Source organism: Pseudarthrobacter quantipunctorum (assembly GCF_045291495.1).
Lineage (GTDB): Bacteria > Actinomycetota > Actinomycetes > Actinomycetales > Micrococcaceae > Arthrobacter > Arthrobacter quantipunctorum.
The window spans coordinates 2,742,425-2,800,095 of record NZ_CP148033.1 but is presented as its reverse complement, the minus strand read 5'-3'; the positions used below and the strand labels follow the sequence as shown (position 1 = coordinate 2,800,095).

Annotated in this window: 50 protein-coding genes (2 of these 50 running past the window's edge); 23 read left to right on the top strand and 27 right to left on the bottom strand. The window is 65.1% G+C overall.

The genetic code is table 11. From position 1 onward, the window contains the following. The 5 genes from WHH00_RS12680 to WHH00_RS12660 form a co-directional block, all read left to right on the top strand. Positions 1 to 77, top strand: the final stretch of a protein-coding gene (locus WHH00_RS12680) for a hypothetical protein (protein ID WP_406633252.1). Its footprint begins 1,162 nt before the window's first position; the window shows 77 of its 1,239 coding nt (coding positions 1,163–1,239); the start codon falls outside the window, past its left edge; its stop codon occupies positions 75 to 77. Continuing rightward, entirely contained in the window at positions 74 to 1,660 is a 1,587-nt protein-coding gene (locus WHH00_RS12675; RefSeq protein WP_406633250.1) for a hypothetical protein, read from the top strand. The genes WHH00_RS12680 and WHH00_RS12675 overlap by 4 nt, the downstream gene beginning before the upstream one ends. Then, positions 1,657 to 3,057, top strand: coding sequence for an O-antigen ligase family protein (locus tag WHH00_RS12670; RefSeq protein ID WP_406633248.1), 1,401 nt, complete (start codon positions 1,657 to 1,659; stop codon positions 3,055 to 3,057). Before WHH00_RS12675 ends, WHH00_RS12670 begins: the two co-directional genes overlap by 4 nt. Positions 3,058 to 3,069: 12 nt before the next feature. Continuing rightward, positions 3,070 to 6,414, top strand: coding sequence for a PKD domain-containing protein (locus WHH00_RS12665; protein ID WP_406633246.1), 3,345 nt, complete (start codon positions 3,070 to 3,072; stop codon positions 6,412 to 6,414). Between the two features lie 217 nt (positions 6,415 to 6,631). Then, complete coding sequence (locus WHH00_RS12660) at positions 6,632 to 8,038, top strand: glycerophosphodiester phosphodiesterase (RefSeq protein WP_406633244.1); 1,407 nt, start codon at positions 6,632 to 6,634, stop codon at positions 8,036 to 8,038. 41 nt (positions 8,039 to 8,079) lie between these two features. On the opposite strand, the gene WHH00_RS12655 is transcribed toward WHH00_RS12660, so the two are convergent. Continuing rightward, positions 8,080 to 9,207 carry a glycosyltransferase family 4 protein gene (locus WHH00_RS12655; RefSeq protein WP_406633242.1) on the bottom strand — a complete coding sequence of 376 codons (1,128 nt, stop codon included), beginning with the start codon at positions 9,205 to 9,207 and terminating at the stop codon, positions 8,080 to 8,082. A 597-nt stretch (positions 9,208 to 9,804) separates the two neighbouring features. Here WHH00_RS12655 and WHH00_RS12650 point away from each other — a divergent pair. Next, entirely contained in the window at positions 9,805 to 10,887 is a 1,083-nt protein-coding gene (locus WHH00_RS12650; protein WP_406633240.1) for a right-handed parallel beta-helix repeat-containing protein, read from the top strand. 43 nt (positions 10,888 to 10,930) lie between these two features. Here the strand turns inward: WHH00_RS12650 and WHH00_RS12645 are convergent, their stop codons facing one another. The 4 genes from WHH00_RS12645 to WHH00_RS12630 form a co-directional block, all read right to left on the bottom strand. Beyond that, positions 10,931 to 11,677 (bottom strand): CDP-alcohol phosphatidyltransferase family protein, encoded by a 747-nt coding sequence (locus WHH00_RS12645; RefSeq protein WP_406633238.1) that lies wholly within the window; start codon positions 11,675 to 11,677, stop codon positions 10,931 to 10,933. 193 nt (positions 11,678 to 11,870) lie between these two features. Continuing rightward, positions 11,871 to 12,095, bottom strand: a complete 225-nt coding sequence (locus tag WHH00_RS12640; RefSeq protein WP_406633236.1) for an SCO4848 family membrane protein — start codon at positions 12,093 to 12,095, stop codon at positions 11,871 to 11,873. Positions 12,096 to 12,098: 3 nt separating this feature from the next. Beyond that, positions 12,099 to 12,596: a DUF2505 domain-containing protein gene (locus tag WHH00_RS12635; protein ID WP_406633234.1), complete on the bottom strand. Its 498-nt coding sequence runs from the start codon at positions 12,594 to 12,596 to the stop codon at positions 12,099 to 12,101. Positions 12,597 to 12,639: 43 nt separating this feature from the next. After that, the gene (locus tag WHH00_RS12630; RefSeq protein WP_406633232.1) at positions 12,640 to 14,148 is read right to left on the bottom strand and encodes an SDR family oxidoreductase; all 1,509 of its coding nucleotides are present in this window, start codon (positions 14,146 to 14,148) and stop codon (positions 12,640 to 12,642) included. 270 nt (positions 14,149 to 14,418) lie between these two features. Between WHH00_RS12630 and mfd the strand changes: the two genes are divergently transcribed. Further along, the gene (gene mfd / locus WHH00_RS12625) at positions 14,419 to 18,090 is read left to right on the top strand and encodes a transcription-repair coupling factor (protein WP_406633230.1); all 3,672 of its coding nucleotides are present in this window, start codon (positions 14,419 to 14,421) and stop codon (positions 18,088 to 18,090) included. Positions 18,091 to 18,096: 6 nt separating this feature from the next. Next, positions 18,097 to 18,909, top strand: a complete 813-nt coding sequence (locus WHH00_RS12620; protein ID WP_406633228.1) for a metal-dependent hydrolase — start codon at positions 18,097 to 18,099, stop codon at positions 18,907 to 18,909. Positions 18,910 to 19,031: 122 nt separating this feature from the next. Here the strand turns inward: WHH00_RS12620 and WHH00_RS12615 are convergent, their stop codons facing one another. From WHH00_RS12615 to nirB, 6 genes are all read right to left on the bottom strand, one after another. Beyond that, positions 19,032 to 19,295, bottom strand: coding sequence for a hypothetical protein (locus WHH00_RS12615; protein WP_406633226.1), 264 nt, complete (start codon positions 19,293 to 19,295; stop codon positions 19,032 to 19,034). A gap of 50 nt (positions 19,296 to 19,345) precedes the next feature. Continuing rightward, positions 19,346 to 20,071 (bottom strand): deoxyribose-phosphate aldolase, encoded by a 726-nt coding sequence (deoC, locus tag WHH00_RS12610; RefSeq protein WP_406633224.1) that lies wholly within the window; start codon positions 20,069 to 20,071, stop codon positions 19,346 to 19,348. Between the two features lie 145 nt (positions 20,072 to 20,216). After that, positions 20,217 to 21,077: an FAD-dependent oxidoreductase gene (locus WHH00_RS12605; protein ID WP_406633222.1), complete on the bottom strand. Its 861-nt coding sequence runs from the start codon at positions 21,075 to 21,077 to the stop codon at positions 20,217 to 20,219. A 214-nt stretch (positions 21,078 to 21,291) separates the two neighbouring features. Then, complete coding sequence (locus WHH00_RS12600; protein ID WP_406633220.1) at positions 21,292 to 22,452, bottom strand: uroporphyrinogen-III synthase; 1,161 nt, start codon at positions 22,450 to 22,452, stop codon at positions 21,292 to 21,294. A 14-nt stretch (positions 22,453 to 22,466) separates the two neighbouring features. After that, on the bottom strand, positions 22,467 to 23,501 hold the full coding sequence (cobA, locus tag WHH00_RS12595) for a uroporphyrinogen-III C-methyltransferase (RefSeq protein WP_406633218.1): 1,035 nt from the start codon (positions 23,499 to 23,501) through the stop codon (positions 22,467 to 22,469). Between the two features lie 2 nt (positions 23,502 to 23,503). Next, positions 23,504 to 26,161, bottom strand: coding sequence for a nitrite reductase large subunit NirB (gene nirB, locus WHH00_RS12590; protein WP_406633216.1), 2,658 nt, complete (start codon positions 26,159 to 26,161; stop codon positions 23,504 to 23,506). A 270-nt stretch (positions 26,162 to 26,431) separates the two neighbouring features. Here nirB and nirD point away from each other — a divergent pair, with 270 nt between their 5' ends. Further along, a complete protein-coding gene (gene nirD, locus WHH00_RS12585; RefSeq protein WP_406633214.1) occupies positions 26,432 to 26,818 on the top strand; it encodes a nitrite reductase small subunit NirD in 387 nt (128 codons plus the stop codon). 6 nt (positions 26,819 to 26,824) lie between these two features. Here the strand turns inward: nirD and WHH00_RS12580 are convergent, their stop codons facing one another. Continuing rightward, positions 26,825 to 28,585, bottom strand: coding sequence for a phospho-sugar mutase (locus WHH00_RS12580; RefSeq protein ID WP_406633212.1), 1,761 nt, complete (start codon positions 28,583 to 28,585; stop codon positions 26,825 to 26,827). A gap of 93 nt (positions 28,586 to 28,678) precedes the next feature. Further along, positions 28,679 to 29,497, bottom strand: coding sequence for a purine-nucleoside phosphorylase (locus tag WHH00_RS12575; protein WP_406633210.1), 819 nt, complete (start codon positions 29,495 to 29,497; stop codon positions 28,679 to 28,681). Between the two features lie 106 nt (positions 29,498 to 29,603). Here WHH00_RS12575 and WHH00_RS12570 point away from each other — a divergent pair, with 106 nt between their 5' ends. The 10 genes from WHH00_RS12570 to WHH00_RS12525 all read left to right on the top strand — a co-directional run bounded on the left by WHH00_RS12570 (position 29,604) and on the right by WHH00_RS12525 (position 36,185). Then, a complete protein-coding gene (locus WHH00_RS12570; protein ID WP_406633208.1) occupies positions 29,604 to 31,019 on the top strand; it encodes an NAD(P)H-quinone dehydrogenase in 1,416 nt (471 codons plus the stop codon). A gap of 49 nt (positions 31,020 to 31,068) precedes the next feature. Next, complete coding sequence (locus WHH00_RS12565; protein ID WP_406633206.1) at positions 31,069 to 31,827, top strand: prolipoprotein diacylglyceryl transferase; 759 nt, start codon at positions 31,069 to 31,071, stop codon at positions 31,825 to 31,827. Next, positions 31,824 to 32,162, top strand: a complete 339-nt coding sequence (locus tag WHH00_RS12560; protein WP_406633204.1) for a hypothetical protein — start codon at positions 31,824 to 31,826, stop codon at positions 32,160 to 32,162. The genes WHH00_RS12565 and WHH00_RS12560 overlap by 4 nt, the downstream gene beginning before the upstream one ends. Positions 32,163 to 32,390: 228 nt before the next feature. After that, entirely contained in the window at positions 32,391 to 32,753 is a 363-nt protein-coding gene (locus tag WHH00_RS12555; RefSeq protein ID WP_406633202.1) for a hypothetical protein, read from the top strand. Between the two features lie 187 nt (positions 32,754 to 32,940). Beyond that, the gene (locus WHH00_RS12550) at positions 32,941 to 33,294 is read left to right on the top strand and encodes a hypothetical protein (protein ID WP_406633200.1); all 354 of its coding nucleotides are present in this window, start codon (positions 32,941 to 32,943) and stop codon (positions 33,292 to 33,294) included. Position 33,295: 1 nt separating this feature from the next. Then, positions 33,296 to 33,628: a hypothetical protein gene (locus WHH00_RS12545; protein ID WP_406633198.1), complete on the top strand. Its 333-nt coding sequence runs from the start codon at positions 33,296 to 33,298 to the stop codon at positions 33,626 to 33,628. A gap of 1 nt (position 33,629) precedes the next feature. Then, a complete protein-coding gene (locus WHH00_RS12540; RefSeq protein ID WP_406633196.1) occupies positions 33,630 to 35,231 on the top strand; it encodes a radical SAM protein in 1,602 nt (533 codons plus the stop codon). A gap of 10 nt (positions 35,232 to 35,241) precedes the next feature. Next, positions 35,242 to 35,616 carry a hypothetical protein gene (locus tag WHH00_RS12535; protein WP_406633194.1) on the top strand — a complete coding sequence of 125 codons (375 nt, stop codon included), beginning with the start codon at positions 35,242 to 35,244 and terminating at the stop codon, positions 35,614 to 35,616. 113 nt (positions 35,617 to 35,729) lie between these two features. Next, entirely contained in the window at positions 35,730 to 35,990 is a 261-nt protein-coding gene (locus WHH00_RS12530; protein ID WP_406633191.1) for a hypothetical protein, read from the top strand. 9 nt (positions 35,991 to 35,999) lie between these two features. Then, positions 36,000 to 36,185 carry a PspC domain-containing protein gene (locus tag WHH00_RS12525; RefSeq protein WP_231454382.1) on the top strand — a complete coding sequence of 62 codons (186 nt, stop codon included), beginning with the start codon at positions 36,000 to 36,002 and terminating at the stop codon, positions 36,183 to 36,185. A gap of 51 nt (positions 36,186 to 36,236) precedes the next feature. Here WHH00_RS12525 and WHH00_RS12520 read toward each other — a convergent pair whose 3' ends face one another. Then, a complete protein-coding gene (locus WHH00_RS12520; RefSeq protein WP_406633189.1) occupies positions 36,237 to 36,530 on the bottom strand; it encodes a hypothetical protein in 294 nt (97 codons plus the stop codon). A gap of 193 nt (positions 36,531 to 36,723) precedes the next feature. On the opposite strand from WHH00_RS12520, the gene WHH00_RS12515 reads away from it, so the two are divergent. Together WHH00_RS12515 and WHH00_RS12510 are read left to right on the top strand one after the other, a co-directional pair. After that, entirely contained in the window at positions 36,724 to 37,320 is a 597-nt protein-coding gene (locus tag WHH00_RS12515) for a flavodoxin domain-containing protein (protein WP_406633187.1), read from the top strand. After that, positions 37,317 to 37,928 carry a hypothetical protein gene (locus tag WHH00_RS12510; protein WP_406633183.1) on the top strand — a complete coding sequence of 204 codons (612 nt, stop codon included), beginning with the start codon at positions 37,317 to 37,319 and terminating at the stop codon, positions 37,926 to 37,928. Before WHH00_RS12515 ends, WHH00_RS12510 begins: the two co-directional genes overlap by 4 nt. Here the strand turns inward: WHH00_RS12510 and WHH00_RS12505 are convergent, their stop codons facing one another. From WHH00_RS12505 to WHH00_RS12495, 3 genes are read right to left on the bottom strand one after another with little or no spacing between them, the layout of a single operon-like run. Then, a complete protein-coding gene (locus WHH00_RS12505) occupies positions 37,929 to 39,485 on the bottom strand; it encodes an FAD-dependent oxidoreductase (protein WP_406633180.1) in 1,557 nt (518 codons plus the stop codon). Continuing rightward, a complete protein-coding gene (locus WHH00_RS12500; RefSeq protein ID WP_406633178.1) occupies positions 39,482 to 41,701 on the bottom strand; it encodes a molybdopterin oxidoreductase family protein in 2,220 nt (739 codons plus the stop codon). Before WHH00_RS12500 ends, WHH00_RS12505 begins: the two co-directional genes overlap by 4 nt. A 1-nt stretch (position 41,702) precedes the next feature. Then, a complete protein-coding gene (locus WHH00_RS12495) occupies positions 41,703 to 43,175 on the bottom strand; it encodes an MFS transporter (protein WP_406633176.1) in 1,473 nt (490 codons plus the stop codon). A gap of 277 nt (positions 43,176 to 43,452) precedes the next feature. Here WHH00_RS12495 and WHH00_RS12490 point away from each other — a divergent pair, with 277 nt between their 5' ends. After that, complete coding sequence (locus WHH00_RS12490) at positions 43,453 to 44,862, top strand: MFS transporter (RefSeq protein ID WP_406633174.1); 1,410 nt, start codon at positions 43,453 to 43,455, stop codon at positions 44,860 to 44,862. 149 nt (positions 44,863 to 45,011) lie between these two features. Here the strand turns inward: WHH00_RS12490 and WHH00_RS12485 are convergent, their stop codons facing one another. The 6 genes from WHH00_RS12485 to WHH00_RS12460 form a co-directional block, all read right to left on the bottom strand. Continuing rightward, on the bottom strand, positions 45,012 to 45,743 hold the full coding sequence (locus tag WHH00_RS12485; protein ID WP_406633171.1) for a glutamine amidotransferase: 732 nt from the start codon (positions 45,741 to 45,743) through the stop codon (positions 45,012 to 45,014). Between the two features lie 35 nt (positions 45,744 to 45,778). Further along, the gene (locus tag WHH00_RS12480) at positions 45,779 to 46,213 is read right to left on the bottom strand and encodes a nuclear transport factor 2 family protein (RefSeq protein WP_350003751.1); all 435 of its coding nucleotides are present in this window, start codon (positions 46,211 to 46,213) and stop codon (positions 45,779 to 45,781) included. A gap of 15 nt (positions 46,214 to 46,228) precedes the next feature. Further along, positions 46,229 to 48,043, bottom strand: a complete 1,815-nt coding sequence (locus WHH00_RS12475) for an acetyl/propionyl/methylcrotonyl-CoA carboxylase subunit alpha (protein WP_406633168.1) — start codon at positions 48,041 to 48,043, stop codon at positions 46,229 to 46,231. Between the two features lie 153 nt (positions 48,044 to 48,196). After that, complete coding sequence (locus tag WHH00_RS12470) at positions 48,197 to 48,841, bottom strand: nucleoside triphosphate pyrophosphatase (RefSeq protein WP_231454393.1); 645 nt, start codon at positions 48,839 to 48,841, stop codon at positions 48,197 to 48,199. Positions 48,842 to 48,850: 9 nt separating this feature from the next. Then, positions 48,851 to 51,391, bottom strand: a complete 2,541-nt coding sequence (locus tag WHH00_RS12465) for an MMPL family transporter (RefSeq protein ID WP_406633166.1) — start codon at positions 51,389 to 51,391, stop codon at positions 48,851 to 48,853. Positions 51,392 to 51,409: 18 nt separating this feature from the next. Beyond that, positions 51,410 to 52,114 (bottom strand): TetR/AcrR family transcriptional regulator, encoded by a 705-nt coding sequence (locus WHH00_RS12460; protein ID WP_406633164.1) that lies wholly within the window; start codon positions 52,112 to 52,114, stop codon positions 51,410 to 51,412. A gap of 163 nt (positions 52,115 to 52,277) precedes the next feature. Here WHH00_RS12460 and WHH00_RS12455 point away from each other — a divergent pair, with 163 nt between their 5' ends. Further along, the gene (locus WHH00_RS12455) at positions 52,278 to 52,841 is read left to right on the top strand and encodes a hypothetical protein (protein ID WP_406633161.1); all 564 of its coding nucleotides are present in this window, start codon (positions 52,278 to 52,280) and stop codon (positions 52,839 to 52,841) included. Between the two features lie 150 nt (positions 52,842 to 52,991). Here WHH00_RS12455 and WHH00_RS12450 read toward each other — a convergent pair whose 3' ends face one another. The 4 genes from WHH00_RS12450 to WHH00_RS12435 all read right to left on the bottom strand — a co-directional run. Beyond that, on the bottom strand, positions 52,992 to 54,449 hold the full coding sequence (locus WHH00_RS12450; protein WP_406633159.1) for a dicarboxylate/amino acid:cation symporter: 1,458 nt from the start codon (positions 54,447 to 54,449) through the stop codon (positions 52,992 to 52,994). Between the two features lie 250 nt (positions 54,450 to 54,699). Continuing rightward, complete coding sequence (locus WHH00_RS12445) at positions 54,700 to 56,385, bottom strand: DUF885 domain-containing protein (RefSeq protein ID WP_406633157.1); 1,686 nt, start codon at positions 56,383 to 56,385, stop codon at positions 54,700 to 54,702. 32 nt (positions 56,386 to 56,417) lie between these two features. Next, positions 56,418 to 56,651: an acyl-CoA carboxylase subunit epsilon gene (locus WHH00_RS12440; RefSeq protein ID WP_406633155.1), complete on the bottom strand. Its 234-nt coding sequence runs from the start codon at positions 56,649 to 56,651 to the stop codon at positions 56,418 to 56,420. Continuing rightward, positions 56,648 to 57,671 carry the 3' portion of an acyl-CoA carboxylase subunit beta gene (locus tag WHH00_RS12435; RefSeq protein ID WP_406633153.1) on the bottom strand. It continues 560 nt past the right edge of the window, so only the last 1,024 of its 1,584 coding nucleotides appear in the window; its start codon lies beyond the right edge, outside the window; the stop codon is at positions 56,648 to 56,650. Before WHH00_RS12435 ends, WHH00_RS12440 begins: the two co-directional genes overlap by 4 nt.

The window sequence follows — 57,671 nt, the reverse complement described above, 5'->3', positions numbered from 1 at the left end:
TCCCTGCCAATGAACAAGGTTCATCCCGCCATCCGGTGGGGCCGGTCTCAACCGAAAGAAACAGAGGTCCCCGATGACTGACTCGTGGTCCGTGTGGCACGAAGCCAAACAGCTACTCAGGATGCACTGGCGGGTGATCGTGTCAGTCATGATATTAGGCGGCTTGGTTGGTGCTGGGTTCGCCCTGCGAAATCCCGTGAACTACACTGCGCGTGCGGAGCTCGTAACTGGCAACTACTCCCTGCCGGAGGAGGTAGCTGTACAACCGGCAATTGACAAAGCGGGCGCACTTGGCCTTGAACTGCCGGCTGAAACCCAAGCTCGCATTGTGGCAAGCCCAAAAATCGTAGACGTTGCTGCGGACGCTCTTCACCTTGACGAGGCGGGCAGGATTGGACTCCTGTCCAATGTAAAAGCAAGCGCCACCACGGATAACTCCCTCTCAATCTCGGTTAAGGGAGCAACGCCCGAGGCCGCAGCAGCTAGCGTGAACGCTGTCGCCACCGCGTACCTTCAATACCGCGCTGATATCGGCCGGGCCGAGATGAACGCTCTGGCACAGCGGGCTCATACAGCCGCCAGGGACAGCCTCGACTCAGCGGCAGCACTCGATGAGCCGCTCAGAACCGCCCAGGCATCCAATGCGGGGTACGCGGCGAGCATTCTTGCAAAGCGTGAAGAACTTGAACGGGCAGCGCGAGCCGCCGAATCTATTGCCGCGGCGTTGGATGTAGCTGTTCAAAGCTTCAATGGTGGGGGTGCGTTAGTGCGGCCCGGTACACCGGAGGATGTTGACGAGTCCCTCTCCCCACCGATGTTCGTTATTCTGGGCCTGGTCGTGGGGCTTCTCGCTGGCCTGGCGTTTACCGTTATCCGCCGTCAAATCAGCGATCGAATTATGGACCGGCGTGACATTTCACGTGCTACGGGCCTGGCTGAGATCTTCGAATTGGACGGCAAGCGGGATATCGCTGCCGTCGGGCAGCTGCTTCTAAGGTCAGTCGCGCAGTCCAGCTCCCAACTTGGTGTTCCGTACGAGCAGGTTGCTGTTAGGCCACTAACGCCGTCACGATTTGGGGCTGCAGGGCTCCTGGCCCTGGCGGCGGGTGGGCAAGGCGATCTCAAATCCGTAGCCGTAGTGGCACTCCCGGAAGATACCGGGGCTGAGATGTCCCGCTTGATGGGCAACCGCACTTCCGCCCCTCTTAATGCCCTCACCGGTCAAGACCTTGCCAGCGTCAATAGCGAGATCGGCTGCACAGCAGCAGCGGTGTTCGGAACCACCCCCGCGCCTGGCGGAACATACGATCTGCTCCTGCTGGCCACGGGTCCCCACTTTGATGCTGCCGGCCGTCATAACACCTTGCCAGCGGGCTTCTCCGGACCTACAGTCCTCGTGGTCCATCGAAAGAGAGACCGCGTGCAAGACCTGGAACAGGCACTCGACGAGTTGAACGCCGCCAACCTTCCAGTTGTTGCCATCCTTTTTGCCGAAGCCGAAAAGGGCAGCACAGGAAAGCGGCATCTAGGCAGTTTGGCCGGTGTGGAACGCAGTTGGAAAACCACAGGCATGGCTCGTATTGACCGCCTGCGGGGTACACCAGCCCGCCGATGGGGTTGGGCAGAGAACCAGCGTGCTACCACGGGAAGCCAGCCGTGACCATTCATAAGACGACGTCCAAGTCCCCTCGGAGCGGCTGTAGGGCCAACATTCCGGCCCTGACGGATGCAGCGGCCGGACGCAGGACAATCGGACGGGGAGCGCACGGCCGGTTCGATGACCGCACGGCCTTTATTGTGCTCTTTGTCGTATGGTGGCTTGTCCTACTGACGGTCCAGCCCTGGACGAGGACCGATCCTGCAGGTGCGGGGGACGGCAGCAGTGCCTTAAAGGGGGCTTTGTTGATGCTGTGCATCGTCTGCCTGCTAATGATGCTGCCGCCAAGGGCAGCACTCCGTGTTCCTGGCCCAACAGCTCTATACCTGCTTTACGGCTCCTATGTGGTGATCTTTTCCGTGCTGCAGCCCAATGCCGTTGAATCGGCATTCCGGGGAACGCGATTGCTTTTGGGCTTGCTGGTTCCGGTGATGCTCTGGCCAGTCGTTCGAGGGCGCCCCCGCTTGATGATCTATGCCTGCACGGCCGCGTACGGGGGGCTGGCGCTAACTGTGCTGGCAGGAGCGGCGCTATCCCCTGAGCAGGCGTGGCAGGAAGGAAAGCCGTTCCAGTCTGCTCGGTTGGTGGGTGCATTCCTGCCGATGATGGCGCCCAGGGTGGGTGAAATAGGCGCGATCCTGGTGGGATTGACCGTAATCCTTTGGACGCAGCGGAAACTGCACCTCGTGCTGCTGCTCGCGGCGGTGTCGGTTGGAACAGGACTTATAGTTTTCAGCCATACTCGGACGGCTGCGTTAGCTCTGGTCCTCGCGTTGTTGGCGGCGTTCCTTACGTGCTTAGGTTCGCCCGGGGGACGGCGGGGTCTGGTCTTAATAATTTCTGCGTCTGCCGCAGCCTTGCCATTCATGCCCACGGTCATCGCGTGGGCTCTCCGCGGACAAGAAACCGAACAGTTGCAGAACCTGACTGGGCGCACGACTGCATGGGACTTCATCCTCAGTCAGCCGTATGACCCCCTGCTGTTTTGGTTTGGCCATGGTCTCGGGGATAAAAGAATCGTCCTTCGTCGAGGCCAAGGGGACATAAACGTCGTGCCCATTGACAACAGCTGGCTCGACGCCTTCTGGGAGACAGGGGCCATCGGGACGATTCTTGTTGTCTTGGCAGTCTTGGCTGCTTTGCTGTACTCACTGACAACGCCCGGGCTCGCGGCTAGGGCGTTTGCTGTCTTCCTAATGTCTTACGTAATGGTTTCGTCCGTCAGTGAGAGCGGTCTTTGTGACTTCTCCTCGTTAACGCTCCTGGTTCTCGTTGCTGTCCTGGTCAGTGCTGTTGACAGGGCAGATGCGCGGGAAAAGAAGCTGCATCGGCAAGCCCCCTTCGGTCCAGCCCGCCTAATGTCTTCGGGCCAGGCTTCATCGCATCCAGGAACAATTTAGGAGAGGTGCTAAATGCACAAAGAATATGTTTGGCGCCCGGCCAGTGTACTGGCGGCGATGCTGCTGCTCGTGGCAGGTATTGTGTCTCCGGCCTTTGCCCGTGAGACAGCACTTTCTGCAACAAGTTCCCCTATTTGGCAGACTAATAACACAGTCAGGGCCGTTGCCTACGCTAATGGGAAGGTGTTTGTCGGCGGGGAGTTTACCACCGTGCGTCCGCCCGGTGCCGCCGCCGGAACCCAGGAGACTTCACGGACATACCTGGCGGCTATGGACGCGGCAACGGGTGAGCTATTATCTTTCGCCCCGCAACCTAACGGAATTGTCTGGACCCTGGCAGCGTCCGAGGACCAAAGCCGAGTGTATGTTGGCGGTGATTTCACCCAGGTGGCCGGGCAGTCGCGGCAGCGTATAGCAGCTTTTGATACAAATACTCTGTCCCTGATTTCCACCTTCAGGCCGAATGTGAGTTATCGAGTGGCAACTATCGCCGCCCAGGGTGCCAACGTGTACTTCGGCGGCTCTTTCGGCGCTGTGACAGGTGCTGTTCGTAATCGATTGGCTGCAGTGGAGGCGAGCAACGGGGCCCTTCTTCCCTGGAACCCGAACGCCAATGCCGATGTCAAGGTCGTTCGGCCAGCCCCGGACGGCAGCAAAGTTTACGTGGGAGGCATGTTCGACACCCTCGGCGGTTCGCCTTCCTGGGCAGTTGGCTTAGTCGACAGCACTCAAGGCGCGTTGCTTCCATTTCCGGCTGCATCGGCGATCCCGGCGAAGTCCAGCGCTTGCGTGTCAACCGTAAGGGACATCGTTGTCGATCAAACTACTGCCTATTTCGCGAACGCTGGCAAGGGAGGGGGATGCTTTGATGGCACTTTCGCTGCCGACCTTAATACCGGTGCCCTCAAATGGCGGAACAACTGCCTCGGCGCCACTGAGGCGCTCGCCCTTGTTGGAGGTTGGCTGTACAAGGGATCGCATGCACACAATTGCAGCAACGATGGAGGATTCCCCGAAGGCCCGAACCGATACCTTCTCGTGCAACGGCCCGACAACGGGCAACTGGCCGGTTGGTACCCTCAGACCAACGCTGGCGGAGTGACGCGGGTTGGCCCTTTCGCCATGGCGACGGATGGGAAACAGCTGTGGGTCGGGGGGGACTTCACCACGGTGAACAGGACGGGCCAGCAGGGCATGACGCGGTTCCAGGCAGATCCGGAAACACCACCGGTCCGTCCTTTGACACCCTCAGCCTCGAGCACCAAGCCGGGGGAAGTGAAGGTTACGTTCAAGGCCACGATCGACAATGACGACGAGAACCTCACGTACAACTTGTACCGGTCAGGGACGGCCGAGCCGATCCTTACTCAGGTGCTGCGCTCCAGGTTCTGGGATATTCCCTCGGTGACTTTCACCGACAAGAACCTTACTCCGGGGACACAGGCGGCATACAGGGTTGAAGCCTCAGACGGCGTGGCCGTAGTTCAGTCCTACTGGACGCTGTACATTACTGTCGCATCCCAGCCTGCAAGCTATCAGGACACGGTAAAGGGTGACGGGGCGGGAAGTTTCTGGCGGATGGAAGAGACAGGCGGCACGACGGCGGCCGACTCTGCCGGAAGCAATACGGGTACTTATGGGTCGATGACTTTGGGGATGGCAGGAATCCTGCCCGGATCCACTTCGGCCGCTTTGGCCGCAAGCAACAGCAATCTCACAAGTAGCGTGCTGCAGTCCAACCCCCAGACTTTCTCCTTGGAAGCATGGATCAAGTCGTCCACAACTTCGGGTGGCCGAATAGTGGGCTTCGGAAACAACCGGAACACGACCAGCGGTAACTACGACCGCCACGTCTATATGCGGAACGACGGTAAAGTTGTTTTCGGTGTGTGGACGGGGTCCGCAAACACTGTGACCAGTGCCACTGCCATCAACGATGGCCAATGGCACCACGTTGTTGCAACCATGAGTCCGGGAAAGACCGAGCTGTTTGTTGACGGAGTCAGCCAGGGAACCAACACTCCGGCCCCCGCCCAAGCCTATAACGGCTACTGGAGGATTGGTGCCGACAATTTGAACGGTTGGCCCAACCAACCGGCATCCGCGGCGATGGTCGGCAACATTGACGAAGTAGCCATCTATCCCAATTCTCTTTCGTCATCTGATGTTCAATGGCACTACAGCTTGGGTAAAGCCAACCAAGCGCCGGTGGCATCCTTTAGTTCGGACTGCAGCGGGCTTGATTGTGATTTCGATGCATCCGCTTCCGGGGACCTTGACGGGACCATCACCGAATATGCGTGGGACTTCGGCGACGGACAGACTAGCGCCGGTGCAACGCCCTCGCACGTGTACAGCCAGTCAGGAACATACCAGGTCCGGCTCACGGTAACGGATAACTTGGGGGCCGCCGGCACCACAACAAATGCCGTGACAGTGGCTGCTCCCAACCAGGCACCTGCTGCCGCGATTGCCACGTCATGCACCGGGCTGACGTGCTCCTTCGACGGGTCCGCTTCCTCGGATCCCGACGGAAATGTGAGTGCTTGGGCATGGGACTTTGGTGACGGAACAACAGGTGCCGGCGAGACCGCCTCGCACACCTACTCTGAGGCGGGCAATTACGCAGTAAAACTGACCGTCACGGACGACAAAGGTACTTCCTCGGAAACCGCCGCAAACCTTCCAGTGACGCCGCCGGCTGCGGGTACAGTCCTGGCAAAGGACAGCTTCGCACGGACTCTTACGCAAGGGCTGGGCTCAGCGGACCTAGGCGGATCCTGGACCACCACCGCTTCAGCTAGCAGATACTCAGTTACTGGAGGGGCAGGCAACTGGATTATGCAGGCTCCTGGAAACGCACCGGCTGCCCACCTGAAAAACGTGGTTACCGCTGACGCAGACCTCTCCTTCAACGTGAGCCTGGATAAGAACGCAACCGGTGGTGGAGTGTACCTGAGCGCTGTGGCCCGTTCAGTCACAAACCAGGGAGAGTACAGGGCCAAGGTTCGGTTTACCTCGACCGGAAGGATTTACCTGCGCATTGTGAGGACAACAGCCACAGGAGCCGAAACTAACCTGACAAGCGAAACGCTAATCTCAGGGCTGGCTGGAACCAACGGCGAAAAGATTGCCGTTCGCGTGCAAGTCACTGGGCAAGGAACTGCTGCCATCAGAGCAAAGGTGTGGCTTGCGGGTGAAGCAGAACCGGCACCCTGGCAACTTGAAGTATCGGATTCCACTGCCGGTCTCCAGGCCCCTGGCTACACAGGCATCCTGTCGGCACTTTCGGGTTCGGCAACGAATGCCCCTGTAACTGCGCGTATTTCGGATTACCTGCTTACAAGTCCCCGATGAGAAAGGCACCCTACTGTGCAATGCCCACGCGAGATTGAAGGCGCCGGCGACAAACGTGCTCGTCGGCGCCCGGACAGCCGTCTAACGGCCCGGAGAGGGGTTGCACCTGAACTTGCAGTAACTCCGATTAGGGGCGCGTGGGAGGTGAATAGGCGTGGCAGGAGCTGAATTTCGGAGGACTTCCGGGAGGGAGTGGCTGTCACGCAGACAGCTCTTTATGGCCGCTGGAGCCGGATTCCTGCTATCCGGGTGTAGCACTAACGGAGCCGTGAACGTGGTTACACCGACTCCGCGGAACCGAGCGGCGGAGGTTTTCACTGTCTCGGATTTACTAAGTACCACTCCGTTTCACATCGCGCATAGGGGATCAGGAGACAATTGGACCGAACACACGGCTGCCTCCTATCTCCGGGCGGTGCAAAGCGGTGCCAAGGCCATTGAGGTCTCGGTAAGCTCAACGAGCGACGGTGTGTTGGTGTGTCATCATGACCTCAGTACAGAACGCATGACGGGCCGAAACCTGCCAATAAGCGAGGTCACCTATGCGGAACTTGAAGCCTGTAAAAATGACGCAAGGTCCTGGATAGGACCGCGCGTGCCCTTTGAGCCCATCCCGCGATTAAAGGACGTATTGGATGCCCATGCACCTAACAATGTCATATTCATCGAAGACAAGCAGGGCGTGAACACGGTTCAGTTACTGGATCTTATGGACAGCTATCCCGACTCAAAGGATCACTTTGTGTGGAAACAGACAGCTGCCGGTAAGCACCACGCTGAGGCCAAGGAACGGGGGTACAAAACGTGGGGATACTTTATTGACAATGTTCAGGTTCCTTTTTCCGACTATGCTGATCGCTTTGACTACCTGGGCATCTACCACGGTGCCACCGATGATGAGATCAAGGCTCTGGTGGCCATCGGCAAACCTGTCATTTGCTGGGAAATTCACACCCGATGGATGCGGGAACGCGTCCTGGCACTCGGCGTCCAGGGGCTCATGTGCTCAAACTTCCCCTACGTATCGAGCAACAAAGCAATCAGCGGGCAGGACGCTTTTGCGTCAGGCGTGCGGGCTGCTGGAGATCTGCCGTATATTCTGGCGCCTGAATATCAGCCAACCTTGCAGCCGGAATTTGCCTCCCTAAGCCTCAACCACGAATCAAGTTCCAGTTATACCTTGGGTTCGATGTGCCCTGTAGGGAAAGACTCGTACTCTCTATCCTTCGACATGAGGTGGCCGCTGGATATCCCAGGGAGCGGCAGCGCCGGAATGGCCTTCGGACAGAACGACGACCAGCCTTATCGCCCTACCGTCCCGGCCACTGTCGGTGGGTACCACTTCACCATCGATCGACTGGGCACCATGCGTCTCTTTGGGCGGGCAGCAGGGGCACTGGACGGCGAGCTGCTTCGGGAACTCCGCACAGAAGCGCCCAAATCGGGTGCTTGGATGCGTTTCATCATCGACGTGGGACCTGTGGACATTACTGTCAGGCGTACGGATGGGGAAGTGGTATCGGGTGCGGTGGCGAATTCTGCCTACCGCGGAGGTTATTTTGGGCTTACAAAAAACTACAAGGGTCGGCAGCCCGTCGAATTCCGGCAGGTTGGAGTGACATGAAATTTTGCCGAGGAATTATTGCTTCGCCCCCAACGGGAGAGCTAGGAACGGGACGCATCGTAGTTCCGGATGACGTCCTCATAAATGCCAACCAAGGCCAGAATGTTGCTGGGAGGGGTGAAATGGGAGAGGTAATCCTGCCGTGCAGCCGCACCCGTGCGAAGTGATACCACCTCGACCCCCGCCTTTTTGAGGGCGCTGCGAAGGGATTGCGGATCTCCGGGACGGAACGTAAACCCGTTGTAATCCTGGCGGACCAACTCCGGGAAGACGCCCTGGTCGGGGACCACGGCCGGTACACCGTGGGCAAAGGCTTCGACAACACTAAGGCCGAACGTCTCGAAAGCTCTGGACGGGGTAACAAGATAGCGGGCGTCCACTAGAAGTTTCAGTGCCTCGGGGCGGGAAAGTGAACCCAGGAAGCGGACGGAGTCCCCGTGCACAGCTGCCTGAGCTTCCAACTCTTGGCGGAGTGGGCCGTCACCGGCAATCATGAGGGTCCCAAGGGTAGAATCCCAGGCTTGGATGAGAGTAGACACGCCCTTTTCCTCAGAAAGCCGCCCCAAGTAGAGCCCATATGACCCGGCAGTTTCCCGCACGCGGTCCGGGAAAGGAATGAAATGGGGTTTGCGAGTAATGCGCTCTGCTGGGATGCCCGCTCGGGTCATTATGTCCCGCGCGAACTCGCTCATCACCACGAACCGGTCCACACCGCGCTGCCAAGTCTTAAGGGCGCCATGGGTTGCTATCGAGAGAGTCAGGGGAGCCGTGGCCAAGCGGCTGCCACGATAGCAAGCATGGACCAAGGAAGGCAATGGTGTACCTTCCAGGCATTTCAGGCATGGCAGCCCGTTCCTTAGGAGGGTTCCTGCCGCACAAACGAACCGGTAGTTATGAAGGGTTGCCACGACAGGCACCGACATATGCCGCGCTGCCGCCAGGATTGAGGGGCTGATCAACGGGAAGGAATTATGTACGTGAATGACATCAAAGCGCTCCCGCTTGAGCTCTCGCGTCATGGCTGCCTGATCCTCGAAGGACCAGATGACCCGCAGTGGCAGCTCCGCCTTGCGCATCACAGACATGGCCTCGATGTCATCGCTCTTGCGGATGTACTCCACTACGTTATGTCCGGCGTCCTCCAGCAATTTGCGCTCCTGCTGCACCACCGTATCTTCTCCGCTAGGATGATCCGATCGGTAACGGTTGTGGACCAATAAAATGCGCAAGAGAATCCATCCGCTAGTTTTTCAATTTCATCGCATGCTACCCAACGGTGGGGGTTTTTGCCAGAGAAGGATGACGACGTGATCCATTTCCGAGTTGGCTGCGAAATCTTATTGCTGTTGGCCAGTGCCTTGATTATCAGCGGCTGTAGCGGGCCGGGTACAGGAGCTCCGGCGCCATCCTCGCCGATTCTTCCGACTGCAACTCCGGTGTCAGGGCCACGGCCCGAAGTATCTTCCGGTGGCAATACCCCTCCGTGCACAGTTTCAGTTGAACCTGGCGTTGATATAGCAGGCCTCGCGAGCAGGGAGCCTGAGGGTGCGGTCATTTGCCTTGGTCCCGGGTTGTACAGAGTGCCCCACACGATTGAACCGAAGGCCCTGCAAACTCTCCGCGGAAGTGAAGGCACAGTTCTTACGGGTGAAATACCAGTGGAGGGGTGGAGGAAGGATGGGGAACATTGGGCGGTCTCAGGTTATCTCCCTCCGGACTACGAAAAGGTCGGCCAATGTGAAGACACTACTGCAAACCCGTGTCAAGTGGCCGAGAGCTTTTTCCTGAACGGCAGTCCTGTGCGCAGGGTGATGTCAAGGGGCGCCGTTGATGAGGCAACATTCTTTGCCGACTATTCTGAAAATGTTCTGTATGTTGGGCAGAATCCGCAAGGGCAGGCCGCAACACTGGCAAGAACGCGCACTGCTATCGGTTCCACCGAGCCGAGCGTTGTCATCGAAAAATTGACCGTTCGAGGCTTCGCCAACCTGGCCCAAAAGGGTGCGGTGCTGGTAGGAGGCAGAGACTGGACCGTTCGCAACTCAGTTATTACCGCAAATCATGGAGTGGGAATCATGATAGTGCGAGCGGAAAATGCGCGAATTTCGGATAATACCATTACGGCGAACGGTCAGATGGGGATCGGCCAGTATCGCTCTCCAGCGGGCCGTATAGAGAACAACCGTATCGCTGCAAACAATACAGCTGAGTTTTGGCGCGCAGATTGGGAATCCGGCGGGATAAAAGTCACCAAGTCCTCCAGCACCATCGCCAACAACCAAATTTTCGACAATCTCGGCGTAGGCGTTTGGATAGATGAAGCGGGAGATGGTGTGTCAATCCTGTCTAATGACATCCAGGGCAATGCTGCCTGCGGTGTTCGCTACGAAATTAGTCGCAACGGCAGAATCGTAGGGAATACGATCAGGGAAAATGCGCTGGCGCTCAAACGCGGTGCTGGCACAAATATTTTTACTGGCGCCGGCATAACCGTCAACACCAGCAGCGACGTGACCATTGAGAATAACAAGCTGTTGGGAAACTTAAACGGCATCGGGGTACAGGCGCGACCACGGGGAGAAGGGCCATGGGGTGAGTATGTCCTGGAGAAAATTTCAGTCAAGGGCAATCACATCGATCTGAGAGCCCCGGCTACTGCAACAACCGGCTACGTTGAGGCAGATTCCTTGGTCACAACGCCTCCAGCTAGCGCTGTGATCTTCCACGGCAACCGCTACGTCCTCACTGATCCAGCATCCGCAAGGTTTAATCTAAAGGACCGCCTCGTCGACTTCCGAGCCTGGCAAGCGGCGGAAAAAGATAAAAACGGAACCGTGACCGGCAGGTGACATACCCAGCGTCCGTGTTAGAGCCAAACCTGGAGTTCCGTAATTAGGCCTTGCCCGTCGCTCCGTAGCTGCGCACCTCCCGGTACCAGCGAGGCAACGCCAGTACCAGAAAGCAAACATTGACGACAAACAATGAAGCGTAGACCGCGGTGAAAGCAGGCGGGACTGCCCACAGCAGGAATACCACGGCCAGTACGCCGTATTCCGTCGGCATGACGGCTAGCGAATAGATAAATGACGAGCTTCCTTCACCCGCCAAGCGCATGGAAGTGGATCCGCGATGAGCCCTCCTCATCTGGTCCGTCAGGATGATCGCGAAGAAAAGCACAACAGCCAGCAGTTGATAGAACAAAGGAACTAACAGCCACACCTCATGCTGTGCGTACCCGCGGTACCAGGCAACCAAAACGGCTAGGTGTATTGAGGCCATTTTGAAGGCGTCCACCACATGGTCCAGCCATTCGCCGGCGAAACTGCCGCCACCGCGAAGCCGTGCCAGCTGCCCATCAGCCGAGTCGAGGGCGTAGCCAAGAACGAGCAACACGACAACAATCATGCTGACGGTCCACGTGGCGGGAGCCAGCGCAATGAGCGCGATTCCGGAAAAGCTGCAAAGGGCGCTTAATGCGGTAACGCCATTCGGTGTCATCTTTAATTTGTACGCCAATGCCGCCAGGTGGCGTCCGGCAGGTCGATTTAGATAGCGTGCGTAGGCCGAGGCACCCTTGGATGTCTTCTGTTTGGATCGCAGAAGATCGACAATTTCCCGGTGCGATGCAGCGGATGCCATTGCCGAATGGCTTTGCTCTACATCCATCGCAGTGATTTCCGGGCGGCATTCAGGGCAATTTCGCTATTTGTCAAAAGCATGGCTTTATAGTATCCGGATGGGCCTGAAGGGCCTAGGGCTTCAACCAGCCACACGGATCAGCAGCCAGCAGGACCAACTGCTTGCAGTGCCCTAGGGGTACGCCTCGCTCTATCTATACCTGGACAAGCGCCATGACGCCGATGACCGCAGTGGCGGCGCCCAAAACCATCGAGATGCTCACCAGCACCACATGGACGGTCAGGAACCTGGTGGCCTTGCCGGCGGAGTCCCGGGCACGCGGATCCTTCATGACCCGGCGCAGGAACTGCGGCCAGACCACCAGGGACCAGACTCCCGCGATGATCAGGACCAGTGAAGCGAAAGCGGGCAGTTCCACGGGTTAGTGGCTTTCCAGCCAGGCCTGTGCCTGCTTGGCCTGGAGGTTCAGGGCCTTGGCCACCATCGGCTCGGCGGCATCGGCGATCTTCCCGCCGAGGAACGGCACCGAGGACTTTACGGCGCCCTCAAGCTCAACGCGGGTGCCGCCGTCGGCAGCCACGAGCCGCTGCACGGCGGTGACATCAACGGGGGCGCCGGCAATCTTCAGCGAGATGCTGCTTTGGCGGGAGCCGTCCGCAGCCGGAGCGTCCCAGTTTTCCACCTGGGTCACCTTGAGCTGCTCACCCACGAACTTCCGGGCAATCTCGGGAAGGCGGGTGGTGGGCAGGGTCCTCACCGAAGTGGCGCTGAAAGCTCCGGCAACGTCTCCATCCACGGTGAACGATTCCAGCGAGCCGCCCACGAGCTGGCTGACGTGGCGCTGGAAATCCTCGTTCACCAGGACAGCTGCGACGTTGTCGACGGAGTGCGGAAGGGTGGTGGTTGCGCTCAGGGCCATGTGTCCTCCTGGGACGTGCGGAACGGTTTTAACTCCACACATCCTACGGGCTTTGTTCTGCGTGCTCCGCATCCACGATCTTTTGGGCGGCGGTGGTGATGTTCCGTGCCATGGCCGGGAAGATCAGGCTGTGGAAGGGAAGTACCGCCAGCCAGTACAGCCTTCCGCTGAGCCCCTTGGGGAAGAAGATGGCCCGCTGGCGGTAGCGGCTCCCGGTCCCGTCGGGCTCCACGGAGAGCTCCAGCCAGGCACGCCCCGGAGCGCGCATTTCTGCCCGCAGCCGCAGCAGCTTCCCGCGGTCTATCCGTTCCACACGCCACCAGTCAACAACCTCCCCGGTGGCCAGGGTGTGGGGATGCCGCCGTCCGCGGAGCAGCCCGGCGCCGCCGGTCAGCTTGTCCAGCCACCCGCGGACCTGCCACGCCAGGGGAAGGGAGTACCACCCGTTCCGCCCGCCGATGCCCTCGATCACTGTCCACACATGGGCCGGGTCCACATCTCCGTGGAAGGTCCGTTCGTCGATGTAGACCTTGTGCCCGGCCCACTCGGGGTCGCTGGGCAGCGGATCCGAAGCCGCCCCGGCATTGGCCCACGTCGTTTGCACCTGGCCGTCGCGTTCCTTGCCGAGGGCCAGGGCCACCGCCGTGCGGTAGGTGGTCAGTCCGCCGTCGGGCTGCGGGATGTACTGGTCGATGTCGTGTTCGTCGGACACGGCATCGTGCTGGAGGGACTGGACCAGCGGTACGGCCATGGATAAGGGGATGGGGGTGGTGAGGGCGACCCACATGCCGGCGAGCTTGGGCGCCGGGACGGGAAGCGCCAGCACCACACGGTAGGGGAGCCCGGCTTCGGCGGCGTACTCCTTCATCATCCCGGCATAGGTGAGGACCTGCCGGCAGCCGATATCGAACGTGCGGTTGATCGGCCCGTCAAGGGACGCCGCCGAGACAAGGTAGTAGAGGACGTCCCGCACTGCGATGGCTTCGATCCGGTTGCGGACCCAGCTGGGTGCCGGCATGAGCGGCAGCGTCTCGGAAAGGTGGCGGATCATCTCGAAGGATGCAGAGCCTGAGCCGATCACCACGCCGGCCTGGAACACGATGGCATCCACCGGGCTGTCCAGGAAGACTTTCCCCACCGCTTCCCGGGAACGCATGTGGGTGGACAGCTCGACGCCCGTGGGGTGCAGGCCCCCTAGGTAGACGATCCTGCCGACCCCCGCCGCCGCAGCGGCTTCCGCCGCCGTCCGGGCCATGGCCTGCTCCTTGGCTTCAAATCCGGACCCGGCCGCCATGGAATGCACCAGGTAGTAGAAGACGTCAACGCCGTCCAGCGCCTTCCGCAGCGCACCGCCGTCGTCAAGGCTGCTTTCCACAACCTCCACATCGTCCCGCCACGGCACCCCGGCGATCTTGTCCGGGGAGCGCACCAGGACTTTGACCGTGTGGCCGGCCTCCAGGAGCTTGGGCACAAGCCGGCCCCCAATGTAGCCGGTGGCTCCGGTGACCAGGACAGTCCTGGGTGTCCGCGGGGTGCTGCTGGTTTCAGTCATGGTGGCTCCTTATCGTCCACAGGCCATTCGGAGCGGCCCGCGGTCTGGACGGCTGCTGCTTGCGTAGACTGCCGCCGGCTTCAGCTGCCTGTCTTGTCCGTCACTGTCAGCCTAGTCCTGCACCAGGGTGCCAGCCCTGTGCCAGCACGCCAGTCCTGCGCCAGCACGCATTGTCGGAGCTGCGCGGTAGGCTGGGTTTACCCGGGATTCGCAGCGAATTTCGGGTTTTCGCGTTGCCTGCTTTTCCGTAACACCACAGGAGCTTCTGCCATGAGCCTTCCCGGCCCGTCCAATCACGGCCCGTCGCTGGACGGTCTGCGCCGCGCACTTGCCGCGGACCAGACCTTCGCGCGCGTCCGCGCCGAGGCTGCCCGCGGGTTCGCGGTCCGCGGCCAGGACTACCAGATCAGTGCGCCCGCCGGGCTGCGGGCGGTGCTTCTTGCTGAGATGGCGGACGGCATTGCCGCCGCCGGCGCAGGGGACGACGCCGGCGGGCCGGGTGTGGTTCTTGCCGTCACCGCAACGGGCCGGGAGGCTGAGGACCTGACGGCCGCGCTGCGGGCATACCTGCCGGCCGACTGCGTGGCTGAGTTTCCCAGCTGGGAGACCCTGCCCCACGAGCGCCTCTCGCCCCGGTCGGACACCGTAGGCCGGCGCCTCTCGGTGCTGCGCCGCCTGGCGCATCCGGAAACGTCGACGGCGGGCCCGCTCCGGATTGTGGTGGCTCCCGTGCGCGCCGTGGTCCAGCCGGTGGTTGCAAGCCTGGGTGAGCTCGTCCCGGTCACCTTGAAGGTGGGCCAGGAACGGCCCTTCACCGAGGTTGTCCGGAGCCTCTCCGACGCAGCCTACGCCCGGGTGGACATGGTGACGCACCGCGGTGAATTTGCCGTCCGCGGCGGGATCATCGACGTCTTTCCGCCCACTGAGGACCACCCCATCCGGGTGGAGTTCTTTGGTGACGAAGTGGACCAGATGCGCTGGTTCGCCGTGGCAGACCAGCGCTCGCTGTCCTCGCCCGGGCTGCACCACCCCAGCGAGCTGCACGCGCCGCCTTGCCGGGAAATCCTCATCACCCCGTCCGTGATGTCCCGGGCAGCGACCCTCAAGGCACAGCTCCCGGCCGCGGCCGACATGCTTGAAAAAATCGCCGGTGGGATCGCCGTTGAGGGCATGGAGTCCCTGGCGCCGGTGCTGGTGGACTCCATGGTCCCGTTCGTGGAGCAGTTGCCGGCAGGCTCCATCTCGGTGGTCATCGAACCGGAAAAGGTCCGCACCCGTGCCCATGACCTCGCGGCCACCAACGAGGAGTTCCTGGAGGCGGCATGGTCCACGGCGTCCGACGGCGGGACGGCACCTTTGGATCTGAGCTCCCAAGCCAGTGCCGCGCTTCACTCCGCCAGCTTCCGGTCGCTCACGGAAACGCGCAGCTCCTCCCTGGAGCACGGGGTGTCCTGGTGGTCCATCACCTCCCTGGCGCAGGACGAGGAACTGCTCCCCGACATCGACGTCCTCAACCTGCATGCGCGGGAACCGAGGGGCTACCAGGGCGATGTGGCCGAGATGATGGACTTCATCGGCTCCCACGTCCGGGACCAGTGGCGGATCGTCGTCGCCACCGAGGGTCCCGGTCCTGCCCAGCGCCTGGCGGAGCTGTTCCACGAGAACGACATTCCCTGCGCGAGGGTGGACAACCTGGACCACGAGCCCCAGGCGGGCATCATCGAGGTGACTACTGCCGCCGTCGGACGCGGTTTTGTCCTGGACGGGCTCAAGCTGGGCCTCCTCACCGAAGCTGACCTGCTGGGCCGGACCTCCGCCGGCTCAACGAAGGACATGCGGCGGATGCCGTCCAAGCGGCGCAACGCCGTGGACCCGCTGCAGCTCGTGGCCGGTGACCACGTGGTCCACGAACAGCATGGCATCGGCAAGTTCGTGGAACTGATCCAGAGAAAGGTCGCCGGGGGCGGTGACGGGGTGCGCGAGTATCTGGTCCTCGAGTACGCTCCGTCCAAGCGCGGCGCGCCGGGGGACAGGCTATTCGTTCCCACGGACCAGCTGGACCAGGTGACCCGTTACGTCGGCGGGGATACTCCCGTGCTGAGCAAGATGGGCGGCGCGGACTGGGCCAGCACCAAATCCAAGGCACGCAAAGCCGTCAAGGAGATTGCCGGTGAGCTGATCAGGCTCTACTCTGCCCGGATGGCGTCCCGGGGCCATGCCTTCGGCCCGGACACCCCCTGGCAGCGCGAGCTCGAAGAAGCCTTCCCCTATGTGGAGACCCCGGACCAGCTGACCACCATCAACGAGGTGAAAGCGGACATGGAGCGCGAGATCCCCATGGACCGGCTGGTCTCCGGCGACGTGGGCTACGGCAAGACCGAGATCGCCGTGCGCGCCGCCTTCAAGGCAGTGCAGGACGGCAAGCAGGTGGCCGTCCTCGTGCCCACCACGCTGCTGGCCCAGCAGCACTACGAGACGTTCACCGAGCGGTTCTCCGGCTTCCCCCTGCGCGTGAAGCCGCTGTCCCGTTTCCAGGCGTCCAAGGAAGCCAAGGAGACGGCGGAGGGCGTCAAGAACGGGACCGTGGACGTGGTGATCGGAACACACCGGCTGCTGTCCAAGGACTTTGAGTTCAAGGACCTGGGGCTGGTGATCGTGGACGAGGAACAGCGCTTCGGGGTGGAGCACAAGGAAGCGCTCAAGAAGATGCGCACCAACGTGGACGTGCTCGCCATGAGCGCAACCCCCATCCCGCGCACGCTGGAGATGTCGCTGACCGGCATCCGGGAAACCTCCACCCTGGCCACGCCGCCGGAGGAACGGCACCCGGTCCTGACGTATGTTGGCCCCTACACGGACAAGCAGACCTCCGCCGCCATCCGGCGCGAGCTGATGCGTGAAGGACAGGTTTTCTTCGTCCACAACCGGGTGTCCACCATTGAACGGACGGCTGCAAAGATCCGCGAACTGGTGCCCGAGGCCCGCGTGGAGGTGGCGCACGGCAAGATGTCCGAGAGCCGTCTGGAACAGATCATCGTGGACTTCTGGGAGAAGCGCTTTGACGTCCTGGTGTGCACCACCATCATCGAAACCGGGCTGGACATCTCCAACGCCAACACCCTGATCGTGGACGGCGCGGACAAGTACGGCCTGTCCCAGCTGCACCAGCTCCGCGGGCGCGTGGGCCGCGGCCGTGAACGCGCCTACGCGTACTTCCTCTACCCGTCCGAGAAGCCGCTGGGTGAGGTGGCACTGGAACGGCTCAAGGCCGTGGCCACGCACAATGAGCTGGGCGCGGGCATGCAGCTGGCCATGAAGGACCTGGAGATCCGTGGTGCCGGCAACCTGCTGGGCGGCGAGCAGTCCGGCCACATCCAGGGCGTCGGATTCGATCTGTACATCCGCCTGGTGGGTGAGGCCGTGGCTGACTTCCGCGGCGAGGCCGAGGAAAAGGCCGCGGAGATGAAGATCGAGCTGCCCGTCAACGCCCATCTTCCGCACGACTATGTGCCGGGGGAGCGGCTGCGCCTGGAGGCCTACCGGAAGCTCGCCGCTGCGCTCACCAACGAGGCCATCGACGAAGTCCTGGCCGAACTGGTGGACCGGTACGGAGAGCCGCCGCTACCGGCCCAGAACCTTGTGTCCGTGGCGCGCTTCCGGGTGGGGGCCCGTGAAGCCGGCCTGTCCGATGTGGCCCTGCAGGGCAACTTCATCAAGTTCTCGCCGGCCACCCTGCCGGAATCCAAGGTCATGCGGCTGAACCGGATGTACCCGGGGTCCCAGTCCAAGCCGGCGCTCGATGCCGTGCTGATCCCCAAGCCCAAGACGGCAAGGATCGGCGGGCGGGACCTGCAGGACGCGGAAATCCTGGAATGGGCCAACGGCGTGATCCGGAATATCTTCTCCGACGCGCCGCTCGCCGCTCCGGCAGTCAGCGGATAAGAGGTGATGGGAGGTCACCACGCCGCGTCGGGAGCCGCGGCGTGGGTAGCTATTGCCTCGACGGGCCCGTACACGCTGGGCTGGTACCCGCTGGATGCCACAGGGATCCTGATTGGGGGAATGGCGACGGCGGGAACAGCCCTGGTGTGCGACTGGGACCACCGGCACAGTACGGTGGCCAATTCCTTGCCGCCGCTGTCCAACGTGATCGCCGTCGGCATCGAGAATGCCAGCGGCGGGCACCGCCAGGGGACGCACTCCGTCCTCGGGGCGGCCTTCTTTGTCCTGCTGGCTACGCTGGCGGGGCAGTTCCAGCTCCAGACTGAGTGGGGGCTGCTGTCCGTGGGTGCGGGGCTGCTGTGCATGTTCATGATCAACATTGCGGCGAAGGCCTTGAAGCTGTTCCCGAAGGCGGGGTTCATCAGCAACTGGATCTTCGCTCTGACCATGGCGGGGCTGGTCACCTGGTTCGCGCCGGACCAGTGGACCTGGCTTCCGGTCTCCATGCTGACCGGTGTGGTGGTCCATATCGTGGGGGACCTGGTCACCACCGGCGGTGTCCCCCTGCTGTGGCCGCTGGTGATCAGGCCGCCTAAGCCCCTGCGGCGGGTTCCGCTGCTGCGCCAGGTGTGGCGGCCCAATGGGGCGCTGTCCCTTCCGCTGCTGGGACGGGCCGGCTCCAAACGCGAGTGGCTTGTCCTGATTCCGGTGAGCGCATACGCCATGGTGGGCCTGAGCATGGCCGCCTGGTCCGTAGCGCACGCGCACTGGGGCCGCGCCGCCGATGCCGCAGTGGCGTGGGCTCGCGTCTGGTTCTGAAAGCAGAAAAGAACCCTTGGGCTGAACAGTCCAAGGGTTCTTTGTGGTTCATCATCCCAACTGGGTAGCACCAAGTGTCGTTGTGGCCCTTCATAACGACACTTAGCGCTACTTAGTTGGGCCTAGTGTTCGCCGGCGGAGTCCGAGCGTCCCAGGATGCTCTGCGGAATCCAGAAGGCCAGGGCGAAGAGCCCAAGGCAGACTGCCATGGGCCAGGGGTTATCCAGCGTCAGGAAGGAGAGGGAGTACACGGCTCCCAGGAACAGCGCGATCATGACCACAAAAAGGAAGATGCTCGTGCCGAGCTTGTTCTCGTTTTGCGGGGTCTGGATGGTCCCTTCCTGGGCAGATGAGCCCTGGCTGGACGCCGTGATCTTGCTGGACATAGTTCCTCCTCGGCCCCGCGGGGCTCAATCTGTGGCGGCTTCCGGTGCCGTCAGTACGACGATGAACCCTGTTCACCCTTGACAATGGCAATTCCGGAGCTGGCACCAATACGTGTTGCACCTGCTGCAATCATAGCCTGCGCGTCAGCCAGGGACCTTACCCCGCCGGAGGCCTTGACGCCCAGGCCCGGCCCCACCGTGGCGCGCATCAGGGCGATGTCCTCCGCTGTTGCACCCCCGCCGTTGAACCCGGTGGAGGTCTTCACGAAGTCCGCTCCGGCTTCTACGGCTGCCTCGCAGACCGTGACCTTCTGGCTGTCGGTGAGCAGCGCGGTTTCAATGATGACCTTCAGGATCGCGCCGCTGGCGTGCACTGCCTCGGCCACGGCGGAGATGTCCTCGACAAGCGCGCCTTTGTCCCCGGCCCTGGCAGCGGCGATGTTGATGACCATGTCCACTTCATCGGCCCCGTCCAGGACAGCGCCGCGGGCTTCGAAGGTCTTGACGTCCGTGGGGGTGGCACCCAGCGGGAACCCCACCACCGAGCAGGTGAGGACGCCGGTGCCCCGCAGCGCGGTCTTGACGGTTTTAACCCAGATGGGGTTGACGCATACGGATTTGAAACCGTATTCCGCCGCTTCGGCGCAGACCTTGAGGACGTCCGCTTCCCCTGCCTCAGGCTTCAGCAGCGTGTGGTCGATGTAGGACGCTATGGCGCTGGAACCTGCGGCGCCGGTGGCTGCAGTCTGAACGGAAGGGGTGGCTTCGTTGCTCATGGTGGTCCTCTCCAAGGGGCCTGTGGGCCGGGCGTTGTAACGCCCATGACTCGTTTCGGAACCATCTTGCCACAGCAAGGCCTTGGGCCCCGGCCTGCAACGGGACCCGCCGCGGGCGGTAAATGACCGCAGCGTTGTGGCGGGCTCAGGCGGCAGCCTGCAGGGGGACGGCAGCCGAAGCAGCGGTCAGCAGCTGCGTGGCGCAGGCACCCGCAGCTGAAGCCGCGGCAACCAGCAGGCCCAGCCGCACGCCGTCGAACGCTGCGGCGTCACCGAGGGCCCAGATGCCGGGGACTGACGTGCGGAAGTCCTGGCTGATAACGATCCCACCGCTGGGTGCCGTCCGCAGGCCGGCGCTGGCAGCCAAACCGTCCCGCGAGATCCGCTCCTCGGCCAGGACCACCAGGTCACCGTTCATGCTGCTGCCGTCCTCGAAGATCACAGCGGACGCAGCAAAGCCGGACCCGGACGTGCCGGGAACGACCGCCGCGGGGCGGGCCGTGGTGCGGACCGGGCGGACACCCTGGGCGCGGAGCACGGCCTCGGCCTGGCCAGCCGCCGTGCCGTTGCCCACCAGGATTCCCAGGGGCCGGCGGCCCAGCTCCCTGGCTACCTCGCTGACGGCCTCCCCGATGCGGGCGGCGTCATCGATGGTGGAGTAGCTCAGGCACGCGCCCGCCCCCTCCACCGGATTGGCCACGGGTGCCGATCCGGTGGCGATGACCAGCTGGTCGTAGGCGAATTCCATGCCGTCCGCGGTGGCAACGGTGCGGTTGACGGCGTCGATGTGGCTGGCGGGCTGGCCGAACCGGACCGAGACCTGCGGCAGCAGCGCCAGCTCCAGCAGTTCCTCCGGGGTGTCGTCCCGGTTGCTCAGCACAGTGATGGTGCCGGTGAAACGGGCCCGGTCAAGCTGGCTGACAAGCGCCTGGGCAGCAGGACCCGCCCCTGCAATGACGATGCGGGTGGCGGAGGAGGTGGATGTGGAGGGTGCCGGAGCGGACATGTGCTGGCCCTTTCGCTGGCGGCCGGGAGCGGCCGGAACTTCGTGATGGAACCCAGCGTAGGCCCGCGCTTTTTCCGGCGTGTTTCCCTGCAGTTGCTGTTTAAAGGCCCTGTGTTCGCCAGTGTTTACCGGCCGGTAACAGAACCCGTGACCTGCCTCTCATCCGCCAGCCGGCCGACACATTTGCGCTGTGGTGCGGCCCGTTCCGGCACCGCTAGACGCGGATACGGTAGCCGCGCTTCACCACAGTCTCCACCAGCCGGCCGTCAGGCAGGGAAGAGCGGAGACGGCTGACGGTCATGTCCAGGGCGTGGACGGAACCGCGCAGTTCCAGCAGGTCGGACAGCGATTCCCGGGACAGGACTGCGCCGCCGGCACCCAGCAGGGCACGGAGCAGCAACAGCGGCGCAGGGGCCAGTTCCACGGCCTGCCCGTTAATGCGCAGGCTGCGCCCGCGCAGCTCGATGTTGCCGGACCTGGTGTCCAGCCGGCGCACGTGGTTGAGGGCGAGGTGCTCGCACACCAGCCGGATCAGCGCACCCATCCGGAACCGTTCGGGGATCAGCGGAGTCACGCCCGCGTCCAGCAGGGGCTGCGCCGTGACCGGACCCACCACTGCCGTGGTGACGTTGGTCTTCAGGCTCTCGATCAGTTGCTTGTAGACGCCCATCTCGTGGGCGGTGCTCCACATGGCATCCACCGCAGGGGCGCTGGTGAAGGTGAGGACGTCCAGGTTCCCGCTGCAGGCCGCCTCGATCAGCCGGGGGAGTCGGTCCTCGCCGTCGGGCTTTACCCAGCGGTACGGCGTGACTGTCAGGACGGTGGCGCCGGACATCCGCAGGCGTTCCAGCTGCCGTACATCGGTGTAGCCGTGCAGCTGCACGGCAACGGTTTTGCCGCGCACGCCCTCGGCCAGCAGCATGTCCACCAGTGTCGCGGTGGTTTCGTCGCTGCTGATCCCGACGTCGGCGAGGCCGGCGGCGCGCACCGCACCGCGGGCCTTGGGGCCGCGGACGAACATCCGGCAGGCGCCCAGGGTCTCGAGCAGCTGCTCGCCGATACCGAAGGAATCCGCGGCCTCGCACCAGCGCCGCATCCCGTACGCTGTGGTGGCAATGCAGAGGTCCGGCCGGGCGGCGATGATGGCCCTGGTATCTTCGATAAGCCGCATGTCCTCCTGCACGGGCGCGATTTTCAGGGCGGGGGCGTGCAGCACTTCCGCTCCGCGGCGTTCCAGCGCCTCTATCAGGTCCTGGGACCGCCGGTGCGATGTGACACCGATGCGGAAACCCTCCAGGGGAGCCTCTGCGGCGTCGGGTGCTTCCTCAGGCGTTCGTTCGACCTGCGGTGGTTCGGCCGGTGCAAGTGCAGTCATGGGGGTCAATCCTTTCACGAACCCAGCAGCGAGGCCGCCAGCCTGTCCAGGTCGGCAGCGGCCTCGGCATGCCCGCGGTTGGCCTCAGCCACCCGGACCACCTCGCCGATAACCAGCACGGCAGGGTTGCTGCACCCGGCCGCGGCGGAGGCAATGGTGCCAAGATCCGCGATGGTGGTGCGCTGGCCGGGACGGTAGCCGCGCTCCACCACTGCCATGGGCATGTCCGCCCGCATTCCGGCCCGGCGGAGACCGGCGGCGAGCTGGTGCAGCGTTCCGATGCCCATGAGCACCACGATGGTCCCGCCCAGGCCGGCAAGGTGCTGGTGCTCCTTTTCTGTCAGCGGGGCGTGGCCGGACACCACTGTGAACATGTGGCTGACTTCCCGGTGGGTGACGGGGATGCCTGCGGCGGCGGGAACGGAAATGGCGCTGGTCACGCCGGAGATGACGCGGACCTTGACCCCGGCGGCGACGCAGGCGGCAACTTCCTCTCCGCCGCGGCCGAAGACGTACGGGTCCCCGCCCTTGAGGCGGACCACGTTGTTGCCGGCCAGGGCGCTTTCCACCATGAGCTTCTCGATGCCCGCCTGGCTTACCTTGTGGTGGCCGGGCTTCTTGCCCACGTCCACCAGTTCAGCTGAGGTGAGAGAAGGAAGTTCCTGGTACGGGGCGAGCCGGTCGTAGAACACCACGTCGGCGTCGCGGAGTGCCTTGACGGCTGCCACGGTCAGGAGCTCGGTTGTGCCGGGTCCGCCACCCACCAGGGTGACGTGCCCCGGGGCACCGGCAGCGGGCTCCGCAGCCACCGGAATTCCGGTATCCCGGCACCGGCCAAGGAGGGAATCCCAGCCGGGCTGTCCGTCCTCCACCGCTGCAACCAGGAAGGGGCGTTCGGGCAGGGGACCGTCGTGGGCTGCGCCCTGCGGAGTGCTGAGGCGGTAGACGACGGCGCCGGCGGCCTCGTAGCGGCGGACTGCCTGGCGGGCGGCATGGTCCGAGCCCGTCACCAGTACTTCACGGCCGGTGAGATCAATGCTGAGCTGCATGCCTATACCTCGTTCCTGATGGGTTCCGGCGTGCCGGGGCGGACCGGAATGGAAGCTCCGATGAGGACTGGCTGCTGGGCGGCTGACGCCTTTTCCTCGGCGGTGGCGGGGCGCATCTGGCCGCGCTCGTCGGGGACGAAGGTGATGGAGTCGTCCTTCTGGTCGGGCGCGTTGACGAAGGAACGGAAGCGGCGCAGCCGCTCGGGGTCCTTCAGGGTGTCTGCCCATTCGTCGATGTAGGTGTCCACGTGCTTGGCCATGGCAGCCTCAAGGTCCGCGGCGATGCCTAGGGTGTCCTTGACCACCACGTCCTCAACGTGCTTGATGCCGCCGTCGAGCTCTTCCTGCCACCGAGCGGTGCGCTGCAGGCGGTCGGCGGTGCGGATGTAGTACATGAAGTAGCGGTCGATGTACTTGATCAGCGTTTCGTCGTCGAGGTCCTTGGCGAGCAGCTGGGCGTGGGCCGGCGTGGCGCCGCCGTTGCCGCCGACATACAGGTTCCAGCCGTCCGCGGTGGCAATGACGCCCACGTCCTTGCCGCGGGCTTCGGCGCATTCGCGGGCACAGCCGGAGACGCCCATCTTGAGCTTGTGCGGGCTGCGGAGGCCGCGGTAGCGCAGTTCCAGCTGGATGGCCATGGCCACCGAGTCCTGGACGCCGAAGCGGCACCAGGTGGAACCGACGCAGGACTTCACGGTGCGCAGGCTCTTGCCGTAGGCCTGCCCGGATTCGAAACCGGCGTCCACCAGTTCCTTCCAGATCTCGGGCAGCTGCTCCAGCCGGGCACCGAACATGTCGATCCGCTGGCCGCCGGTGATCTTGGTGTACAGGTTGTACTTTTCGGCGACGGCGGCGATCACGCCGAGCTTCTTGGGGGTGATTTCACCGCCGGCGATGCGGGGGACCACCGAGTAGGTGCCGTCCTTCTGCATGTTGGCCAGGGCGCGGTCGTTGGTGTCCTGCAGGGTGCCGCGGCCGGCGTCCAGGACGTAGGCGCTGTTCTGGCTGGCCAGGATGTTGGCGATGGTGGGCTTGCAGATGTCGCAGCCGGCGCCGGTGCCGTACTTGGCCATGATCTCCTCGAAGGAGGTCAGTTCCAGGACGCGGATGGCGTCGAAGAGTTCCTGGCGGGACAGCTCGATGTGCTCGCAGAGGGCCTTGGAGACCTCGACGCCGGACTTGGTGAGCTCGGTTTCGAGCAGCTTCTTGAGCATCGGGACGCAGGAACCGCACTGGGTGCCGGCGCGGGTGCAGCCCTTCAGCTCACCCAGTTCCTGGACGGGCGCGTTGCCCTCGCAGGCGCCGCAGCCGTTGATGGCGTCGCGGATGCTGCCGGCGGTGACGTTGTTGCAGGAGCAGAGGGTGGCGTCGTCCGGAAGCTCGGTTTCGGGGGCTTCGCCGCCGCCGGCCGCACTGAGGAACGCACCCGGCTCGGCGGGAAGTTCACGGCCCAGCAGGGGGCGCAGGCTCATGTACGGTGAAGCGTCGCCCACGAAGATGCCGCCCAGGAGGGTCTTGGCGTCGTCTGTGGTGACGATCTTCTGGTACACGCCGCGGGCTGGGTCGGCGTAGACGATTTCGAGGGCATGCTCGGTTTTGGCGAAGGCGTCACCGAAGCTGGCGACGTCCACTCCGGACAGCTTGAGCTTGGTGGCGGTGTCGAAGCCGGGGAAGGTGGCGTCGCCGCCGTGGAGGCGGTCGGCAACGATCTCGGCCATGGTGTTGGCCGGGGCAACCAGGCCCAGGCACATGCCGCCGAAGTTGGCCACTTCACCGATGGCCCAGATACCGTCCACCTCGGTGGCGCAGTAGTCGTTGATGACAACACCGCCGCGCTGGCCCAGCGAGAAGACCTGCTCTTCGCCTTCCGCGGCGCGGAATAGTTCATCCCGGGGCCGGACGCCAATGGCGACGATCACGAGGTCGGCGTCGATCACGCGGCCGTCTGCCATGAGCACGCCGGTGACCTGGCCGTCGTCGTCGGACAAAACCTCGGACGGGAAGACGCCGCCGTGGACTTCGAAGCCCTTGGCCTTGATGAGGCGCCCCATTGCCTGGCCGGCGCCCTCGTCGAGCTGGGTGGCCATGAGCCACTGTGAACCGTCGATGACGATCGGGTTGGCACCGAGCTGCTCCGTGCCGGCGGCCGATTCGAGGCCCAGGAGGCCGCCGCCGATGGTGACTGCGTTGACCTTGCGGCCCAGCTTCTCTTTCAGCCCTGCGATGGCCTGGTTAATGGCCCAGACGTCTTCGAGGGTGCGGTAGACGTGCGTGTGCTCGGCGCCGGGGATGGGGAGGCGTGCTGCGTTCGAGCCGGTGGCCACCACCAGTTCGTCATACTCGAAGGTGTTGCCGGCGGCGGTCTCCACGGTTTTGGCTTCGGCGTTGATCCTGATGACCCGCTCGCCGGTCTTGAGCTCCAAGGAAGGGTGGTCCCACATGGACGCAGTGCCCAGCGTAAGGTCCACGTCCTTGTCCGTGAGCGCCTTGGACAGGGCAACACGGTCGTAGGGAAGGTGGACTTCCTCAGTGAGGACCGTGACATGCCAGCCGTCGAGGCCACGGGCATGCATTGCGTCCGCAAAACGGTGGGCCGCGGGGCCGCCGCCGGCGACGACGATGCGGCGCGGAGTCTCTGAGCTTGAAGTCTGTTCGGTCACTGATGGCCTTTCGCATGGGCCGCAGTGGAACTGCAGCCTTCTCTGTCGAGCTGTCCATCCAGACTAGGGAGACGCAGTTTCGCTTCAGTTTCCCAATTGTTTCGTCAACTTAACTTCTGCATCACGAACGCATTTCCGGCCGTGTGAGGTGTCTTTTACGCGCCGGACACATTCGCTGCACGCCGCTGAAACACCCGGAGCCTAGCGTGGTTCACGGCTGCAAAGGCGGCCCACCGAGAAGGATTACACGCACAGGGAGAGGAGCCGGACATGACGGCAACACTGGAACTTGGGGCACTCGAAGCCGGCCTTAACGAGGCGGTATCCGGGATCACGGGCGGCTGGCACAGCGTTTGCCCCGTGGAGGACCTGGAAATCGCCTGGGGCGAGGCAGCCCTGGTTGCGGGACGCCAGATTGCCCTCTACCGCACCGGTGCCACCGAAGTTTTCGCGGTTGCGCACGAGGACCCTGCCACCGGAGCCCATGTCATGGCGCGCGGAATCCTCGGCTCCCGGGGCGAGCGCCCCACCATCGCGTCGCCGCTGCACAAAGAGGTCTACGACCTTGAAACCGGTGAATGCTTCAGCACCCCGGGCCTGGCCATTGCAACGTTCCGCACCCGCATCAGCGACGGCATCGTGGAGATTGAGCTGTAGCGGCGGCTAAAGCCCCAGCGCTTCACTGACGTCGCGGAGCACCTCATCCAGCGCTGCCCGCGCCGCCTGCCGGGCAGCGGGCAGCTCCGCGGCGGAACCCACGTGCTGGATCACCTCGAGGTAGCACTTGAGCTTCGGCTCGGTGCCGCTCGGACGGATAATCACGCGCGTCAGGTCCCGGGTGACGTACAGCAGCCCGTCCGTGGGCGGCAACTGGTCAGTGCCCTCGGCCAGGTCCGTGTAAACCTCGACGGCGGATGATCCGAAGGTTTCCGGCGGGGAGACCCTGAGCCGGTTCATCATCGCGTCCAGGAGCCCCAGGTCCGCAACCCTGATGCTGAGCTGGTCGCTGGCGTGCAGGCCGTGCTGCAGGTAGAGCTCGTCCAGGGTGTCAAAGACAGTCTTGCCGTCAGCCTTGGCCGCCGCCGCCAGTTCCGCGATCAGCAGGGCAGCCGAGATCCCGTCCTTGTCCCGCACCACATCCGGCGCCACACAGTAGCCCAGGGCTTCCTCGTAGCCGTACACCAGTCCGGGAACCCGGGAAATCCATTTGAACCCGGTCAGTGTCTCCTGGTGGGCATAGCCGGCTGCTGTGGCGATGCGGGCAAGCAGCCGGGAGGACACGATCGAATTCGCGAACACTCCATGCGCACCCTCTTCCGTGCCGCCGTCGTCCTTTGCCTTCCCCGCGGCAATCCGGGCGGCGATGTGCGCTCCCAGGAGTGCACCCACCTCGTCGCCGCGGAGCATCCGCCAGGCGCCTGTGTCAGGGTCCTTCGCCGCAACAGCCGCCCTGTCGGCGTCGGGATCATTGGCGATCACGATGTCTGCCCCGCGCCGCTCGGCGGACTCCAGCGCCAGGTCCAGGGCGCCGGGTTCTTCCGGGTTGGGGAAGCTGACGGTGGGAAAATCCGGGTCCGGTTCGGCCTGCTCCGCAACCAGGGTGATGTCTTTGAAACCTGCGGCATTCAGGACCGCCAGCGCGGTCCCGCCGCCCACACCGTGCAACGGAGTCAGGACGATGCTCAGGTCACGGGCCGGGAACCCGCCGGGCATGGCCAGCGCAGCTGTGGCACGTTCGTAGTCGGTTGCAATGGACGCGTCCAGGACAGTCCAGCCGGAGGGGGCAAGGGTGATCGATTCCAGCGGCCCCACCGCATTGATCCGGGCGGCGATGGCGGCGTCGTAGGGGGTTACGATCTGTGCGCCGTTGCCGTTCTCCGGCACGGCGTGGCGGCCCAGGTACACCTTGTAGCCGTTGTCCTGCGGCGGGTTGTGGCTGGCGGTCACCATGACCCCGCCGTCGCATTCCAGCGCCCTGACGGCGAAGGCCAGCAGGGGAGTGGGCAGCGCGGCCGGCATCAGGAACGTTTCTATCCCCGCTGCCGTGAAAATCGCGGCGGTTTCCTCGGCAAAGATATCCGAGTTGTGCCGGGCGTCGTAGCCGACGACGGCGCGCGGCCGGGTTCCCGGCGAGGTCTCGCCTACCGCCGACAGGAGGAAGTCCGCCAGGCCGGCGGCGGCCCGCCGCACCACGATCCTGTTCATCCGGTTCGGGCCCGGCCCCAGCGCCGCGCGAAGCCCCGCCGTGCCGAACTGCAGCGTGCCCCGGAAGCTGTCCTCGAGTTCCTGGCGGGCTGCCGGGACGCCGGTTTCCACCTGCCCGATGAGCTCGAGGAGGGAGGCCGAGGTCACCGGATCCGGATCTTGGGCAGCCCACGCGCGGGCATCATCGAGCAGGCGGATTTCGGCATCGGAAGACGTCATGGGCATAACGCTATCGTTATTGGCCGGCCACTTCTTCCAACCGCGGCCACTAAATGACCGTGGGAGGCGCGCCGCAAGTGACCGGCCGCCTGCTCAGAGCCGGGCGATGATCCCGGCCAGCAGCTTCGAAATCCGCGGGCCGGCAGCCTGTCCGGACTCGATGACTTCCTGGTGGCTCAACGGCTGCGGGCTGATGCCTGCGGCAAGGTTGGTGACCAGTGAAATGCCGAACACCTCCATCCCGGCGTGGCGTCCGGCGATGGCTTCCAGCGCCGTCGACATGCCCACCAGGTCCGCGCCGATGCGTTTGGCGTACTGCACCTCGGCGGGCGTCTCATAGTGCGGGCCGGGGAACTGGGCGTAGACGCCTTCTTCCAGGGTGGCATCGACTTCCCGGGCCAGGCCTCGGATCCGGGCAGAGTAGAGATCGGTCAGGTCCACGAACGTGGCCCCCTCCAGCGGCGAGGCGGCGGTGAGGTTGATGTGGTCGCTGATCAGCACGGGGGTGCCCGGGGTCCAGTTTTCTTTCAACCCTCCGCAGCCGTTCGTCAGCACCAGCGTTTTGCAGCCAGCAGCGGCCGCTGCGCGGATGCCGTGCACCACCGAACGCACGCCTTTGCCCTCGTAATAGTGCGTCCTTGCACCCAGGACCAACGCCCGCTTGCCGTCCGTGGTCAGGACCGAGCGGATGGTGCCCACGTGTCCTTCCACCGCCGGGGCGTGGAACCCGGGGACCTCGTCGGCAGACAGGGTGGCAGTGGTCTCGCCAATCAGGTCGGCTGCTTCGCCCCAGCCGGAGCCAAGCACCAGGGCGACGTCGTGGCTGTCCACGCCGGTTTCCTCGGCGATGTAGTCGGCGGCGGCACGCGCGGCGGCGAAAGGATCGGTGTTCAGGAAGTCAGTTGTACTCACAGGTACAAGCTATCCTGCCGCCCGTGATGCCGCCCACCCGGGGCCCTTTCTCCTCAGAGACCGTTTTCTTTGGCGGTGCGGGGGAGTTGCAGGAGAATGATTGTTTGTGACTACGCATCCAGATTTCAGTTCCCCCCGGATCGCAATCCTGGGAGGTGGTCCCGGCGGGTACGAAGCCGCCATGGTGGCCGCCTCGCTGGGGGCGCAGGTCACCATCATCGAGCGTGCCGGACTGGGCGGATCGGCTGTGCTGACCGACGTCGTCCCCTCCAAGACCCTGATCGCCACCGCGGACCTCATGACACGCGTAGGCGAGGCGGGCGAGCTGGGCGTGAAGTTCGACGTCGACGGCGGAGACTTTGTGCCCGTGATGCGCGCCGACCTTAAGCACATCAACGACCGTCTGCTGAACCTTGCCCGCAGCCAGTCCAAGGACATCCACGATGGCCTGGAAAACCTCGGAGTGCGGATCATCACCGGATCCGGCCGCCTGCTGGATGACCGCACCATCGAGGTCCTCACGGCGGAAGGCACCGAAACCGTTGAGGCGGACACCATCCTGCTCGCCGTGGGCGCCCATCCGCGCGAGCTTCCCACGGCCCGGCCGGACGGCGAACGGATCCTCAACTGGACGCAGATCTACGACCTTGACGAGCTGCCCGAAGACCTGATCGTGGTGGGTTCCGGTGTCACCGGGGCGGAGTTCGCCTCCGCGTACAACGGACTGGGATCCAAGGTCACGCTGATCTCCAGCCGTGACAGGGTGCTTCCCGGGTCCGATGTGGATGCGGCAGTAGTACTGGAGGAAGTGTTCGAGCGCCGCGGTGTCCGGGTCCTGTCACGCTCCCGCGCCGAGACCGTGGAACGGACGGACGACGGCGTTGTGGTCACCCTCAGCGACGGGTCCAAGGTCACCGGCAGCCACTGCCTGCTGTGCCTGGGCTCCATTCCCAACACCGCCGGGATCGGCCTGGAAGCGGCCGGCGTGGCGGTCAGCGAGAGCGGCCACATCAAGGTGGACGGCGTATCCCGCACCTCAGCCCCCAACATCTACGCCGCCGGTGACTGCACCGGCGTGCTGCCGCTCGCCTCCGTGGCGGCCATGCAGGGCCGCATCGCGGTGGCGCACTTCATGGGCGACACCGTCACCCCGCTCAAGCTGCACCAGGTGGCATCGAACATCTTCACCTCCCCGGAAATCGCAAACGTGGGCGTCTCGGAAGCTGAGATCGAGTCGGGCAAGTACCAGGGCGACATCATCAAGCTCTCGCTGCGCAGCAACGCCCGCGCCAAGATGCGGAACCATAAGGACGGTTTTGTAAAAATCTTCGCCCGCAAGGGTTCCGGCACCGTCATCGGCGGCGTGGTTGTGGGGCCGAACGCCTCGGAGCTGATCTTCCCCATCTCCATCGCGGTGAAGCAAAAGCTGCACGTGGACGACGTCGCCAGCACCTTTACCGTGTACCCCTCCCTGAGCGGATCGATTTCCGAGGCTGCGCGGCGCCTGCACGTCCACCTGTAAGGGCCGAAAGGCCCCCTGCTGGGGTGCACCCCGTTGCTACACTCTGCTCATGATCGGGCTTCCCTTCGCGGGAAACGGGCTGGTGCATGCCGGCTTTATGGGGCTGGGGATACTGGCGGCCCTGGTGTTCTACGCCTTTGAGAAGCGCCGCCGTGGCCTTACCGACCCGAGACTGTGGCCGATTGCAGGTTTCGCCATCGCTTTCGGGGCGATTGGTTCCAGGCTGCTTACGTGGGACCTGTCCCGGGAGGTGTCGCTGGCGGACTGGTGGGGCAACGGTGACCGCAGCATCCTTGCCGGCCTTGTAGGCGCATGGCTAGGCGTCCATCTGGGCAAGCGGCTGACTGGGTACCGGGAGAAGACCGGTGACCTGCTGGCACCCGCAGTGGCCTTGGCCATGGTCATCGGCCGCGTCGGGTGTCTCCTCACCGAGCTGCCCGGTACGCGGACCGGGGGACCATGGGGAATCACCCTAACCTCCGGGCAGGCTTTGGTGATCGGCGGGCCGGCCGGGGTGGGGCTTCATCCGTCCTTTGCCTATGAGATCGGGTTCCATCTGGCCACTTTTGCGCTCATGTGGCACTTTCGCGACCGCCTGCCCCATCCCGGCGACCTCTTCATCTGCTACGTGGCGTCCTATGCCGTGTTCCGGTTCGGCGTCGAATTCGTCCGCGGCAACGAGGTGATCTGGCTGGGAATGAGCCGTCCACAGTGGTTCCTGCTGGCAGTTCTGCCACTTCTGCTCTGGCGGGTGCTCCGGGTATTTGGAGAACCACTCCGCCCGAAGTTGGAGGAGAGAGCAGCATGAGCGGGGGCAACTTATCGTCCCAGGGCGGGGAGGAGCGACCTGAACCGGCCCTCGGCCCCATGGGGTTCGGAATCCTGTTCGGGACTACTGCCCTTTACGCCATCTATGTCGGGGTGCCCATTGCTTTCGGTGGACCCGCTTCCATGCGTTTCCTGACCGGGCCGTCCGCCTTCATTCCCCTTGCCGTCTATCTTTTGGTAGCGATTGTGCTGACGGTCCGGCCGCGCACGTCCCGGTGGGGTGCGGGCCTGCTCGTTGGCCTGGGTATCTTCACCCTGCTCGGCGGCGGGGTTTGCGTTGGAACCCTCGCCGCGCAGATGGGAGGTCAGGCCTGAGATGAATCGCTCACCGTTCTCGTCCCGGCAGGTGTTGCCCGGCCCGGGCCAGCCGCTGCGCGGGGACTCATTCCGGTTCGGTGTCCAATCCATCTGCGGCAACGAGGTGCTTTGGCTCGGGAGGAGCCGGCCCCAACGGTTCCTCCTGGTGGTCCTCCACCTGCTGTTCTGGCGGCTGCTGCGGGTATTCGGGGCCCACTCGGTCCGGACTTGGAAGGAAGAGCGGCTATGAGCGCTGACAACCCTGAAGAAGCCTGGAGCCCACTGCCGCCGCCCCATCACGAGGAGCCACCCCCTGAACCAAGACGTGGCTCGATGGTGCTCGGCATCCTTCTCGGAGCTGTTGCCCTTTATGCCCTCTATTTCGGGACAACAGCTGGTATTGCTCCGGATGAAGGCTACAAGACCGACCTCGCCGGGCCTGCAGCGTTCATACCAATCGTCGCGTACCTGGCGGTAGCCGGTGCCCTGGCAATCTGGACCCGCACGTCCCGGCTGGGTGCGGGGCTGCTGATTGGCCTAGGGGTCTTCATCCTGGTCGGCGGCGGGATCTGCGTCATGGCCCTCTCCCAGATGAGTAGCCGGATATGAATTTGTCACCGTTCTCCTCCCGGCATGTGCTTCTCGACGACCCCGGCCACCCGCGTCGCGGCCACGACGTCTTGCTGGGGAAGAGCCGTCCAGAGTGGTTCCTGCCGCCCATCCCGCCCCTGCTGGTCAGGCGGATCCAGCGGGTATCCGGGAAACCGCTCCGTCCGACGTTGAAGGGGAAAGCCGCGTGAGCGAGGAACCCTACGATGTTGCCCGGGAGCCTTCCCCTTCGGACCCCGGCGGTGGCCTGCAGCAACCGGAAAAGTCCGGATCCATCGGAGCGGGGGTCGCCTTTGGGGTACTGGCGTTGTGGGCCGTATATGTAGGGGCAGGCGTTGGGCAGGGGCCCTATGCCTCGTCCGGAAGGTTTCCCGCACTGTCCACGCCGTTCATTCCGATCGCCGTCTACATGGCTGTGGCAATTGTGCTTTCCATCGTGCGCCGGACATCGCGGTTTGGAGCCGGGATGCTGATAGGGATGGGCGCCTTCATTCTCCTCGACGGCCTTTGCCTGGGAATTCTTGCCCGGGGTGGTGCCTGAGATGAACCCTTCCCCACCGCCAGGCCAGGGCAAGCCGCCGAAAGAACGCCGTGACGGCTTGCTGGGGAGGGGATTTACCCTTGGTGCTTTTGCGCTCTATGCCCTCTACATCAGCGCGACTGTCCCGATCGGCGGACCACCGATGTGGAACGCCAGCTACCTTGGTGGAGCGGTTGCCTTTATACCGATCGCCGTCTACCTGACGGCAGCCATACTGCTTACGGTCAGGCAAAAAACGTCGCAATTTGGTGCCGGCATGCTGATCGGCCTCGGGGTCTTCCTGTTGTTTGGGGGCGGACTCTGCATCGGATCCCTAGCTCAGTCAGGAGCCTGAAATGAATATATCGCCGTCTTCCGCACGGGCGCTGCCCGGTCCGGGCCAGCCGCTGCGCGGTGACCGGATCCACCGGTATGTCACCGCCTTCTGTCCCGAGTGCCACGTGACGAACCCGCCGCTGGCCCAGGTGCGGCGCCTCTCCGGCGCCCTGCTGATCCGTGATGACCGCGTGTGGCTGGAACGCGGCTGCCCGGACCACGGGCTGGTCAGAACCCTCTATGACGAGTCCCCCGAAATCCTCCGCTACCTCGAGAAGTGGCAGGCGCCCACCAAGCAACACGTACCGGACCAGTCTGACAACTACCGCGCCGTGCCGGAGGCCTACGCCTACGGGCTGCCTGCCATGCAGACGCAGCACACCTGCATTCTGCTCCAGGACATCATCGAGCACTGCAACCTGCGCTGCCCTACTTGCTTCACTGCCTCCGGCCCCCAGCTGCAGGGAGTGGCGCCACTCAGCGAGGTGCTCGCGAACATCGATACCAGGCTTGCCCGCGAGAACGGGCGGCTGGACGTGCTGATGCTCTCCGGCGGTGAGCCTACGCTTTATCCGTACCTCGCCGAACTCCTGGATGAGCTCGTCGCCCGGCCGATCGTCCGGATCATGGTGAACAGCAATGGCATGCTGATTGCCACTGACGACGAACTGCTAGCCCTGCTGGCCAGGCACCGGGACCGCGTGGAGGTGTACCTCCAATATGATGGCCCGTCCAAAGAAGCCTCAATCCACCACCGCGGGGGTGACCTTACCCGCTTCAAAGACAAGGCAATTTCGCGTCTGTCGGAGGCTGGCATCTTTACCACCCTGACCATGACGGCGGCACTGGGAGTGAACGACGGCGAGGTTGGCGCCGTCGTGATGCGTGCCCTGGAAACCCCGTTTGTGGGCGGAGTCGCGCTCCAGCCGGTCTTTGGTTCGGGCCGCGGCCACGGCATAAACCCCATGGAGCGGCTCACGCACACAGGCGTCCTGGAAAGGCTGGGGGAGCAAACCAACGGTGTGGTGTCATGGCATGACCTGACTGCCCTTCCCTGCTCGCACCCGCACTGCGCCTCCGTAGGCTACATGCTGAAGGACGATTCCGGGGTGTGGCGGTCACTGACGGCCCTGCTCGGGCACGACCAGCTGCTCGCGTGGCTGGAGCTCAACCCGGACACCATTGCCAACCGGATCGCCGATTCCGCAGTCCCCCTTGAACTGCGCAGCCTGATGAAGTCCTCGCTGCTGGACCTGCTGAGCGAGCAGTCCTCATTGTCCCACCCGAGGACGGCGGACCTCTGGAAAAACATCTGCACCCAGTGCGACCTCGGCATCGGAACGCTTACCACTCTGGCGGCCGGCAAGCTGCCGGGCCAACAGCAGCGGCTGCGCAGGCTCCTCGCGGAGCGCGTCACCAGGATCATGGTGAAACCGTTTATGGACATCTCGACCATGATCGAGGAACGGCTCACCCAGTGCTGCGTCCATGTGGGAACCAAGAGCGACGCCGGGGATCACCAGTGCGCTCCGTTCTGCGCTGTCCAGTCGTGGCCGGCCCTGGCCAGGCAACGGATGAGTACGGCAACAGGCCGCGAACTTCTCCCTGTCCGTCAGAAGTAAGGAGCACTTGATGGGTTCCGATTCGGATGCCCGGCGCATCGCAGCTGGATCACCGCCGTCAGAGCTGGTTGCCTCCAGGCACGCCGGCGGACAGCCGTCCCACCCTGACACTGGACCAGACCATCCGTCCGGTACACCCTTCGATCCGCTGCGCCTCTGCATCTTCGCGACCATCGCCTTGCTGGGGTGGCTCGCCGGTCCCGCAGCTTTGACCGTTTTCGCAGCGGTCGGATTTTATGGTTACTGGAAAGCACGCCGGCAAGGCCTCAAAACGTCCAAGTGCTACCTCCGCGACACCAGGCTTGTCATGGCCTATCTGGGCATCCTGCTGGCAGCCGGCCTCTTCGGGATGTACGCGCTGGCGGCCCGTCTATGGGGCTCCTGAGTCTGGACCCCTCGCAGGCCACGTGCATAGACTCCTCAAAGGAACGGCCGGGAACTCCGTCAGCGGACCTTCCCGGCCGTCCCTGGCCCAGCCACCAACGCAAGGAGCAGCCCGTGGAACTGAATGACGTCAAGTGGAACGAACAGGCGCGCGAAAAGATCCTCCTGGACGCTGACCGGGCCCTGCAGGAAGCGGTCCGTGAAGCAAGCTCGTCCTTGGCGGACGCTGATAAGGACGAGGTGTACAAGTTCCTGTTTGAGCAGCTGAAGGACCAGTTCGTCGACTTCCAGCCCGGCCCGGACCTCACCCGCTACGCGGAGGCGGTAGCAAACGGTGACTTCGGCGCCAACGGTTCAACCGGCACGGAAAGCTAGGTGGGGGCAATGACAACAGCTCTCGTCAGGCCCCGCAGCGGCAAGATCATTGGCGGGGTGTGCGCGGCCCTCGCAGCCCGCTTCGGGCTCCCGAAGTTCCTGGTCCGGCTTGGCTTCATCATTTTTGGCCTGGTGGGGGTTGGGGAACTGGCCTACATTGTGCTCTGGATCCTCATTCCCAAGGCCCCTGCCTGACCAGGTTGTGTCGAAGGGCTGGCCCCCAAAGCGGGGGCCAACCCTTTGGCGTTAGTGCTCCTCCATCGGGGGAGTGTTCGGGTTGCAGGCCAGGCCGGGATTCGGGAATTCGGCTTTGACACCCCGCTTAACCAGTTGGCCGTACGACTGGACCAGTCCGTCGAACGGGAAGGCCTCCTCGGGATCGTCATTGAGCCCCGAGTAGGCACAAATGGAGTTTGCTGTGTCCACGCCCTGTTCCACCTGCCCGGGGACGTCGTGTCCTGCGGCTGACGCCGGGCCCGCGCCCAGGCCCACCAGGGCGAGCGCACAGACAGCAGCGCCGAGTAAAGACTTTTTGTGCATGGCATTCCTCAATCTCTAGGAGTTCTCCACCGAACCGGGACGGGGCCCGTGCCGGGAAGCCTACGGGGGCCCGGCCGCAAGGGGTATGGGGCCGGCGCCGCCCTGTGGAAAGCCGCAGAAAGTGTGCGGCCGGCCGTCCCTGCCGGGCCGTTGGTCCCTGTTGCCCGCAGGCACCCCAAGGGCACAGTTGAATATGGCCAGGATCTATATTGCTTACGGCAGCGTTGAAGGGCAGACAGCCCATATCGCGGAGTACATCGCCGATGTGGTCCGGGCGCACGGGCACCAGGCCGAAACCGCGGACCTCAAGCATTCTGCGGACACCATTCCGGACGGGCAGGACGGCGTCATTGTGGCTGCGTCCGTGCACGTGGGCAAGCACGAGGGCTATGTGGCCGATTTTGTCCGCAGGAACCGCGGCGACCTGGAAACTCTACCTTCCGCCCTGGTGTCCGTCAGTCTGGCCGCCCACGGCGATGAGGCAGGCGCCGAGGGCTACGTGACAAGGTTCGAGCAGGAGACTGGCTGGCATCCCCGCCAGGTAGCGATGTTTTCCGGTGCGCTCCAGTACACCCGGTACAACTTCCTCAAACGCCAGCTGATGAAAAAGATCGCCAAGGACAAAGGCTCCCAGGACCTGGACACCTCCCGTGACTACATCTACACCGAGTGGGACGGCGTAAAGCACTTCACGGAGGAGTTCCTGGCCGGCGTGGCTGCCCCCGGAGGCCAGGGTACCGGGACAGCTCCACCAGAAGTTCCTGGGTCCCCGGCAGGCCCCAACCAGTGAGAAGCCCCGCAGCCGTACCCGTCCTGGTCCTTGCTGCGTCCGCTGTTCTTGGCGGATGTTCACAGCCCGGGAGCCAGGTTGAGCCGGCACCCGGCACCTCCACCGGTGCAACCAGCCCTGCCTGTGACCTCATCACGCCCGAAATCGCGGCGAAAGTCGTACCCGGGATCATGCCTGCAGGCCAGAACAGCAGCGACAGGCCGCCCGGAAGCAAGGCCTATCTCTGCACGTATTCGAGTAAGTCCATGGAGGGAGGCCTAACGGCATTGTCGGTGGCCCTCATCTCGCCCGCCTCCGCGCAGGACATCTCCAAAGCCGAGTCGGCGTCCGACTGCTCACCCGTCACCGGAATCGGTGACTTCGCCTGCCTGCAGTGGACCGGCCACTTCCGCGGTGAGGCCGGGGGCGCGTCCGCGAACGTTGTCCTCACGGCTGTCCGGGGCGACGAGACGCTCGAAATGCCCTATGTAACCTCCGCGCCCATGAACGGCGCGCCTGCTCCCGACGGTGACGCGATGGCCCGCGCGCTGGCACAGGCAGCAGTGGACGCCGGCTGGGGCAACGGCAGCCCGCTCGGCGTTCCCGCGGCCCCGGCCCCAGCTTCCTAGTCAGGCGGCCTGGACCGCCCGGAAGTGTTTTTCGATGAGCCCCTTGATGTCCTCGTGGCAGCCGCCGCAGCCGGTTCCGGCGCGTGTTGCCTTGGAGACCTCAGCCACGGTTGAGCAGCCCTCTTCCACGGCGCCCTGGATGGCGGCTCCGCTGACTCCGGCGCACCGGCACACGGTGCCGGCGGGATCGGCGGCACCCGTGCCCGGCAGCTGGTCCGGGCCGTCAAGCCGCAACAGCAGGGACCTGTCTGCGGGGAGTTCGGCACCGCGTTCGAACAATCCCACAAGCTCGGCTGCCGTGCGGGGCATGCCCACCGCCACCAGGCCCTCCAGCACCCCGCCGCGGGTGGTCATTTTGACGTAGCGGCCGTGCTCCGGGTCCGCCCATTGGGAAACCTGGAGGCGCGGGCGCCCGTTCACCGCGCCGGCGGCGAGGGCGTCCTCGTCCCAGGGCTCCGCCGAATTGTCACCGGCCACGGCCATGTTCATGCCGCGTGCCTTCAGGACAATGACACCCGGCTGCTCCGCCGGCAGCGCCGGCAGCAGGGCGGCGTCCCCGCCGTCCGCCAGCAGGGTCAGGTATTCGGCGAGCCATTCACCCTGCCGCCAGCCCGGCCCCACCAGGCCGGAGGGTCCCTTCGCGTAGCGGCAGGGTGCGCAGTCCGGATCCGGGCAGCGCACCTCGGCGCAGTCACCAATGGCAAAGATGTGCGGCTCGTGGTGGGCGCGGAGCTTGTGGTCCACCAGGATGCCCGCCCCCGTGGAGAGCCCGCAGCCCTCGGCGAGCTCAGTGCGGGGACGGACGCCGCAGGAGAGCACCAGGAGGTCGCCGTCAATCGCGGACCCGTCGTCGAGCAGCAGCGCCGAGAAACCGCCGTCGGGCGCGTTGTGCTCCACGCCCGTGGAGCGCGCGTTGCCGGCCATCCGGACGCCGCAGCGGCGCAGGCTCGCAGCCAGCACTGAACCGCCGCCGCGGTCGATGTTGCGGCCCAGCGGATGCGGGCCGTTGTGCACCACCGTGACGGTGGCTCCTTCTTCGGCCGCGGCCAGCGCTGTCTCCAGGCCCAGCACGCCGCCGCCCAGCACCACCACCCGCTTGCCGCCATCCACGGCCTGGCGCAGCACCCCGGCGTCGCGAAGGTCGCGGAGCGCGGTGACGCCGGCAGGGAGGACCGGGTGGGTGGGGTCGGGGTTGATGCCCGTGAGGTTGGGAATGACCGGGCGCGACCCCGTGGCAAAGACCAGCCGGTCGTAGTGGACGGCGCCGCCGTCGGACAGGAGGACCTGTTGCCGGGCCCGGTCCACGCGCTTCACCCGCACACCCAGGCGGATGTCCACTCCGTCCCCGGCCAACTCTGCGGCGTCGGAGAGCGCCAGCGCATCGGCGGTGGTGCGGCCCACGCCGAGATCGGCCACGAGCACGCGGTTGTAGGCGGCTTCGGCTTCCTCGCCCACCACCGTCAGGCCCACCTTGCCGCTGCGGACGGCAGGCAGGAGTTCGTCGACCAGCCGGGCCGCCACCGGGCCGAATCCCACAATGACAATCTGCTCGCTCATGAGGCCTCCGTCGTTTGAAGCACGTTGGTGGAAAGGGGCGCGGCCACGGGCCGGACCCACACGGTGTTGAACTTGAACTCCGGCATCCCGGAGATGGGGTCCGTGGCCGCTTCCGTGAGGCGGTTCGCACTCTCGAGTTCGGGGAAGTGGAACGGCAGGAAGACAGTCTCGGGGCGGATGGCGGTGCTGAGCTGGGCCCGGCACTCCACCTCGCCGCGCTCGTTGGCCACGGATACGAGCGCCCCCTCGGTGATGCCCACCGACGCCGCGGCTGCCGGATGGATCTGCACCTTTGCTTCCGGCTGCGCCGCCAGCAGTTCCGACACCCGCCTGGTCTGCGCGCCGGACTGGTAGTGCTCCAGGAGGCGGCCGGTGATGAGGGTCATCATTTTTGGGGCGGTGCCACCCTCTGCAGGGGGCGCAGCAGGAGTACGACGGCGGCGGGGCGTCACCGGGGTCATCACGGCTTTGCCGTCCGGGTGCGCGAAGTTGTCCTGGAACAGCCGGGGCGTCCCCTGGCTGCCGGCGGGGTAGGGCCAGAAGGCGGCGTCGCCGCGGTCCAGCATGGCGTAGTCAATTCCGGAGTAGTCCGCGAGGCCTCCGGCGGAAGCGAGGCGGAGTTCCTCGAACACGGTCTCGGGGTCCTCGCTGTAGGTGGACGGGGCGTCCAGGGCTTCGGCCAGCCGAGCCATGATCCACAGCTCGCTGCGGGCTCCGGCCGGCGGCGTCAGGGCCTGGCGGCGGCGCAGCACGCGGCCCTCGAGGTTGGTCAGGGTTCCCTCTTCCTCAGCCCACTGGAGAACGGGAAGGATGAGGTCCGCCTCTGCGGCGGTCTCGGACATGAAGAAGTCACAGACCATCAGGAAGTCCAGGCTCCGGAGTCCTTCGATCACGGCATTGGCGTCGGGGGAGGCGACGGCGATGTTGGAGGCGTGGACAAAAAGGCAACGGACGCCGTCGGCCTTTCCCAGCGACTGAAGCAGCTGGACGGCCGGCAGGCCGGGGCCGGGGATGAGGTCCTCGGCCACGCCCCAGACCTTGGCCACATGGGCGCGGGCGGCGGGGTCGGTGATCTTGCGGTAGCCGGGGAGCTGGTCCGCCTTCTGGCCGTGCTCGCGCCCGCCCTGCCCGTTGCCCTGGCCGGTCAGGGTGCCGTACCCGCTCCGGGCCGAGCCGGGCAGGCCCAGCAGGAGGCTCAGGTTGATCGCTGCCGTGGCGGTGTCGGTGCCGTCCACGTGCTGCTCCACACCGCGGCCCGTGAGGATGTAGCTGCCGCCTTCATGTGCGCCCCGGGCCAGCCGGCGTGCTGTTTCGCGGATGAGTTCGGCCGGGACGCCGGTGAGGGACTGGACCCGTTCGGGCCAGAAGGAGTTCACGCTGCGGGCTACGGCACTGTAGCCGGAGGTGCGTTCAGCCAGGTACGCGGTATCCACCAGGTCCTCGTGGATGACCACGTGCGAGATGCCCAGGAGGAGGGTGAGGTCGGTGCCCGGAAGGGGCTGGAGGTGGAGGCCGCCGCCGTCGGCCGTGAAGGCGGCCGTGGCGGAACGGCGCGGATCCACCACGATCAGCCCGCCGGCGTCGCGTGTTCCCTTGAGGTGCTGCACGAACGGCGGCATGGTTTCCGCAACGTTGGAGCCGAGCATCAGGATGGTGCTGGCGGTGTCCAGCGCTTCGAGGGGGAAAGGGAGGCCGCGGTCAACGCCGAAGGCCCGCGTCCCGGCTGCTGCGGCCGAGGACATGCAGAACCGGCCGTTGTAGTCGATGCGGGAGGTGCCAAGGGCAAGCCGGGCGAACTTGCCCAGCATGTAGGCCTTTTCGTTGGTGAGTCCGCCGCCGCCGAAAACGCCCACCGCGTCAGCGCCGTACCGTGCACGGGCGTCCTTCACCGCGTTCACGGCGAGGTCCAGTGCCTGGTCCCAGATGATGGGCCGGTGGACGCCGTCGGGGCCCTTTAGGAGCGGCTCGGTGATCCGGCCGGGGTGGTTCAGGAGGGTGGGAGACGTCCAGCCCTTGCGGCAGAGTCCGCCGCGGTTGGTGGGGAAGTCCCGGCCGCTTACTTCGAGGGGTGCCGCCAGGGGGATTCCGGGGGCGGCAGGTCCCGGCACGGGGACTGACCCCGGCTGGGAAGCCGGGGCCAGTGCCGTGGGGGGCGTGAGCGTCATGGCGCACTGCAGGGCGCAGTAAGGGCAGTGCGTGTCGGCGCTTTTGGTCATGTTAGACGTGTCCCATCGCATTTCGGTTGGCGTTGCGGATGTAGCAGGCCCAGCACACAACCAGCATCAGGACGTAGGCCCCGACGAATCCGTAGAAAGCGGGGGTGTAGGAGCCGCTGGCGGAGTTGGAGGCGTTCAGCACCTGCGGGATCACGAATCCGCCGTAGGCGCCGATGGCGGAGATGAGGCCCAGGGCGGAGGAAGCGAGGCGCTGGGTGGCCACCGAGCTGGCACCGTTCCGGGCAGCGCGGCTGTTGGTGGCAAAGATGATGGGGATCATCCGGTACGTGGCACCGTTTCCGAAACCGCTGGCGGTAAAGAGCATCAGGAAGAGGACCAGGAAGAGCCAGAAGTTCTTCAGCGGGAGGGTCCAGATCATGGTGAGGGTGATGACGGCCATGGAGGCGAAGGCGGCCACGGTCATGCGGGCGCCGCCCATCCGGTCAGCCATGCGTCCGCCGTACGGGCGGGCCAGGGAGCCTACCAGCGGGCCGAGGAAGGCCAGCGACAGTGCCACGGTGCCCACTCCGATGGAGGAGAAAGCCGGGAAGTAGTCCTTGATCAGCTTGGGGAAGACGCCGGCGAAGCCGATGAACGAGCCAAACGTGCCGATGTAGAGCAGCGCCATGATCCACAGGTGCGGTTCTTTCAGCGCTGCGATCGAGCCCGCCACGTCGCCCTTGGCGCTGGTGAGGTTGTCCATGAACTTCCAGGCACCGAAGGCGGCGATCAGGATGAACGGGACCCACATCCAGCCGGCCAGGGGCAGGTTGACGGTGCCGACGGCGAGAAGGGTGATGGCGATGGGGACTGCCAGCTGTGCCACGGCGGCACCCATATTGCCGCCGGCGGCGTTCAGGCCCAGGGCCCAGCCCTTTTCGCGGGCGGGATAGAAGAAGGTGATATTGGCCATGGAGCTGGCGAAGTTGCCGCCGCCGAAGCCTGCCAGGGCGGCCACCAGGAGCATGACGCCGAACGGGGTTTCCGGGTTGGAGACGCACAGGGCCAGGCCGATGGAGGGGATCAGGAGCAGCAGGGCGGAAACGATGGTCCAGTTGCGGCCGCCAAAGCGGGGGACCATAAAGGTGTAGGGGATGCGCAGGGTGGCACCCACCAGGCTGGGCATGGAGATCAGCCAGAAAATCTCGGAAGTGGAGAAGGTGAAGCCCGCTGCGGGGAGCTGGACCACCACGATGGACCAGAGCTGCCATACGACAAAGCCGAGGAACTCGGCGAAGATTGACCAGTTGAGGTTGCGGCGCGCAATGGAGCGGCCTGCCGTTTCCCACTGTTCCTTGTTCTCGGCATCCCAGTTGGCGATCCAGCGGCCGGGGCGGAATTCAAGGGCGGGGGTGTCTGTGGTGCGGGTAGGGCCGGGCTGTGCGCTGGCGGATGCGGCGGTTCCGGGCATGGCGGAATCTTCGAGATCAAGGGAACTTCCGGTGCCGGCATCGGCGGTGCGGTCAACAGTCACGGGGTACCTCCTTCTGGGGGATGTTGTTCCTCCAAGGTAGGGAAGCCGCGTTTCATGGACCGACGCCGCGTGTTAACGCGCTGTGACATTTGCCTATCGGCGGGCCTCGGCGGACGTGAGGCGGGCAGTCTGGACCAGAAAGTGAGACACATAACACAGGTCCGCATGCTGGACCTTTCGTCCGTTGACTGGACGGGGGGGAACTAATATTGAACTCTGACTATTTCGAGCCGTTCCCTTACCCGGGTTCGGCCGGTCCTCACGAAAGCGTTTACCTATGTCATCCACCAATGCCTCCGCGGTGGCCGCGTCCCAGCCGGTGAACTCACGCGGACGCGTGATCGTCGCCAGCCTGATCGGCACCACGGTCGAGTTCTACGACTTCTACGTCTACGCCACCGCCGCGGTGCTCGTCTTCCCGCAGCTGTTCTTCCCCAACCAGAACGAAACAACCCAGCTCCTGAGCTCCTTCGCCGTTTTCGGCGTGGCCTTCGTCGCCCGTCCGCTCGGTTCGATCGTTTTCGGCCACTTCGGCGACAAGTTCGGCCGCAAGGGCACCCTGGTGGCGTCCCTCCTGACCATGGGTATTGCGACGTTCCTCATCGGCTGCCTGCCCACCGCCCTTGTTCCGGGCTGGCAGTTCTGGGCCCCGGCCCTGCTGGTGGTCATGCGTTTCGCCCAGGGCCTTGCCCTGGGTGGTGAATGGAGCGGCGCCGCGCTGCTGGCCACGGAGAACGCCCCGGCCAACAAGCGAGCCATCTACGGAACCTTCCCGCAGCTGGGCGCCCCCATCGGCTTCATCATCGCCAACGTGATCTTCCTGGTGTTCAGCTACGCGCTCTCGCCGGCCGACTTCCAGGCCTGGGGCTGGCGCGTGCCGTTCCTGCTCAGCGCCGTCATGGTGATTATCGGCCTGTACGTCCGCCTGAAACTGATCGAGACGCCCGCCTTCACCAAGGTGATCGAGTCCAACGAGGTAGCCAAGCTGCCGCTGGGCAGGGTGTTCAAGACCAGCTGGCGCCAGCTCATCCTGGGCACGTTCATCATGCTCGCCACGTACGTGCTCTTCTACCTGATGACCACCTTCACCCTCACCTACGGCACCCGTCCCGCCACGCTGGACGCTGCCAGGGCCGCGGCTGAGAAGGCCGGAAAGCCAATGTCGGAAGCGGCCGCTGCGGCGTTCGTCCCCGGCCTGGGCTACACCCGCAACGACTTCCTCTGGATGCTGATTGCCGGCGTCGTGTTCTTCGGCATCTTCACCCTCGTGTCCGGACCGCTGGCCGAGAAGTATGGCCGCCGCAAGATGCTCCTGGCCGTCACGGGCGGAATCTTCGTCTTCGGCCTGCTGTTCGTCCCGCTGTTCAGCGGCGGATTCGTGGGCACCATGGCGCTGCTGGTGATCGGTTTCTCCCTGATGGGCCTGACGTTCGGGCCCATGGGGGCGCTGCTGCCGGAACTCTTCCCCACCAACGTCCGGTACACCGGGTCTGCCGTGAGCTACAACTTCTCCAGCATCCTCGGCGCAGCGGTGGCACCGTTCATCGCCGTCGCGCTGTGGGAACTGGCGGACGGCAGCCCCGTCCTGGTGGGCATCTACCTGACCTCCATGGCCGTGCTGACGCTCATTGCCCTGTTCGTGAGCAAGGAAACCCGCGACCTGGACTACGAGAACAACGTGGCCTAGCAATACACGCTGTACGTTCCAGCCCGGTTCGTGCCTGCGGTGCCCGGTGCGTTTCCCGTCAAAAGGGGAGTGCGCCGGGCACTTTTGTGTCAGGGGCGGAGCAAGCGGGCGGGAAGGCACGACGGCGGCGCTTTGGGCCGCCCGTGAGGTTACCGGGCGTAGCGGTCCACGAAGTTCCGCAGCACCTTCATGGGTTCAGTTACGGTGAACTGCCGAGCATTCTCCATCAGGTCTTCAGCCGATTCCGGCGGGAAGTAGCCGGCGTTGCGGTAGATGTCGATGCGGGTGACCAGGCCGTCCACGTCCAGCTCGGGGTGGAACTGGGTGGCATACAGATTCGTCCGGATCCGGAACATGTGCACGGGGCAGGTCTCGGAGCGGGCAAGCAGCACGGCGTGCGGCGGCAGGGCGGTACAGGCCTCCTTGTGCCCCGTGAAGGCGGTGAAACTGCCCGGCATTCCCCTCAGGATGGGGTCCTCCAGCCCGGCACCGGTCAGTTCAATCTCCACCCCGCCCAGTGGCTCACCGTAGGTCCTGTCGATGACGGCGCCCTGGTGCGTTCCCAGGGTGCCCACGCCGTAGCAGGCCCCCAGGAACGGGAAGTCCCGGGCCACCAGCACGTCCAGCAGCCCGGACAGCTCACGCTCCACCTGGTGCTGGACAGGGGACTTCTGTTCCGGAGGATCGCTGGAGGTGAAGGGGCTCCCGCCCACAATCACGCCCGAGTAGTGCGCAAGGTCCAGGTCCGGCAGCGGGGCAGCCTCCAGCCGGACGCGGCACAGATCCCGCTCTTCCAGCCCGCCATAGCGCAGGTAGGCGGCGTACTCGTCGTCGGCGGCGGCGTCCTCCGCCCGGGAGGCGAGGAGCAGGAAAGGCAGCATCTGCTAAGTGTGCCGGTTTGGGCCGGACCTGTCAGCTAGGCCGGGGGCTGGGTGAGGGAGCGGCGTGACTGTGGGCGCGCGGCAGGATCAGCGTGCCGGTGGACGAGCTTCCAGTAGCCTTCCTCGCGCCGGAAGATGCTGGTGACCCGGAGCGCAAACTCCTCCACGGCACTCCCGTCCAGGCGGGCACGGAAGTGTTCGGTCTCCACCAGGTAGGCGGTATCCCGTGCGGTGTAGGACGTGATGGTGTCGAACCCCAGCATCTCGCCGTCCTGGAACTGCCGGGCAGCCTGGTCCAGCCTTGCCTCCACCTGCGCCCAGCCGCGCGCGATGCCGCCAAAAGGATTGGCCAGCGTGACGTCGTCAAGCCTGGAATAAAGCTCCTTGACGGGCTCGGGATTGCCCCGGGTAATTTCGGGGACGGCCAGGTGGTACCGGCCCACTTCTTCCTGGAAACTGGGTGCGAGCATGGGTGCCTCCGGCGCTTACTGGTCTTCGATGATGGCGATGATGGCGCCGGCGGACACTGTTTCGCCGGATGACGCCTCAAGCCCGATGACGATTCCGGAGCGGTGCGCCGTCAGCGGCTGCTCCATCTTCATCGCCTCGAGGACCACCACCAGGTCGCCCTCGGAGACGACGTCGCCGTTGGCCACAGCAACCTTGACGATGGTTCCCTGCATGGGGGACGTCAGGGCATTGCCGGTGGCCGCTGCAGGACCGCCGGAGCGGGAGCGCTTCTTCGACTTTGCCGGCTTCGCTGCCGCCGCCCCTCCGGTTCCCAGGGAACCCAGGGATGCGGGCAGGACCACTTCCAGGCGCTTGCCGCCCACTTCGACCACCACGCGCTGGCGGTCTTCTGCCACGGCGTCGGCATCGGCGGAACCGTCCGGAGTCCAGGCCGGAAGGTTGTTGACGAACTCTGTTTCGATCCACCGGGTGTGGACCGTGAACGGGCCCTCGGCCGGGGCGAACGCAGGATCGGACACCACCGCGAGGTCGAACGGGATGACGGTGGGGATGCCCTCCACCACCATTTCCTCAAGCGCGCGGCGGGCACGCTGCAGGGCCTGGGGGCGGTTGGCTCCGGTGACGATCAGCTTGGAAAGCATGGAGTCGAAGTTGCCGCTGATCTCGTCACCCTGTTCAACGCCGGAGTCGATGCGGACTCCAGGGCCGGTGGGGTTCTTCAGCACGCGAATGGTGCCGGGGGCAGGCATGAAGTTGCGGCCCGGGTCCTCGCCGGTGATGCGGAACTCGAAGGAGTGCCCGCGCACCTCGGGGTCGCCGTAACCGAGCTCTTCGCCGCGGGCCAGCCGGAACTGCTCGCGCACCAGGTCGATGCCGGTCACTTCCTCGGAGACGCAGTGCTCCACCTGGAGGCGGGTGTTCACTTCAAGGAAGGAGATGGTGCCGTCCTGGCCCACCAGGAATTCGCAGGTGCCGGCACCCAGGTAGCCTGCCTCCTTGAGGATCGCCTTGGAGGACTCGTAGAGCCGGCGGTTCTGCTCTTCGGTGAGGAACGGCGCCGGGGCTTCCTCGACGAGCTTCTGGTTGCGGCGCTGGAGCGAGCAGTCACGCGTGGAAACAACCACCACGTTGCCATGGGCGTCCGCCAGGCACTGGGTCTCGACGTGCCGGGGAGCGTCAAGGAAGCGCTCGATGAAGCACTCGCCGCGGCCGAAGGCGGCGGTGGCCTCCCGCACTGCGGATTCAAACAGTTCGGGGATTTCCTCGCGGGTGCGCGCCACCTTGATGCCGCGTCCGCCGCCGCCAAAGGCAGCCTTGATGGCCACGGGCAGGCCGTGCCGGTCCACGAATTCCAGGATTTCCTCGGCGGACTCCACAGGGTCAGCGGTGCCGGGAACCTGCGGGGCACCGACCTTCTCCGCAATGTGGCGGGCCTGGACCTTGTCGCCGAGGGCGGAGATGGCTTCGGGGGAGGGGCCGATCCAGGTGATACCCGCGGCGATCACCTTCGCGGCGAACTCGGCGTTTTCCGCCAGGAAGCCGTAGCCGGGGTGGATGGCGTCAGCACCGGACTGGCGTGCGGCGTCGATGATCTTGTCCATCACCAGGTAGGACTCCGCGGCGGTGTTCCCGCCCAGGGCGTAGGCCTCGTCAGCGAGGCGGACATGCAGGGCGTCACGGTCGGGATCCGCGTAGACGGCCACGGAGGCGATGCCTTCGTCGCGGGCGGCCCGGATGATGCGGACGGCAATTTCACCGCGGTTGGCGATCAGCACCTTTGTGAGGGTCGACTGCGTGGTTCCTGCGGACTGCTCCAAATTTGCTGACAAGGCGTCTCCTTCTTTCCTTCAGGGAGCCTAGCGCGGTTTTGAGGGTTCCGCCGATATTACTTGCGGAATCCGCGTGTAAACCGGCCAAGCTTTGTAGGGAAGCTACAAGACCCTGCCAATTGCGGCGCTTTTGTTGCAGGCGAGGCAGGAGCGTCAGCCGTGCCACAGGTCCGTGATGCGCACGTTCGCGGCGGCAAGCAGGCCACGGAGCGTGGAGACGGAAAGTCCGACGACGGTGTGCGGGTCGCCGTCGACCTTACGGATGAACGCCCCGCCCAGGCCGTCGATGGTGAAGGAACCCGCACAGTGCAGCGGCTCGCCCGTGGCGATGTAGGCGTCGATTTCGGCCGGATCCATCTCCAGGAAGGTGACCTCGGCTGAGGCCACCGTACCGAGGGTGGCGCCGGTGCCTGCACCTTCGCCGTCGTCGTCCGTATCCGTGTCCCGGCAGTCCACCAGCCAGTGGCCCGTATGCAGCACCCCGGCATTGCCGCTCATCCGCAGCATCCGCTCGCGGGCGACGGCGGCGGTGTAGGGCTTGCCGTGCGCCTCGCCGTCGAACTCGAACACGGAGTCGCAGCCCAGGACCAGCGCCCCTTCAGCTTCCGGCAGCGCCGCCACGGCCTCCGCTTTGGCCCGGGCCAGCAGCAGCGCGGTGTCGTGCGGATCGGTGACGCCGTAGCGGGCCTGGACGGCGTCCTCGTCCACGTCGGACACCAGGATGGAGTGCCGGATGCCGGCCTCGGCCAGGAGCTTGGTGCGGGCGGGGGACTGGGATGCAAGAATCAGGCGGACCACAAATCCAGCCTAATTGACCGGTCCGGCCTGGTGGACCAGTTCCCCGTGCACCGGTGCCGCCTCGGTCCGGTTGAGCTTGGCGCCCTCAACATCCACGTCAGGCAGGATCCGGTCCAGCCACCGCGGCAGCCACCAGGATTTTTCGCCCAGCAGGTACATCACGGCCGGGACGATGGTCATGCGCACCACGAAGGCATCCAGGAGCACACCGAACGCCATCGCAAAGCCCAGCGGCCGGACCATGGTGAGGTGGCTGAAGATGAAGCCGGCGAACACGCTGACCATGATGATCGCGGCAGCGGTGACCACAGCGGCCGCGTGGCGGAAGCCCACACGGACGGCTTCCTTGGCGGTGGAACCGTGCATGTACGCCTCGCGCATGCCCGAGGCGATGAACACCTGGTAATCCATGGCCAGGCCGAACAGCACGCCGATCAGGATGATCGGCAGGAAACTCAGCACCGCGCCCGGATTGGCGATATCGAACACGCCGCCGAGCCAGCCCCACTGGTACACGGCAACCACGGCCCCGAACGCTGCGGCAAGCGAGAGCAGGAATCCGCCCGTGGCCAGCAGCGGCACCACGATGGAGCGGAACACCAGCAGCAGCAGGATCAGGGAAAGCCCGACGACGATCGCCAGGTAGGGCGGCAGGGCGTCACCCAGCTTGGTGGAGACGTCGATGTTGCCGGCCGTCTGCCCCGTCAGGCCCATCGCCACCCCGTGCTCGGACTGGATGTCATCATTGAGGCCCCGGAGTTCGGACACCACGTTGACGGTGCTGGCGCTGGCCGGGCCTTCTTCGGGGATGACCTGGAAGACGGCTGTCCGGCGGTCCTCGCTGAGGGCAACCGGTACAGCGGCTACAACATTGTCCACGGCGCGGAGTTTGTCGGCGACGTCGTACTGCAGGGTCTGTGCCTGGGCCTCATCGAGGCCCGCCGGGAACTCGCCTACCGCGACGATGGGGCCCGTGACGCCTTCGCCGAAGCTGCGCGCCGTCAGGTCGTACGCCTGGTAGGCCTCCGAGTCCACAGGTTCGGACCCGCCGTCGGGCAGTGCGAGCTGCAGCTGGGTGGCCGGCAGCGCGAGGGTGCCCAGGAGGAGCACGCCGGCCAGGAGGGCCAGGATGGGGTGCCGGGTGACCAGGCCGCCCCAGCCGCGGGTGCTGCGCTCGCGGTCCTTGGCTTCATCGGCTGCTTCGTGGCCAGGCTCGGCGTTGTGGGCATCCGCCTTGGCCCAGGCCCGCCGGGAAATGATGCGGCGGCCGATCAGGGACAGCATGGCGGGCGTCAGGGTGATGGCCACCAGGACGGCCACGGCAACGGTGCCGGCCGCGGCCAGGCCCATGACGGTGAGGAACGGCAGGCCGGGGACCACCAGTGCGGCGAGGGCGATGATCACGGTCAGGCCGGCGAAAACCACGGCGTTGCCGGAGGTGCCGGTGGCCCGCGCCACGGATTCCTCCGGGTCCATCCCGGCCAGCAGCTGGGTCCGGTGGCGGTTGACGATGAAGAGGGAGTAATCGATGCCCACGGCTAGGCCCAGCATGAGGGCCAGCATGGGGGAGATGGAACTCATGTCGAAGAGGCCGGACAGCGCGAACGTGATGCCGACCCCCACACCGACGCCCACCACGGCCATCAGCAGCGGCAGCCCGGCGGCAACCAGCGTGCCCAGCATCAGGATCAGGACCAGGGCCGCGACCGCAATGCCGATGATCTCAGCGGCACCGAAGAGTTCGGAGATGTCCTCGGTGATTTCCTTGCTGGCGTAGGCGGTGACGCCGGCACCGGACGTCTCGTGGGCGATGTCCTGGACCTGCTGGCGGACCTCGGGGCTGAGGCCGTTGATGGAGGTGTTGAACTGCACCTGGGCCACTGCCGCCTGTCCGTCTTCTGATACAAACCTGATGGCCGAGGACGCTTCTGCCTGGCGCTTGCCGAGTTCGAGCTTTGCCTTGCTGGATTCCAGCTCCTGGACGCCTGCCTCGAGCCTGGCCTGGCCTTCGGCCAGTGCGGCCTTTTGCTGGCCCAGCTGGGCCTCGATGAGGGCCGCTGGCGCGCCGGCTGCGGCAAGCTGCTGTTCTGCCGCGGCCAGCTGTGCCTGGCCGGCTTCGAGCTGGGCGCGGGAGGCGTCCAGCTGGGCCTGGCCCGCTGCAAGCTGCTGCTCGCCGTCGGCGATTGCCTGTCCCGCCTGGTCCACCTGGGCCTGCGTGGCGAAGGGATCCACGGTGCCGCGGACGTCCGGGATGGTCTCGAGTTCCTTGAGGGAGTCCGTGACGGCGGCCCGGCTCTCGGCGGTAAAGCCGCCGTCGGGGGCTTCAAAGACGATGGTGGCGGTGCCTCCGGATGCTGAGGGGAGTTCTTCCTTCAGCTTGTCCGCGATCCGCTGCGTCTCCGTGCCGGGAATCTGGAAATTGTTGGACAGCGTCCCGTGGAACGCTGCGGCGGCACCGCCCACGGCCAGCAGGGCGGCAAGCCAGAGCGAAATGACCAGCCAGCGCCGGCGGTAGGAAAACTTGCCCAGGCGGTAAAGGAACAGTGCCATGTGAGGTGACCGATCTGATCAGGAGGGACGGGAAGCTGAGGATGAGGGTGCGGGCGTGGTGCCCGTGGTGAAACCGGAGCCGAGCAGGGCCATGGCGTCGATCAGGAGGTGCCGGAGCTCGGCAAGGGACGCGGGGGAGAGGTCCGCGCCGCGGCGGGAGAACCAGACCTCCATGGCGGCCTTGCCGCAGGAAATCACGGACCCCGCCAGGGCGCGGAGGTAGAGCTCGTCCACTGCGCCAGGTGTTGCGGCGGCACGCCCGCGGGCTACTTCTGTGATCTGTTCCCGGCAGTGGTCCCAGGCTTCCAGCTCGGAATGGGACATCAGGCTGCTCTGCTGGGTCAGCGTGAACAGCTCAGCCAGCGGGGCCACCGTCATCGGATCCGCAAGCGCCATCAGTGCCTCCTGGGCGGACTGGAGGATGGGTTCGTCCGCGGGCCGGAGTTTGAACTGCTGGATGGCGTTGTCCAGGAAACCGTGGGTGATGGAGGCCAGCGCGGCATCGGTGCTGCCGAAGTAGTTGAAGAAGGTTCGGCGCGAAATGCCGGCGGCGTCTGCGATGTCCTCGACCGTGAAGTTCCCTGGCCCCTTGCTGCGCAGGAGGGCCAGGGCGGCGTCCGTGATGGCCTGGCGGGTGGCGGCTTTGTTCAGCTCACGGCGTGAGAGCGGCACGGATTCGTGCGGGGAGGCCCTGGCCGAAGCCTGGTCTGCGGAAACTGTCACGCTTTTACACTACGTGCAACTTTGCACTCTGGGCAACTTACTTTCACAGGAGAATGAAAGGTTCCGGACAGCTCTCCCATGACTTGCCCGCGGATGCTGGAAATGTCCCGAAAAGGACTAACGATCAGCAGCCGTCCCGAACGGCAGTACCAGGAGACAAGAAATGTCACGCACAAAGAAAATGACCCTCGGCCTGTCAGCTGCGGCGCTGGCCCTTGGTGCCGGAATCGGCGTTGCCGGCATGGCCTCCGCCACCACAACACCGGCTCCCGCCCCGAGCGCGAGCTCCAGCGCCTCGGCTGACGGGAGCGCCAGCACCGTGCCCGGCGGCATGGGCAAGCACGGCGGCCGGGGCGGGGAGCGGGGAATTGCCCAGGCGTCCGCACTGGCGGAGAAGCTGGGCGTTGAGGAAGCAAAGGTGACGGAGGCCCTGCAGGCCTTCCGCGAGGCCAACAAGCCCGCAGGTCCTCCGGCGGAGGGGGAGAAGCCTGATGCAGCGACCCGCGAGGCTGCCCTTGCAAAGTCGCTGGCCGAATCGCTTGGGATCGAGGAGTCCACGGTCACCACGGCGCTGGAGGAACTCCGCAGCGAACGGGAGGCAGAGAAGGCGGCGGGGCTGAAAACCCGGCTGGACCAGGCCGTCGCGGACGGGAAGCTGACCCAGGCCGAGGCGGATGCCGTCACCAAGGCGGTGGAGAACGGCGTGATCGGCGGCGGCGGGCACTGACCGCACTCCCTGCTGGATAGCGCCTTGCACGGAACCTGGCGCGCTGTATGGAAAATGCGACTACACAGAAAGTAGTCCCGACACAGAAAGAAGTCCCCGGGAACGGTCCAGTTCCCGGGGACTTCTTTCGTGATGGGTGAGCAGGGACCCTTAGGCCTTCGCGTCCTCTAGATGGCGTGGAGCGGTGTCCGTGGTGGTCCCGTCCGATGATGCGGCAGCTGGCGTACCGGCGTCGGCAGCGTCGAAGCTGTCGTCAACAAACGGCGTGCCGTTGCGGGGCGCGTTGTACAGCTGCTCGTCCAGGATGCCCTGGCGCTTGGCCACGATGGTGGGGACCAGGGCCTGGCCGGCCACGTTGACCGCGGTGCGGCCCATGTCCAGGATGGGATCAATGGCCAGGAGGAGGCCGACGCCGGCCAGCGGCAGTCCCAGCGTGGACAGCGTCAGCGTGAGCATCACCACGGCGCCGGTGGTGCCGGCCGTGGCAGCGGAACCCAGCACGGAGACCAGGGCGATCAGCAGGTACTGGGTGAAGTCCAGCTGGATGCCGAAGAACTGGGCCACGAAGATGGCGGAGATCGCGGGGTAGATCGCGGCGCAGCCGTCCATCTTGGTGGTGGCTCCCAGCGGCACAGCGAAGGACGCGTAGGCGCGGGGGACGCCCAGGCTGCGTTCGGTGACGCGCTGGGTCAGGGGCAGGGTGCCCACGGAGGAGCGGGAGACGAAGGCCAGCTGTACGGCGGGCCACACGCCAGAGAAGTACTGCTTGACCGAGAGGCCGTGGGCACGGACCAGGATGGGGTACACCGCGAAGATGACCAGGGCCAGGCCCACGTAGATGGCGAAGGTGAACTTGCCCAGGGAGCCGATGGTGTCCCAGCCGTAGACGGCAACGGCGTTGCCGATGAGGCCCACGGTGCCCAGCGGGGCGATGCGGATGATCCACCACAGCACCTTCTGGATGACGGCCAGCGCAGAAGCGTTCAGGTTCAGGAAGGGCTCGGCAGCCTTGCCCACCTTGAGCGCGGCAACGCCGACGGCGATGGCGATCACAAGGATCTGGAGCACGTTGAAGCTGACGGAGGTGGTGACCGCGCCGGATTCGGCAACAGTGGAGCTGGCGCCCAGTCCCAGGAAGTTCTTGGGGAACAGGCCCACCAGGAAGGCCCACCAGTCACCGGACTTGCCGGAGTACTTGGCTTCCTCGGAGATGCCGGTGTTGGCGCCGGGCTGCAGCAGGACGCCCAAGCCGATGCCGATCAGCACGGCGATCAGGGAGGTGATGGCGAACCACAGCAGGGTGTTCCAGGCGAGCTTGGCGGCGTTGGACACCTGGCGCAGGTTCGAGATGGAGCTGACAACTGCGGTGAAGATCAGGGGCACGACGGCGGTCTGCAGCAGTGACACATAGCTGGAGCCGATGGTCTGCAGGGTGGCGCCGAGGGCGTTGGGGCTGGCTTTGGTGCTGCCGGTGTACTTGGCCAGCAGGCCGAGGCCAAGCCCCACGATGAGGGCGGCAATGATCTGGAAGCCGAACGAGCCAGCCCACTTGGGCAGCTGGAAGCCGGTCTTTCCTGCGGGGGAAGGGGTGCTTGTCTGAGTGCTCACCCGACTACGCTAGGGCCACGGCACATATCACGGCGAACGAACATTGAGAAATATTACGCGCCCCGAGTTTCCGCTCGAGCGAATCAACCCCGTGAAATCAAGGGAGTGCAGCGGCTATGTTAAGTATTCCCGGTCCGGGTGTGCTTAAAGTCTCGCTGGTGAAGGGGTGGGAGGGCGACATCCGGCAGCGCGCGTCAAAGCGAGGAACGAGCAGCGCGCCGAGGATGTTGCCCTCCCGCCCCGAAGGGGGCTAGGAAAGCAGCGCGCGCCTTAGGGTGTCCAGTCCTACGGAGCCGATGTTGAGTGCCCTTGTGTGGAACTCCTTGAGGTCGAACCCGGGACGGGCTTCGAGTTCGGCGCGGATCTGTTCCCAGAGCCGCTGGCCCACCTTGTAGGAGGGTGCCTGGCCTGGCCAGCCCAGGTAGCGGGTGAACTCGAAGTTGAGTTGTCCTTCGCTGATGGGCAGGTTCTCCTTCAGGAATTGATAGCCCTTGTCCGGGGTCCAGGTGCCGGAGCCCCAGCGTTCCGGGACTTCGAGTTCAAGGTGGACGCCGATGTCGAACACCACGCGGGCGGCCCGCATCCGTTGCATGTCCAGCATGCCCATGTGGTCGCCGGGGTCGTTCAGGTAGCCCAGTTCCTGCATGAGCTTTTCGGCGTAGAGCGCCCAGCCTTCGCCGTGGCTGGAGGTCCAGCAGACATTGCGCCGCCACTTGTTCAGCAGTTCCCGGCGGTAGGTGGCGGTGGCCACCTGGAGGTGGTGGCCCGGCACGCCCTCGTGGTAGACCGTGGTGGTTTCGGCCCAGGTGGTGAAGGTGTCCTCGCCGGCGGGGACGGACCACCACATGCGGCCGGGGCGGCTGAAGTCATCCGAGGGGCCGGTGTAGTAGATGCCGCCCTCGTCGGTGGGGGCAATCAGGCATTCCAGCTTCTTCATGACGTCCGGGATGTCGAAGTGGACGCCGGCGAGTTCGGCCACGGCTTTGTCCGAAAGCTCCTGCATCCACTCCCGCAGTGCCTCTTTCCCTTCCAGCTGGCGGGCGGGATCGCTGTTGAGGATCTCCTTGGCCTCGGCGATGGTGGCGCCGGCCTTGATGGTGTCCGCCACCTGTTCCTGCTGGGCGATGAGCCGGTCGAGTTCCTCAACGCCCCAGGCGTAGGTCTCCTCCAGGTCAACTGTCGCGCCAAGGAACGAACGGGAGGCGAGGGTGTAGCGGGCCCTGCCCACGGCGTCCTTCGCGGGCGCGGCGGGCAGCAGCTCGGTGCGGAGGAACTCCGCCAGCCCGGCGTAGGCTGCCCGGGCGGCGGCAGCCCCGGCGTCGAGCTCTTCCTGGACGCTGGCAGGCAGCGGCCCGGCGTCCGTGGCTGCCCAAGCCGCCAGCTTGGCAAAGAAGCCGTCCGCGGCGGCGTACTTGGTGACTTGCTCAATGACGATCTTCACCTGGCGCGCCGCGGCAACCCGGCCGGAGTCCTTGGCCTGGCGCAGGGATTCGGTGTACCCGGCGATGGCTGCCGGAACATTGGAGGCGCGCCCGGCGATGTGCTGCCAGTCCTGCACGGTGGTTGTCGGCATGAGGTCGAAGATGGCGCGGATGTCCTGCGCCGGGGAAGCGATGTTGTTCAGGTCTGCGTAGTCCCAGCCGGAGGCGTGGATCAGCAGCTGCAGGCCCAGCCGTTCCTGCATGGCGTCCAGCGTGACGGCGTCAACTTCGTCCTCCGGTTCGAGGCCTTCGAGGTCAGCCAGCGCCTTCCGCGCGGCCTCGGCGAACTCCGCGATGCCCGCGGGGGAGAAGTCCTGGTATTCGGTTTCGTGCCCGGGAATGCCCAGGGTGGTGGCAAACGAGGGATTGAGCCTGATCAGGGTGTCGGTGTAGTCATCTGCGACGGCGTCGATGCGGGTGTGCGGGCGGGCGGCAGGGGAAGTGTCTGTAGTCACACTCCGAGACTAGCGCCTCGGGATGTGGGGATTCAGCCGCGGCTCCGCTTCCACGCGCCGGGACCCGGCGTGGGGCCCAGCCTCAGCTGCTGGCGGCGGACCCAGTGCCGGACCGGCGGCTTGTCCGTCCCGGTTTGCTGGACTCCGCCAAGGGACAGTACGACGGCGGTGAGCGCCGCCAGCTCCTCGGCTGTCGGCTGCCCCTTAACAACGGAGAGCACCGGTTCAGCGGGCGGCTGGTTTTCCTCAGGCTGGGAGTCTGTCACAGCGGGATGTTCCCATGCTTCTTGGCGGGGAGGCTCGCGCGCTTGTCCCGCAGGGCGCGCAGGCCCCTGATGATCTGGAGCCGGGTCTCGGAGGGGGCGATGACCGCGTCAACGTATCCGAGCTCCGCCGCCTGGTAGGGGTTGAGGAGCTCTTCCTCGTACTGCCGGATCACCTCGGCGCGCCGTGCCTCGACGTCGCCGCCGGCCTCTGCAACTGCAGCGAGGTCGCGGCGGTACAGGATGTTGACGGCGCCTTGCGCGCCCATGACGCCGATCTGGGCGGTGGGCCAGGCCAGGTTCAGGTCCGCACCGAGCTTCTTGGAACCCATCACGATGTACGCGCCGCCGTAGGCCTTGCGGGTGATCACGGTGAGCTTGGGAACGGTTGCCTCTGCGTAGGCGTACAGGAGCTTGGCGCCGCGCCGGATGATGCCCTGGAATTCCTGGTCCTTGCCGGGCAGGAAGCCGGGCACATCCACCAGGGTGATGATGGGAATGTTGAACGCGTCGCAGTGCCGGACGAACCGGGCGGCCTTTTCCGACGCCGCGATGTCCAGGGTGCCGGCGAACTGCAGGGGCTGGTTGGCAACGATGCCCACCGTGTGGCCCTCCACCCGGCCGTAGCCGATCATGACGTTCGGTGCGTACAGCGCCTGCATCTCCAGGAAGTGGCCGTCGTCCACGATCTGCTCAACCACCGTGCGCATGTCGTAGGGCTGGTTGGCGGAGTCGGGGATGAGCGCGTCCAGGGCGAGGTCGTCGTCGTCAAGCTCCATTTCCTGGGTGTGCTCCAGGACGGGCGCCTCGGAAAGGTTGTTGGAGGGCAGGAAGTCCAGCAGTTCGCGGACGAACTCGATGGCGTCCCCTTCGTCGGAGGCAAGGTAGGTGGACGTTCCTGTGGTGGCGTTGTGCTGCCGGGCGCCGCCGAGGGTTTCCATGTCCACGTCCTCGCCGGTCACCGTCTTGATGACGTCCGGGCCGGTAATGAACATGTGGGAGGTCTTGTCCACCATCACCACG

Coding starts and splice junctions, on each gene's coding strand:
- WHH00_RS12500 (WP_406633178.1), bottom strand. CDS start 41,701: ATGACCAAAAGCGCCGACACGCACTGCCCTTACTGCGCCCTGCAGTGC.
- WHH00_RS12465 (WP_406633166.1), bottom strand. CDS start 51,391: ATGGCACTGTTCCTTTACCGCCTGGGCAAGTTTTCCTACCGCCGGCGC.
- cobA (WP_406633218.1), bottom strand. CDS start 23,501: ATGCAGCTCAGCATTGATCTCACCGGCCGTGAAGTACTGGTGACGGGC.
- WHH00_RS12580 (WP_406633212.1), bottom strand. CDS start 28,585: ATGACGTCTTCCGATGCCGAAATCCGCCTGCTCGATGATGCCCGCGCG.
- WHH00_RS12620 (WP_406633228.1), top strand. CDS start 18,097: ATGGGAGGTCACCACGCCGCGTCGGGAGCCGCGGCGTGGGTAGCTATT.
- WHH00_RS12635 (WP_406633234.1), bottom strand. CDS start 12,596: ATGGCCCTGAGCGCAACCACCACCCTTCCGCACTCCGTCGACAACGTC.
- WHH00_RS12675 (WP_406633250.1), top strand. CDS start 74: ATGACTGACTCGTGGTCCGTGTGGCACGAAGCCAAACAGCTACTCAGG.
- WHH00_RS12485 (WP_406633171.1), bottom strand. CDS start 45,743: ATGCTGCCTTTCCTGCTCCTCGCCTCCCGGGCGGAGGACGCCGCCGCC.
- WHH00_RS12455 (WP_406633161.1), top strand. CDS start 52,278: ATGTCACGCACAAAGAAAATGACCCTCGGCCTGTCAGCTGCGGCGCTG.
- WHH00_RS12605 (WP_406633222.1), bottom strand. CDS start 21,077: ATGTCCGCTCCGGCACCCTCCACATCCACCTCCTCCGCCACCCGCATC.
- WHH00_RS12630 (WP_406633232.1), bottom strand. CDS start 14,148: ATGACTGAAACCAGCAGCACCCCGCGGACACCCAGGACTGTCCTGGTC.
- WHH00_RS12560 (WP_406633204.1), top strand. CDS start 31,824: ATGAGCGGGGGCAACTTATCGTCCCAGGGCGGGGAGGAGCGACCTGAA.
- WHH00_RS12600 (WP_406633220.1), bottom strand. CDS start 22,452: ATGACTGCACTTGCACCGGCCGAACCACCGCAGGTCGAACGAACGCCT.
- WHH00_RS12535 (WP_406633194.1), top strand. CDS start 35,242: ATGGGTTCCGATTCGGATGCCCGGCGCATCGCAGCTGGATCACCGCCG.
- WHH00_RS12480 (WP_350003751.1), bottom strand. CDS start 46,213: ATGCTCGCACCCAGTTTCCAGGAAGAAGTGGGCCGGTACCACCTGGCC.
- WHH00_RS12525 (WP_231454382.1), top strand. CDS start 36,000: ATGACAACAGCTCTCGTCAGGCCCCGCAGCGGCAAGATCATTGGCGGG.
- WHH00_RS12615 (WP_406633226.1), bottom strand. CDS start 19,295: ATGTCCAGCAAGATCACGGCGTCCAGCCAGGGCTCATCTGCCCAGGAA.
- WHH00_RS12490 (WP_406633174.1), top strand. CDS start 43,453: ATGTCATCCACCAATGCCTCCGCGGTGGCCGCGTCCCAGCCGGTGAAC.
- WHH00_RS12515 (WP_406633187.1), top strand. CDS start 36,724: ATGGCCAGGATCTATATTGCTTACGGCAGCGTTGAAGGGCAGACAGCC.
- WHH00_RS12645 (WP_406633238.1), bottom strand. CDS start 11,677: ATGGCATCCGCTGCATCGCACCGGGAAATTGTCGATCTTCTGCGATCC.
- WHH00_RS12545 (WP_406633198.1), top strand. CDS start 33,296: ATGAACCCTTCCCCACCGCCAGGCCAGGGCAAGCCGCCGAAAGAACGC.
- WHH00_RS12520 (WP_406633189.1), bottom strand. CDS start 36,530: ATGCACAAAAAGTCTTTACTCGGCGCTGCTGTCTGTGCGCTCGCCCTG.
- WHH00_RS12660 (WP_406633244.1), top strand. CDS start 6,632: ATGGCCGCTGGAGCCGGATTCCTGCTATCCGGGTGTAGCACTAACGGA.
- WHH00_RS12555 (WP_406633202.1), top strand. CDS start 32,391: ATGAGCGCTGACAACCCTGAAGAAGCCTGGAGCCCACTGCCGCCGCCC.
- WHH00_RS12540 (WP_406633196.1), top strand. CDS start 33,630: ATGAATATATCGCCGTCTTCCGCACGGGCGCTGCCCGGTCCGGGCCAG.
- nirD (WP_406633214.1), top strand. CDS start 26,432: ATGACGGCAACACTGGAACTTGGGGCACTCGAAGCCGGCCTTAACGAG.
- WHH00_RS12505 (WP_406633180.1), bottom strand. CDS start 39,485: ATGAGCGAGCAGATTGTCATTGTGGGATTCGGCCCGGTGGCGGCCCGG.
- WHH00_RS12565 (WP_406633206.1), top strand. CDS start 31,069: ATGATCGGGCTTCCCTTCGCGGGAAACGGGCTGGTGCATGCCGGCTTT.
- deoC (WP_406633224.1), bottom strand. CDS start 20,071: ATGAGCAACGAAGCCACCCCTTCCGTTCAGACTGCAGCCACCGGCGCC.
- WHH00_RS12665 (WP_406633246.1), top strand. CDS start 3,070: ATGCACAAAGAATATGTTTGGCGCCCGGCCAGTGTACTGGCGGCGATG.
- mfd (WP_406633230.1), top strand. CDS start 14,419: ATGAGCCTTCCCGGCCCGTCCAATCACGGCCCGTCGCTGGACGGTCTG.